This window comes from Nocardia sp. NPDC019395 (genome assembly GCF_040632335.1).
Taxonomy (GTDB): Bacteria; Actinomycetota; Actinomycetes; order Mycobacteriales; family Mycobacteriaceae; genus Nocardia.
On the sequence record NZ_JBEYBT010000006.1, the window covers coordinates 1 to 56265 of the forward strand.

The window sequence follows — 56265 nt, forward strand, 5'->3', positions numbered from 1 at the left end:
GGCTTGGGCCCGCGCGCCCCCCCCCCCGCTCCCCGGGGGGCCCCAGCGCGCCGGTGGGGGGGGGGGGGTGCCCCCTATCCCCCCCCCCCCGCCGGGCGGTCCGGCCGCGAGTGGTGGCGACAACCACAGCGGGTTCGGGGCCTGTCCTGGGATCTTGCGCCCGACGTAGTATTCGCTGGTGTCAGCAGCAAGGGCGGGTCGTACTCGTGGGCGTGCCGTCGACCGTGCAGGCGCTGCCGGTTCCGGCCGATACTTCGCCGTCCTCACCGCCGCCGCGCTGGTGACGGCATTCGCCGCGTTCACGCTCACCAGCCGCGTTACCGACTCCGCGGCGGTCGAACCGTCCCTCACAGCGCCGCCACCGGAATCAGCGCCCGCGCCGGGGCCGGCTGCCGATGAGCCCGAGCCGCTGGTCTTCGCCCCGCCGGATCTCGTCACCGGTTCCGGGATCGCCCAGTTCGTTGCCGAATACCGCGAGCGCTTCGGCGATACCGTGGCAGACCAGGTGTGGCTGTATCCCGATCACGGCAGTGTCGAACGTGCGGTACCCGGGCAGCCGAACCGCCTGGTGAGCTACGACTATCGGGGCGGGTTCAATCAGTCCGCCGATCTGACCACGCGACCGGTCGACACCCCGATCGTGGACCTGGGCACGGTGGATACCGGCGCGATCGATCGTGTACTCGCCGAGGCCCCGGCGACCACCCGGGTCGCCGGCGGTGCGGTCAGTCATCTGAGCTTCGAGGTCAACAGTTCCCCGCCGTTCGAGGGCGTGCCCGCGCTCAGCATCTATGTTTCCAATTCGTTCGATGAGAGCGGGTGGCTGCTGGTCGGTCCGGCCGGTGACATCCTGCGGGTCCGGCCGTTCGAGGGGTAGGGAACAATGCTGCAACCCGGGGAGAGCTTCGCCGGCTACCGGATCGTGCGCCGGGTCGGCGCGGGGGGAATGGGTGTCGTCTATCTCGCCGAGCACCCACGGCTACCGCGCCAGGATGTACTGAAACTGCTCCCCGCCGACCATCTGACCGACCCTCGGTTTCGCGCCAGGTTCGACCGGGAGGCGGATCTCGCGGCTCGACTGCGACACCCGAATATCGTTACCGTCCATGACCGCGGTGTGAGTGACGAGCAGCCGTGGATCGCCATGGAATATGTGCCGGGCACCGATGCCGCCGCGCTGGCCGGGTCGGCGGACCTCAGCCCGCGCCGCGCGGCACATATCATCGACGATGCGGCCCGCGGTCTGGACCATGCTCACCGCCACGGGATGCTGCACCGGGATGTGAAACCGGGAAATATCCTGGTCACCGCGGACCTGGACCGCGAGTTCGGGGAACGCGCACTGCTGACCGACTTCGGTATCGCCCGCCTCGCGCTCGGGGGCACCGACCTCACCCGCACCGGTGATGTGATCGCGACGGTGGCGTATGCCGCACCCGAGCAGTTCACCGGCGGTCCGGTCGATCACCGCGCGGATGTCTACGCACTGGGTTGCACACTGTTCGTCCTGCTGACAGGTGAGAAGCCGTTCGCTATGGACAGTGCGGCCGCCGTCATCAGCGCGCACCTGTACACCCCGCCGCCGGCGGCCTCCCAGCGAGTTCCGAACCTGCCGCCGGCGATCGACCAGGTGCTGTCCCGTGCGCTGGCGAAACAGCCCGGGGAACGCTACGACTCCTGCCGCGCCTTCAGCGAGGCGGCGTTGCGCGCCCTCGACACTGTGGCACCCCCCGCCCTGGACGCTGCGGCGTTCCGCACCCGTGAGACTGTGGCGACCCACGGCTCCGGCTCGGGGCCCCAGCCATCCTCTCCGCCCGACGCGGAGCGAAGCGTCACATTCGCAGAGCGAACTCCTGCGCCGGCTCCCGGCCCGGTGCCGAGCGGACCGGCCGCCGCCGAGCTTGCCGATGCCGCGATTACGCGGGGCGGCCGCCGGATGTGGCGCTGGTGGCTTCCGGTTGTGGTGCTGGCAGTCGCTGCCGCGCTCGGCGGCGGCGTCGGATTGGTGGCACGGGAGGACCCGGCAGCGGGCATTGCCGCCGTCGCGGAAGCAGACCCGGAGTCGGCGTCGCTGCCGAATCTGGTCACTGCCGCCGGGCTGTCGTCGTTCATCGATGCCTATCGCCGGGAGTTCGGCGACACCATTATCGATACAGCCACCGTCTACCCGGACTTTCTGCTGGTCCAACGGCTGGATGGCGGCAGCCCCCGGAACTTCCGCTTCGACGGCGACGGGTTCGGCGAGACGGGTGCCGCGGTCCCCAGCTACGCGGACGGCCGGCCGATCGATCTGGCCGATATCGACCTGCCGACATTGGCTGCCGTCTTGGCGGGAGCCCCGGCTTCGGTGCGCCTCGAACAGGGCGAGGTCGAACATCTCGGAATCGGTTTCGAGCTGATCGCGCCGGTCGACGCCGGGCCGAAGATCGACATCTACGTCGGGGACCCCGCGGGCAGCACCGGCCATATGTCCGTCTCCTTCGCCGGTTCGCCATTGGAAGTGTTTCCGGCGAGCTGAGCCACGAGTCCACGGTTACCAGGGGGTTTTCCTGCTCCGGAATCGGTGATGCGCCACGGCCGCCACCTGTGATGTAGCGGACTGAACTATGAATGGTTATATCGCTCCGATATAGTGGGTAATCGCATCCATTGGTTAGGTCTGTACGGAAGTCAGGGGGTGAAGCCCGGTGCTCGAACTGGCAATCCTCGGGCTGCTCCTGGAAGCGCCCATGCACGGCTACGAGCTGAAGAAGCGGCTCACCGGTCTACTCGGGGCGTTTCGGGCTTTCTCCTACGGATCGCTGTATCCGACCTTGAAACGTATGCAGGCGGATGGGCTGATCGCGGAGGAAGTGCCCGTGGGCATGGTGACGACCCGTCGTGCCCGGCGGGTCTACCAGCTGACGCCGGCGGGACGGGAGCGGTTCGGCGAGCTCCTGGCCGATACCGGCCCGCAGAACTACACCGATGACGGCTTCGGCGTGCACCTCGCCTTCTTCAGCCGCACCCCCGCGGAAGCGCGGATGCGGATTCTGGAGGGCAGGCGGCGCCAGGTCGAGGAGCGCCGAGAGGGGCTGCGGGAAGCGATCAAGAAAGCAAGCGGCTCGCTGGATCGCTACACCCGCCAACTCCATCAACTCGGACTCGAATCAAGCGAGCGCGAAGTGCGCTGGCTCAACGAGTTGATTGCGGCGGAGCAATCGACGAAGGCGGCACCACAGAAAGAGGGAAATACCGGCCATGAGTAGTGGAGACACCAACAAGTCCAGTGTTCGCGTCGCCATCGTGGGTGTGGGCAACTGCGCCTCGTCGCTCGTCCAGGGCGTCCAGTACTACCGGGATGCCGACGATTCCACGACGGTGCCCGGACTGATGCACGTACGGTTCGGCGATTACCACGTCCGCGACGTGCAATTCGTTGCCGCCTTCGACGTGGACGCCAAGAAGGTCGGCTTCGACCTGTCCGAGGCGATCTTCGCCAGCGAGAACAACACCATCAAGATCTCCGATGTGCCGCCGCTGGGTGTCACGGTGCAGCGCGGCCCGACCCTCGACGGCATCGGCAAGTACTACGCGGAGACCATCGAACTCGCGGAATCCGATCCGGTCGACGTCGTGCAGACACTGAAGGACGCCCAGGTGGACGTGCTGGTGTCCTACCTGCCCGTCGGTTCCGAAGAGGCGGACAAGTTCTACGCGCAGTGCGCGATCGACGCGGGCGTGGCCTTCGTCAACGCGCTCCCGGTGTTCATCGCCTCGGATCCGGAATGGGCCGAGAAGTTCCGCGCCGCGGGTGTGCCGATCGTCGGCGACGACATCAAGAGCCAGGTCGGCGCGACCATAACGCACCGGGTCATGGCGAAACTGTTCGAGGACCGCGGCGTCCAGCTCGACCGCACGATGCAGCTGAATGTCGGCGGCAATATGGATTTCAAGAACATGCTCGAGCGGGAGCGGCTGGAATCCAAGAAGATCTCCAAAACCCAGGCTGTCACCAGCAACCTGAAGAAGGAGATGGGCGTGGGCGATGTGCATATCGGCCCGTCCGATCACGTCGGCTGGCTCGATGACCGCAAATGGGCCTATGTCCGGCTGGAGGGCCGCGCGTTCGGTGATGTGCCGCTGAACCTGGAGTACAAGCTCGAGGTCTGGGATTCCCCGAACTCCGCGGGCATCATCATCGACGCGGTACGCGCCGCCAAGATCGCCAAGGACCGCGGTATCGGCGGCCCCGTCCTCCCGGCCTCGGCGTACCTGATGAAGTCCCCGCCGCAGCAGATGGCCGATGATGTCGCCCGCTCGGAGCTGGAGACCTTCATCATCGGATGAGATCGATGCTGCGGTATGTGGTGTCCGTAGCGGATTGATTTCTGACGGGTGGGCTCACTCTCATCGGGTTGAGGGTGAGCCCACTTTGTGTTCGGTGCGCGGGCCGGTGCGGCGATTCAGTCCAGTGATACGTAGACCTCGACCGATGTCGGTCCGACGTAGCGTTCGAGTTCGGCTGTGTGGGAGCGGGTTATCGTGCCCGCTTTCTCCGCTTCCCTGACTCGCGCCCATGCCGTGCGGAGTAGGTCGTACGGTTTTTCGGTGACCACGAACTTCGCGTAGCGCCCGGCCGGAACCCGGGTGAGGACATCGCCGGAATCCAGATCCGTCAAGCCGGTGACCTCGTAGCCGAGAACCGCTACCGCGTGGTCGTCCTGGCCGATATAGGCGGCGACCCGGGGCACGTCCTTCTCCCGGCTCAGGTAGCGGTCCCAGGTGAAGTTGACCAGGTCCAGGTCGCGGGCAGTTACTTCGCGGCCGGCCAGCGGGACCGTGAGTCCGGCGACCATACTTTCGTCGAGGGTGACAATTTCGAAATCCACAGCTTCCTACCTGCCCGCTGAATCGTCGTCTGCCAGTGCCACGAAAACCTCCACCGTGCGCTCGTCCGGGTAGCGTTCGTGGTCTCCGGTGTAGGAGCGCACCACCCGGCCGGCGGCTTCGGCGTCCCAGATGGCACGCCACAGCGTCACGATCGTTTCGCCGAGATCCTCACCGCTGAGCGTGAATCGGGCGTAGCGGCCCGCCGGGATCCGGGCGAGGATATCGCCGGGTAGTAGGTCGTCGAGGCTGCGGCAGCGGTAGCCGATGATATGGGTCAGGTACGAGTTGATCTCGGGGGCATGGTCGACGAACGCGCTGGCCGGTGGTCCGGGTAAGGCTCGGGCGAGGTTGCGTTTCCACGCTTGTTCCACCCGGGTGCGGCGCGGCCCTTCCACGGCGAGGGCCGGACTGCGAAGCACCATTCCCGCCACCAGTGTTTCCGGGCGGTCAACGACATTGAATTCCACCGGCGTAGCCCCTATGTCTCGTCATCCGTCGTCGCTCCAGCGCATATCCTCCCGCACGCCCGTCCCGGCACGAGCGTGGACCCGGTGCCGGCCGGTCGGATGGGCGACATCTCACTCTGGCCAACGATGCTGCCACGCCGACCGTTCCTTCGGTGGGATCACGGGCGGAATTCCATGGATCAGGGCACCGGAACGGTCACACCGGGCAGGATTTCGACGACCCGGGGTGGTGGCGGAGGCGGTGGCGGCGGGGGCGGCGCGAGAACCGGTGGGGGTGCCGATTCCGGTTCGGGCGCTTCGGGTTCGGGTACGTATTCCGGTTCGGGCTCCGGTTCGGGCACATAGGGTTCGGAGGCCGGTGGGATCACGATGAACGGTGGCTGCGGTTCCGGTTCGGGCTGCGGTTCCGGCTGCGGGGGTGGATTGAGGATGTCGTACGGGCCGCGGGACGGCTGCTCACTGGTTGCCGGTGCGGGGGCGGGCCCGGGACCGCCGGGTGGCGGATTGCCGATCTGTTCCACGGGGGTGTCGGCGAGCGCGCCGTCCATGGTCTGTTTCCAGATATCGGAGGGGATACCGGAACCGTAGATGCGGCCGCCGCCGGCCGTCATGATCGGGAGGTTCGCTTCGGTGCCGACCCAGACCGCGGTCGACAGCGACGGGGTGAATCCGACCATCCAGGCATCTTTGTTCTGTCCGGTATCGCCCAACTGGGTGGTACCGGTTTTGGCGGCCGAGGGCCGTCCGCTCAACCCGTGACCGCCGGAGTAGTCGGCGATCGGCAGCATCGCCGCGGCGGTGCGGGCGGCCACATCCGGCGGTATGCGCTGTTCCGCGGGCGGGGGTTGTTCACCGGTGCGCTGCTCCGGCTCGCCGCCCCGGTCCAGCAGGACCCGGCCGTCGCCACGGACCACCCGCTGTACGAAATACGGCTGGTGATAGCGCCCTTCTCCGGCGATGGTGGCGTAGGCCGAGGCCATGTCCAGGGGACGGACCAGATAGGTGCCCAGCACGATCGACGGCATGGGCTCGGAACCCATCTCGGTCAGCGATTGTCCCGGTACCCCGGGGATATCGTGCGGTATCCCGGCCTGGTGGGCCGCGTCCGCGATCGCCTGCGGGCCGTTGTTCATGGCGAGGGTGAGCCGGTAGAAGCTGGTGTTGAGAGATCGTTTGAACGCCTCGGACAGCGGACAGGTCCCGCAGGATTCGTTCTCGACGTTGCGGACGTCGACCCCGTTGACGTCCACCGGCGCGCTGTCGAACGCCCGCGACAGCGGAATACCCTGCTGTAGGGCGGCGAGGACCGCGAACGTCTTGAAGGCCGACCCGGTCTGTACCGGCGCCTGGGCGAAATCGAACCCGATCCCGTCGGCACCGCCGTAGTAGGCGCGTACCGCGCCGGACCGCGGGTCGACCGATACCACCGCGGACCGCAGTTCCGGCGGCTGACCGTCCAGCGCTCCGCCCGCCCCCGACTGCGCGGCCTGCTGTGCTCTGGCGTCGATGGTGGTGGTGATCCGCAGGGCACCGGTGTTCACCTCCTCCTCGGAGATCCCGGCGGCCGCCAGTTCGCGCAGCACCTGGGCCTTGATATGCCCTTCCGGGCCGCGGGCGACGATGTTCTCGTCGGCGACGGGTGGTGGGATCGTCGGCGGGAAGGTCACCCCGGGGCGTTCCCCGGGCGCCAGGGCGCGCATATCCACCATGCCGTTCAGGACGTAGTTCCAGCGCTGCAGCAGCTGGGGGAGTCTGGTCTCCGGATCCAGTCCGGAGGGGGAGCGGATCAGTGCGGCGAGAACGGCGCCCTCGGCGACGGTGATCTCGGCGACCGGTTTGCCGAAGTAGGCCCGCGCGGCGGCCTCGATCCCGTAGGCGCCACGGCCGAAGTAGATGGTGTTGAGGTAGGCGTGCAGGATGTCGTCTTTGCTCCATTCGCGCGCGATCTTGGACGAGATGATGAGTTCGTGCGCCTTACGGCTCACGGTGCGCTCGGAGTCCAGGAACGCGTTCTTGACGTACTGCTGGGTGATGGTGGAGCCGCCGCCCGCGTTCGCCCGGCCCAGGGCGTTGTCCCGGAGGGCGCGCAGCAGACCCGATGTCGAGAATCCGGGGTTGGTGTAGAAGTTGCGGTCCTCCGCGGACAGGACGGCGTCGCGAACGTGGTCCGGGACCTGTTCCAGCGGTACCGGCGTGCGATTTCCTTCGGGAGGGACCACCTTGGCGATTTCTGTGGTGCCGTCGGAGGCGGTGATGGTCGCCGTCTGGTTGACCGGCACGGTTCCGGCCGCCGGGATCTCCGCGCTCCAGTAGATCAGTGCGATCAGCAGCGCCGGTATGGCGACGAGTATGACAAAAAGCCATAGCAGCAGATGACGGATGCGCTGGCCACGAGTCCGGCGCGGCCGGAGGTACTGCGGGGGCCGGGGCGGGCGGGGTCGCACACCGGTGTCCAGCTGGTTCCAACCGGCGAGCGAGGGGTACTGCGGCGATCTGGGATTGCTGTTGCCACGCTGCGAACTGGACGAGCTCACGATCATCTCCTCCCGGAGCGTCGGAAAAACTCAGGCGCAGTACCGCCGGCTCTCAGGATACCCAGTGATCAGCTTTTGACGCCGCCCGCCGTGAGTCCGGAGATGATGCGTCGCTGGAACACCAGTACCAGAATTACCAGCGGTACGGTCACCAGCGTGCCTGCCGCCATAATCGCGGCATAGGGTTCTACCTGCGGATTGTTCCCGGAGAAGCGGGCGATGGCAACTGTCACCGGTTCGGTGTCGCTACCCGAGAGCACCCGGGCGAGCAGGTACTCGTTGACCGCGGCGATGAAGGCCAAGATCGCGGTGGTGAACACCGCCGGCGCCGCCAGCGGCAGCATCACCAGACGGAAAGCCTGGAGTTTGGTGGCTCCGTCGATCCGGGCCGCCTCCTCGAGCTCCCACGGGAGTTCGGCGAAGAAAGACGCCAGGATGTAGACGGTCAGCGGCAGCACGAAGGAGATATTGGGCAGGATCAGCGCCTGGTATTTGCCGATCCAGCCGATATCGGTGAACAGTTGGAACAGCGGCGTCACCAGGACGACGACCGGGAACATCGAGGCGCCCAGGATCAGCCCGGACACCAGGTAGCGCCCCTTGAAGGTGAGCCGGGCCAGTGCGTAGGCCGCCATTACCCCGATGACGAGAGCGATCGCGGTACTGGCCGCGCCGATGATCACGCTGTTGAGCAGAGCCTTGCCGAAATCGTTACCCCGGCTCGTGTCGAAGACGTCGCGGAAGTTGTCGAGCGTGATGTGGGTGGGCCACGGGGTGGTGTCGAAGGTGTAGGCGGGATCGCGGAATGCGGTCACCACCATCCAGTAGAACGGGCCCAGGCCCCAGAGCAGCACGATCAGCGCGCCCACGTAGATACGAGCCGAGCCGAGCCGCCGCCGCCAGGACCGGCGGGGCGGGGCGGGGGTACCGGTTTGCTGTGTTGTCACCGCGGTCATGCCTTCCGCTGCTCTTCCTGCGTCCGCACCGCGTTCGCACCCAGTACCTTCACGAGTACGAAGGCTGCCGCGAAGATCAACAAGAAGGTGATCGTCGAGAGTGCCGCCGCGCTGTTGGGCCCCTGCCGGGTCTGTTCGACCACCAGCACCGACAGCGTGCGTGTCGCCGGCAGATTATCGGTCATGATGGCGGGCAGGTCGTACATGCGCAGGGCGTCCATCATGCGGAACAGCACCGCCACCAGCAGCGCCGGCTTCACCAGCGGCATCGTGATCTGGGTGAACCGCTGCCAGGCCGACGCACCGTCCACCCGGCCCGCCTCGTACACATCGTTCGGGATCATCTGCAGACCGGCCAGCAGGAGCAGCGCCACGAACGGCGCGGTTTTCCACACATCGGCGACGATCACCGCGAAACGCGCCGGCCAGGTATCGGAGGTCCACAGGATCTCGGTGCCGAATATCGTGTTCACCAGGCCGTCGTACTGGAACATGAACTCCCAGAGCCGGGCCGTCACCGCGGTCGGGATGGCCCACGGGATCAGCACCGCGGCGCGCAGCAGCGCCCGGCCCCGGAAAGTTTTGCCCATGACCATCGCCATACCGAGCCCGATAGCGACCTCGACCGTCACCGTCACCACGGCGAAGAACAAGGTCACCCCGACCGCGGACCAGAACTCCGCCCCCAGGTTGCCGGTCGGGCATTCGGTGACACCGCCGGTGATCACCTGGCATTGGCCGACCAGCCAGTGCAGGTAGTTGTAGAAGGTGCTTTCCCCGTTGTCGACGAACCGGCCGGTCACGTCGTCGAGTTGGGCGTCGTAATGGAACGACATCCACAGCGCCCGGATCACCGGGTAACCGATCACCACGGTCAGCGCCAGTAGAACCGGCGCTACGAACAACCACGCCCGGCCCGACATCCGCGCGTTGTCGCGCAACCTGCTGAGCATCCCGCCGGTACGCGCTGCGTTCGCGGGCTTATCTGTACGGACCGACGCCTGCGCGTGCGTTCCGGAAGGATCCGACACCGTTCTCTCTCCTGGCTCGCCGGGTCCGGTTGAACAGTAACTACGATCCGGCCGTCTCGATGCCCTTCTGCATGCCGATGATCGCGTCGTTCACGGACTTGGTTCCGGTCAGGGCAGCATATGCGTTGTCCTGAATGGCTTTGGACACCGCCGGATAGAACGGGGTGACCGGTCGGGGCACCGCGCTGGCGATGGAATCCTTGAGGGCGGGCAGGTACGGCATCTTGGCGATGAGCGCCGGGTCGTCGTAGATCGATGCCCGCACCGAAGGCAGTGCGCCGGAGGCGATGATGTGCTGCGCCTCCTCGCTGATCAGGTACTTCAGGAAATCCAGTGCGGTGGCCTTGTTCTCGGAGTACGCGCTGATCGCGGCGTTGTATCCGCCGAGTGTCGAGGCCCCGATACCGGTGTCGCCGGGCAGGGGGGCCACGCCGAATTTGTCCTTGACAGCCGACGATTCCGAGGAAGCGTCACCGTAGGTCGAGGGCCAGCTGCGCAGGAACATGAGCTTTCCCTGGTTGAAGGCCGCTCCGCTCTCCGGCTCCTGGAAGGTGACGGCCTCGCGGGGGATGTCCCCGGCTTTGTAGGCATCCACCAACTGCTGGAGTCCGGCTCGTGATTGCGGACTGTTCACCGTGGGGGTGCGGCCGTCGGTGCCGACGAAGGTGCCGCCGAACGCGTTGATCACCTCGGCGGTGTTCACCGTCAGGCCCTCGTACGGCGCGAACTGGCCCGCATAGCAGCCGATCTGGTTCTCCCGCGCCAATGGGCAGCTGGCCAGCATTTCCGACCAGGTGCGTGGCGCGACGGGAACCAGGTCCTTGCGGTAGAACAGCAGCCCACCGTTGGTGTTGCGGGGGGCGGCGTACAAGGTTCCGTTGTAGGTCGCGCTGGCGACCGGCGGGGACAGCAGCGGCGACGTATCGATGGCGAACTGATCCTCCAACGGCTGTATCCAGCCCTTGGCGGCGAACTCCGCGGTCCACGGGACGTCCATGGCCACCACGTCGTAGTCCGGCGATTTCGCCCGCATATGTTCGACCAGGTCGTCGTACTGGGCGGAGGCGTCGTTGGACTGTTCCTTGTAGGTGACCTGCTCGTCGGGATGGCCGGCGTTCCATCGATCGATCACCTGTTTCACCGCGCCGGTCTCGGTGGTGTCCTTACCTTCGACGTAGGTGATCGGGCCTCGGCCCTCCTGGTTCCTGCTCAGCTGCTCATCGGTATCGCTGGTGTTGCACGCGGTGGCAAAGGTCGCGGTCAGCAGCGCGATCGGCAATAGCACGAGCGCGGCGCGTAGAGACGGCACCTTCTTGAAAGCCATCGCGGAACTCCAGGGTCGATACGTGAGCGGCAGCACAAGGCAACATACATGGTGCGAACGTCGCGTGTGGGGTAGTCCTGTACCAGAGGCGACCGCCAGACCTCCTCCACGGGCATTTCCACAGGTGGGCCGACTACGCTGACCCGTGATGACCACCGCGAACGCTGTATCGGAACGCCTGCTCACCAGGATCGGCGGACTGCTGCGCCAAGCCGAGTCCACCGATAACGAACACGAGGCCGAGGCCTTCCTGTCCGCCGCCCAGCGCCTGGCCACCAGATCGTCGATCGACCTCGCGGTGGCACGGGCGCACACCCGGAACCGGGAACGGGGCGCGACGCTGATCCAGCGGATGATCCCGATCGGTGAGCCCGGCCGCAAGGGCCTGCGCACCTATGTGCAGCTGTTCGTGGCCATCGCGGAGGCCAACGATGTGCGCTGCGATGTCGCCCGTACCTCCACCCAGGTGTACGCCTACGGGTTCGCCGCCGATATCGACGTCTGTGAGGCGCTGTACTCCAGTCTGCTGGTGCAGATGGTGCAGGCCTCCGACCGGTACATCAAATCCGGGGCCCACCGATCGGCGACCATGGAGAAGGTGGTCGTGGAACGGCGCCGCGGGCGGCGGGTCCGCAGGCTGGTCCGGGTTCCCGTCGCCGGGGTAACGGCCCGGCTCAACTTTCAGATGGCGTTCGCGGCCCGGGTCGGGGCACGGCTTGCCGAGGCCAAGGTGGAGGTCGAACGGGCGGCGACCACTCGGGACGAGCACGGGGACGTGCCGGTTTCCGAGGAACAGGCCACAGGCACCGCGCTCGCGTTGCGCGGTAAGGAGATCGAGCTGGCCGATTTCTACACCCGCAACTCCGAGGCGCGGGGAACTTGGCGTGGGCCGCAGACTTCCACGGGGTATGCGCCGGAAGCCCGGAAGGCGGGTGACCGGGCCGGTCGTACCGCGAGACTGGGGTCTTCACCGGAATTGGACGGGGCGCGGGGGCGGCTCGACGGCCCGGGCGGGTAACGATGTCGCGTGACCGGATCCCGGCGAGTCTTTGTGGTGGGTATCTGCCCCAGGTCCGTCGCGCCGATATCCATGGCCACGTGGTGACCGCCGCAGCCACGGTCGTCAGGCGGCCCGGACGGTGAATCCGGTACGGGATACGCAGCGCGGCAAGGTCTATGACGCCGAACAGTTGGTGCGGGCGGTATTCGACCGGGCCGCCGAGTTCGGGCAGCGCACGGTCGAGATACACGGGTCGCGACTGACGCTGCCGGTGGAACGGAAGTTCGCGTCGGTGGAATCGGTGCAGCGATACTGCGATCGGGTCCTCACGCTGAATTGGGTTGTGGCGAAATGGGAACGGGCGGGAGCGCCGATCCGGGTACGTGCCCGGGCGGGAACGGTTGCGGCGCATTACGAACCGGGGCCGGGTGTGCTGGCTGTTCCTGTCCACGGGGCCCATTCCGGTCGAGGGGGTGGCCCGTGGGCGTTGCGGGAGTTGGTGTTGTTGCACGAACTCGCTCATCACCTGGAATCGGAACCGGACGGGGTTGCGGCGCATGGGCCGGAATTCTGTGGCAGGTATGTGGAATTGGTGGAGGGGGTGCTGGGGGCGGAAGCCGGATTTCTCCTGCGGATCACCTTGCACGACTGTGGGGCGCGGCTCGGGTGAGATACGCCCAGGGGCGGGTTCGGGGTGGGTAGTGGACGGGGCTGAGGGGCCTGGTCCGGGGGGTTCGGGCTGTGAAGGTGATAAGGGGGCAGTACGTGAGACGCGAGGTGAGCACGTGAGGTGAGCAGGACTGTCAAGGTACGAGATCTAATTCACCTACCAGCAGTCAGTCAGCATCCGCCCCCACCCCCGTTTCCCGCATGCGGCCGGTCCGCCTTGGTGGTTCGGGGCCCGTCTCGTTCTGGAGCGACCAGAGGAAGGGAGCGCAGCGACCGACCGGCGGGAGTGAAGAACGAGACCAAGGGGGCCCCGAACCCCGCGACGCCGGAGGCGGCGCCAAAAACACAGAACCTTCACGAACTGCCCGCTTCCCACCTACCTTCGCCTCGGCGAGTCGCCGGTTACCGGTCGCGGGATAGGACGTCCCGTACCCGCTTCAAACGGTCGGTCCACCAGGTGGTGCGTTCGGGGTCGGGGTGGCGGTATTTCTCGAGGAGGGCGGGGTCGGGTTCCGGAGCGGTCCTCGGAACCGGGAGGTAACCGTCGACCGGATGCAGCGGATCGGTCACCAGATCGCCTTCGAAAAGGGTGACCGTGCCGAGTCCGCAGGCGTGGTCGAGTTCCGGTAGCGCACCGGCCAGCGCCAGTTGGGCGGACAGTCCGATGCTGGTCTCGAGTGCGGAGGAGATCACGCACGGCAGTCCGGCGGCTTCGGCGACTTCCAGGGCGCGGCGGACGCCGCCGAGCGGGGTGCATTTGATCACCGCGATATCCGCGGCACCCGCGACGGCCACTCGCATGGGGTCTTCCGCGCGGCGGATCGATTCGTCGGCGGCGATCGGGACGTCTACCTTGCGCCGGACCTCGGCGAGTTCTTCGAGCGTGCGGCACGGTTGTTCGGCGTATTCCAGACCGCCTGCGGCGCGGTCTATTTCACGGATGCTCCGGACCGCGGTGTCCACATCCCAGACGGCGTTGGCGTCCACCCGGATCGAGCCCCCCGGGCCCAGCGCCGACCGGACGGCTTCCACCCGGGCCAAGTCCTCGGGCAGCGCGCCGGGATGGTCGGCGACCTTCACCTTCGCGGTCCGGCATCCCGAACCGGCGACCAGCGCGTGAGCTCGCTCCGGCGATACAGCGGGAACCGTGCAGTTGATCGGCACCCGTTCCCGGACCGGTTCCGGCCAGCCCGCGCTCACTTGTTCGACGGTGGTTGCCAGCCAGTGGGCGGCTTCGCGGTCGTCGTATTCGGGGAACGGACAGAATTCACCCCACCCGCGTGGTCCGCGGAGTACTACGCCCTCGCGTACGGTTATCCCCCGGAATTTCGACCGCATCGGAATTGCGTAGACGACAAGCCTGTCGATCTCGGGCAGTTCGGTCACGGGTTCACACTAGTCATGAGCGGTCGTCGTCCCGGCGAACAGCGTATTGCCGTACTCGTGGGGCGTGACGGACGAAAGATTCATCGACGACATCGGCGGCCCGAGAACGGGAGTTCGAGATGAAGAACGCTGTACACGGCGCTACCGGCCACACCGGGAGCCGGTTCACGGCAGAGCTGGTGCCCCTGGGTATTCACCGGCACCCGGACGCCCGGAAGCCGGCGGCACCGGCGGAGATCGTGATCAGCCACCGCATCGAGGGCGGCGGGGTGGGCCCGCGAAGCAGTGCGTGGTCTCCGATGCCGCACGGTAGCGCATGGCGTATCGAGGAGCCGGCGTCCCGATGAATTTTCGAAAGATACGAACCGGCGTGCTGTCGGCTCTGCTGGGAGTCCTGCTGACCGTCACCGGCACGGCGTTGTACGTCGGTGCGTCCGGGCCGGGCGGGCAGCACGACGCCTGGCTCGACAGCTGGTCCGCCGCGCAGATGTCCGCCGCTGATGCGCGTGCGCCGAATTGGTCGGCCGATGGCTTCGCCGGCCACACCATCCGCCAGACCGTGCGCCCCACCCTCGCCGGCGAATCCGTACGGATCACCCTGTCCAACCTCTTCGGCGATCGTCCGCTGGCGATCACGGCGGCCACTGTCGCGAACACCGCCGCGGGGGCGGCGGTGCGTTCGGGCACGGTGCGCCCGATCTCTTTCGGCGGCGCACCGGGCGCGGTGATCCCGCGGGGCGCCGAACTCACCAGCGATTCCATCGACTACCCGGTCAACGCCCGGCAATCGCTCACCGTGACTCTCTATCTCAGCCGGCCGACGGGGCCCGCCACTTTCCACTACCTCGCCAACACCACCACGTATCGCGCGATCGGTGATCACAGCGCCGATATCGATGGTTGGGCGTTCACCGAATCCAGCAGGTCGTGGTACTACCTGTCCGGCGTCGAAGTCTCCGGCACACCGAACCGCGACGGTGTGGTCGCCTTCGGTGACTCGCTCACCGACGGCGCCGGAGCCTGGATGGATATGGACAACCGCTACCCGGATGTCCTGGCCGATCGGCTCGCCGTGGCCGGGCGACCGCGCGCCGTGCTCAACACCGGCATCGGCGGGAACCGGACCGTGCCGGATCCCACGTCTGCCGGCCAGAGCGCGGCCACCCGCTTCCGTCGCGACGTACTCGACAAGGACGGGATCGGCACCGTGATCCTGGTTTCGGGTATCAACGATATCGGCGCGAGTGAGCTGCTCGAACCATGGGCACGCCCGAACCCCGCGGTCACCGCCGACCAGTTGATCGCCGAATACCGCCTACTGATCCGGATGGCTCACACCGACGGCTTACGGATCGTCGGCGGCACCCTGCCGCCCTACCGTGGAACTCCGTATTTCAGCGAACGCGGTGAACAGGTCCGGGACGCGGTCAACTCGTGGATTCGCGGCTCCGGTGAATTCGACGCTGTCGTCGACTTCGAACGCGTGCTCGCCGATCCGTCGGACCCGGACGTACTGGCCGCCCCGTTCGACAGCGGCGACCACCTGCACCCAGATCCCGCGGGCTATTCCGCGATGGCAGACGCCGCCGCGCGCGTCCTGATCGGGAAAGCCGATCAGTAGTCGGCCCGGAGCTCCGGTGGCCGACTTCTGGAACGGCTCTCGGTTGCGAAATGTCCGGCTGCCCCGAATCGGGACAGCCGGACGACCGTGCGCACTGTCGTAGCCCGCGCACCGGTGGGCGTGGATGGTCAGAGGCGTTCGAGGATGGTGGCGTTGGCGAGACCGCCGGCTTCGCACATGGTTTGCAGCCCGTAGCGGGCGCCGCGATCGCGCATGGCGTGGACCAGGGTTGTCAGCAGCCGGGCACCGGAGGCGCCGAGTGGATGGCCGAGGGCGATCGCGCCACCGTTGACGTTCACCCGCTCCGGGTCGGCACCCGTATCGCGCACCCACGCCGAGACCACGGACGCGAACGCCTCGTTGATCTCGATCAGGTCGATATCGTCCATGGTGAGCCCGGCTCGGTCCAGGACCTTCCGGGTCGCGGGGATCACCGCGGTGAGCATGAGAAGCGGGTCGTCGCCCGCCACCGCGAAACTGTGCAGCCGGGCCAGGGGGCGCAGGCCGAGCTCGCGGGCCCGTTCGCTGGTGGTGATCAATACCGCTGCGCTGCCGTCGCTGATCTGGCTGGCGGTGGCGGCGGTGATATTCCAGCCGATCTCGGGGAAGCGTTCGGCCGTCGCCTCGTCGTAGTAGGCGGGGCGCAGGGCGGCGAGGGCGTCCAGGGTGGAACCGGTGCGGATGCCCTCATCGGTGTCCAACCCGGCCAGGGGTGCGAGTTCGGCGGCGAACTGGCCGTTCTTCGTGGCGCGGGCCGCTTTTTCGTGACTGGCGAGCGCGAATTCGTCGAGTTCGGTGCGGGAGATTCCCCATTTCGCGGCGATGAGTTCGGCGCTGATGCCTTGCGATACCAGGCCCTCCGGGTAGCGCTGCGCGAAGCCCGAGCCCGAGATATCGTCGGCGCCCCGGGCGCTGGCACCCATCGGCACGCGGCTCATGGACTCGACTCCGGTGGCGATCACCATGTCGTAGGCGCCGGCGATCACGCCCTGCGCCGCGAAATGCACGGCCTGCTGGCTGCTGCCGCACTGGCGGTCGACGGTGGTGGCCGGGACCGATTCCGGGAACCCGGCGGCCAGCGCGGCCCGGCGGGTCATGTTCACGCCCTGTTCGCCGACCTGGCTGACGATCCCGCCGATCACATCGTCGATCAGGACGGGGTCGACGCCGGTGCGTTCGACAACCGCGCGCAGGCTGTGCGCCATGAGGTCCACGGGGTGAACCGAGTGCAGGGCTCCGCTGGATTTGCCGCGTCCGATCGGGGTCCGTACCGCATCGACGATTACCGCGTCTCGCATGTTGATTCCTTCCGTCACCAGAGGCGTAACTCTGGCTAAAGTTATCTAAAGCCAGAGTAAGCGCTGGCATTACTCGAGGCAAGTGAGGGTCGTTATGCTGGGTGGATGGCAGCGGTGATGGAAGGCCCATTGGCCGATTTGAACTCGTGGAAACCCGACCAGTGCTCGATCGCGATGGCGCTGGATGTGGTGGGCACCCGCTCGGCCATGCTGATCCTGCGGGAGGCGTACTACGGGACCACCCGATTCGACGGTTTCGCGTCCCGGGTGGGCATCACCGACGCGGCCGTATCCGGTCAGCTGCGCAAGCTCACCGAAGCCGGGCTGTTCAAGAAACGCCCCTACCAGGAGGAAGGCCAGCGCACCCGGCACGAATACGTCCTCACGCACAAGGGATGCGACCTACTCCCCGTCCTGCTCGCGCTGATGCAGTGGGGCAATACCTACCTGCAGCCCGGGCCCCCGCCGCTGGAACTGGTCGAGGCGGCCACCGGCGACCCGGTTCGCGTGCAGGTGCGCAGCGATTCGGGTCGCGAGATCGGCGTCGACGAGCTGGGTGTGCGGCTCAACAAGGAGTGGACTGCGGTCCGACGCCGTGGACACGCAGTGTGACAAATGGGCGGGTTCGTCAGCCGTAGTGGTAGCGGCAGGCTGCTATTCGGATCTCATCGTCCACGACCTTGTACACCAGGCGGTGTTCGTCGTTGATCCGGCGTGACCAGTAGCCTCGGAATCCGTGCTTCAACGGCTCCGGCTTACCGATTCCCTCGTTGCCGTTGCGGTCGATATCGGCAATCAACTGATTGATCCGCTTCAGTAGCTTTCGATCCTGCGACTGCCGCCAGAGGTAGTCCTGCCGGGAATTCTCATCCCAGACCAGCTTCATTCGATCATGTCTCGAACGGTGCCCTCGCCCTCTTCCAGGCGCTCGATCGCCGAGAGTAGGCGGCGGGCATCGGCAGGGCTTCGCAGCAGGTATGCGGTTTCCCGCAGGGACTCATAGTCGTCGAGAGAGACCATGACCACGGGGTCGTGGCCGACCCGGGTGATCACGACCTCCTCGCGATCGTCGACAACGCTGTTCAGAACCTCGGCGTAGTGCTTACGTGATTCCGAATACGACATGGTGCGCATACCGACCTCCAGCTCTCACCCACGTAAAAAAAGTTGTACGTGGGTGAACCGGGGTGCTGCAAGGTGACCTGTTGGTCTCCGGGTCTCTGGGTCAGTTGAGGCGGCGGCCGTCGTCGGCGCCGAAGAAGTAGATGTTCTCGGGTCCGGGTGTGAGGTGGACCCGGCTGCCCTTGGCCGGTGGGTTACGCCAATCCGTGCGGGCCACGATCGTTTCCACACCCTCGGTGTGGTCGGCGGGCCGGCCGTAGATGAAGGCGTCCGAGCCGAGTTCCTCGACCACGTCGACCTCGATCTCGATACCGGATGAGCCGGCGTCCAGGTGCTCCGGGCGGATTCCCACGGTCACCGACGAACCTGCCTCGTCGGCGACCGAACGCGGCAGCGTCAGGGTGTAGCCGCCGACCCGGACCGCCCCGTCGGATACCGGGAGGGTGAACAGGTTCATCGCGGGCGAACCCATGAAACCGGCGACGAAAACGTTCGCGGGGTCGCGGTAGAGGTCGCGCGGGGAGGCGCACTGCTGGAGCAGACCGTCGCGCATCACCGCGACCCGGTCGCCCATGGTCATGGCTTCGACCTGGTCGTGGGTGACGTACACGGTGGTGGTCGCCAGCCGCCGCTGGAGCTGCGCTATCTGGGTGCGGGTCTGCACCCGCAGTTTCGCGTCCAGGTTGGACAGCGGTTCGTCCATCAGGAACACCTGCGGGTCGCGCACGATCGCCCGGCCCATCGCCACGCGTTGGCGCTGACCACCGGACAGCGCCTTGGGCAGCCGGTCCAGCAGCGGTTCCAGGTCGAGCAGGCGGGCCGCCTCACTGACGCGGCGCTGCTTCTCGTCCTTGTTCACCTTGGCGAGTTTGAGGGCGAAGCCCATATTCTCGGCGACCGTCATATGCGGGTACAGCGCATAGTTCTGGAAGACCATCGCGATATCGCGATCCTTCGGGTCGGCGTCGGTGACATCCCTGTCACCGATCAGGATGCGCCCGCCCGTGACGTCCTCGAGCCCGGCCAGCATCCGCAGCGAGGTGGATTTCCCGCAGCCCGAGGGGCCGACCAGCACCAGGAACTCGCCGTCGGCGATCTCGAGTTGCAGTTGATCGACGGCGGGCGTCTTCGCACCCGGGTACTGCCGGCTGGCGCGATCAAAGGTCACCGTGGCCACGGCTGTTCACTTCCCTTCACCGATTGGAACACGCGAAGTGGAGCGAATCCGCAACTTGTGCGTGGTCATGGCGTCAGAGGCTACCGCTGGTGTTCTCGAGCTCCGCATGGTCTGTGGTTTTCGGTGCAAATCGTGCCAGTGAACCGGGCCACTGTCCACCCGTCGGCGACCGCTGCCCGGGCCGTGTCTCATCGCTTCCTCCCGCGGCTGTCGAGACATGTCGGCTTCGGCCGGGTCGCGGTGGCGTACCGCGGCCTGAACAGCTCTTCTGCCCGGTCGCTTGGAGTATGGCCGCTGGTGGAGATCCGATCCGGTACGCCCATAGAGGCAGCCGAGTATGGATGTCAGCCCCGGCAGAACCGAAGAGTAGGGCGCGGCTGTGTGGCCGAAAATCCGTGTCGGCCGCCGCGCAAGTGTTGTAGCTGGTCAGCGATGGTGGGGTACGGTGCGGGGACCAGCGGACGCGGTGGCAGAACGTCGTCTGTTCCGGGTTCGCGACTTCTGCCCTTCACTGTGGTGAGGACCGTATGAGTAACGGCATCGGTAAGGCGGTTTTTCAGGCGGTCGAAGCGCTGAACCGGAATTTCAAGAGGGCGACCGAATCGATAGCGAATACCTTCTACCGGGATGGGGCCGTCCGTCCGACCGTGGCCGGGACGAATCATAAGGTCGGCGCGGACTCGGACGGTGCGGTCGAGGTCGAGAGAGGGGCGGGTCGGCATGCATCGGTCGATGACGCATCGGCGCGAGAGGCCCGTACTCGGGCAGGGCTGCCGCCGGAGTACCAAGCCACTGATATCCGTGCATTGCGGCCCAGGGATATCCGCCAAATGGATGACATACACGAGAACCGCCACGGTCTGGGCCAGCGGCCCATGGGCACCGAACGGGCTGACTTTACCGGGATACCGCTTCGCGGGAAGCCTGCCACGGACCTGAACATCCTGCTGGACCAGGCACGCGCCGCCGACGGTGGTGTCCGGCTCGTGATCGGTGGAGGTCACAAGTTCCGGCCCGCCGAACCCGGAGAGGTATTCGCGAATATGAATCCGGATGCCAGACCGGACGTGCTCGCGGATTTTCGCGACCTTTCGGCCTTTCCCGACGCTGTATTCGACGAGGTCAACTTGGAACGGGTGCCATTGAGAAACGCGCTGCAAGAGGGCGGTGCGGCGGAGATACACCGGGTACTGAAAAGTGACGGCCGACTGGTCATCGGTACAGGAACGGAGAACATAGTGCCCGCAACCGAACGCGCGGCGAATGTTCGCGCGCTGCGAGATGCCGGGTTCCGCGATATCGACTTCCTGGTGGCCAGGGACGATATGACGGAACCCCAACTGCACGTGAGTGACTGGTACGGGATTGTTGCCAGAAAGCCGGATGCGGCGGGGGCATCTCCCTGAACCCCCTCGTGACGCACGCGCCGCGTAACCCTCATCGGTTACGCGGCGCGTGCGGTGAGCGTGCCCCGGCTGCTATTTCGCCGGGACGAGTTCACCTTCCGGCCCGACCCGCGGGCGTTCCGGTTCCTTGGTGAAGAACAGCATGGCGGCGGCGCCGATCAGGCACAGGACCGTCATAACGATGAATCCGCCGTTGTAGGTGCCGGTCTCGGCGACGATGAAGCCCATCACCGAGGGGGCGATGATGCCGGACAGTGCGAAGCAGGCGTCCGCGAAACCGGCTGCCGTACCGGGCTGGGTCGGGGCGGCGTCGATCGAGGCGACCCACCAGATACCGCCGGTGACGAAGCCGAAGCCGACACCGGCCGAGATGCAGATCAGGGCGACGGTGAGGTTCCCGCGGAAGAACAGGATCGGGATGATCGAGGCGCCCGCCAGCAGTAGTGCCACTCCGATGATGACGAACCGCGACCGGATGCTCTGGGTACGCTTGTACACCCGGTCGACCAGGATGCCGCCCAGGAGCGCGCCGACCACGCCGGCCGCCCACGGCGCCACCGAGAATCCGCCGACTTCTTTGATGGAGAGGCCGAATTCGTGTTCCAGGTACTGGGGGAGCCAGTACATGAACGCCCAGAACATGAAGCCCCACGCGAAGTAGCCGAGGCCGACGAGCCACAGGTTGCGGTTGCGCAGGATCTCGCCCCAGTCGGTGCTCGATTCGTGGCCGCTGTCTTCGCCTTCGGTCTGCCCGGCGCGGATGTAGTCCAGTTCGTCCTTCGAGACGAACGACGCTTCATTCGGCGAGTTCTTCAGGAACGGGTAGGCGAGGATCACCCAGGCGATTCCGGCGATCGCGAGCACCCAGAACATGCCTTTCCAGCCGGTCAGTGCGATCAGCTGGGTGAGGATCGGACCGCCGACGAGGAGACTGCCCGATACCGCGACCCCGCCGATGAGCGCCAGCGCCTTACCGCGTTCCTGGGCCGGTAGCCAGCGGCTGGCGAGCCGGGTGGCCGCCGGGAAACAGGGCGCTTCACCGGCTCCGAGGACGATACGCAGCAGGATGAGGCCGATGAATCCGCCGGCGAACGGGGTCAGTGCCGTGGCGGCCGCCCAGATGAGCATGCCCACCATGAGCACCTGCCGGGAGCCGAACCGGTCGACCAGCGGCCCCGAGAGCAGGGCGAACAGCATATAGCCGATCGAGAACGCCGAACTGATGATGCCGTATTGCCCGGGGGTGATCCCGAATTCGGATTTCAGATCGGTGGCCGCGAACGAGATGGCACTGCGATCGACATAATTCACCACCACCAGGCCCAGAATGATGGCGATTGTCCACCAACGCGATTTCATAGCGTCTCCTTGATGAAGCAGTCGCGGGGTCAGATGACCCCGCGGGCCCGCAGGTCGTCGATAACCTCGGGACTGCGCCCGAGGTGGGTGAGGACCTTGTCGGTATCGGCACCGGCGGGTCTACCGGTGTGACGGATCGCACCGGGGGATCGGGTCATGCGCCACATGACGTTCTGCATGCGCATGGGGCCGAGTTGGTCGTCGTCGACAGTGGTGACCATGTCGGTGGCGACGACCTGGGGATCTTTCAGCAGATCGCTCGGCCGGTAGACCGGCGCCACCGCGGCGCCGGCTTCTTCGAAAACGCTGGTGACTTCGTCGCGGGTCCGTGCCGCGATCCAGCCGCCTACGTACTCGTCGAGCAGGTCGGCGTGTTCGGCGCGGGTGCGCCCGGTGGCGAACCAGTCCTCGTCGATCACTTCTGGATGCCCGACGATCCGCATCACCTTTTCCGCGATTGCCTGGGCGCTGGTCGAGATCGCCAGCCAGTGATCGTCGGCGGTGCGGTACAGGTTGCGCGGGGCGTTGTTCTGCGACCTGTTACCGGTGCGCTGCTGATCGATACCGAGCTGGTCGGCGTAGATCACGCCGGGGCCGACCGCGGTCATGATCGGGCTGAGCAGATCAAGATCGATAACCTGACCGGTACCGCCGTTGCGTTCCCGCTCGAACAGCGCCATCGAGACCGCCGACGAACCGGCGACTCCGGCGATGGAATCGGCGAGTCCGAAGGCGGGCAGGGTGGGCGGCCCGTCGGGCTGGCCGGTGAGATGAGCGAAACCGCTCATCGATTCGACCAGTGTGCCGAACGCGGGCCGTTTCGCGTACGGGCCGTGCTGCCCGAACCCGGTGACCCGCAACATGATCAGGCCCGGATTGCGTTCGGAGAGTTCCGCGTAGGAAAGACCCCAGCGTTCGAAGGTGCCGGGCCGGAAGTTCTCGACCACGATATCGGCCTCGGCGGCCAGATCCCGGAAGATCTGCTGCCCGTCCTCGGCGTTCAGGTCCAGTGTGACGGTCTGCTTGTTACGGCTGACCATCTTCCACCACAGCGGGATTCCGTCCTTGTCGAGACCGTGGCCGCGCATTCCATCCGGTTTCCGCGGGTGCTCGATCTTGATGACCTCGGCACCGAAATCGCCCAGGATCTGCGCTGCCAGCGGCCCGGCCAGGATGGTGGAGGCATCCAGGACCTTGATTCCGCGCAGCGGGCCTGTCGGCTGGTTCTCGTTCGTCTCGTCCGTCAAGTCCGCGCCTCTCAGTACGGCCGGGAGATGTAGCGGCCCGCGGGCTCACCGGTGACCACACCGTCGGCCAGTACGCGGTTACCGCGGACGAAGGTGTCGGTGACGGCGGCGGTGAGTTCGAAGCCCTCGAACGGCGTGTATTCCTGGGTGGATTCGGACTCCGCGGCGCGTACGGTCCAGGTGCGGTCCGGGTCGACGATCGCGATATCGGCGTCGACGCCCTCGGCGAGCCGGCCCTTACCGGGCAGGCCGTAGCGGTCGGCCGGGTTCGAGGCGATGAGCTGGGCGATCCGGCGCAGCGACAGCCCGCGCTTGCGACCCTCGGTGATCAGGCCGGGCAGCAGGTATTCGGTACCGCCGAAACCGGATTTGGCGGCGAAAACATCGTCGCGGTCCTCGCCGAATTTCACCTCGTCCTTGCAGCAGGCGTGGTCGGAGACGACCCAGTCGATATTTCCGGCGAGCAGATGCTCCCACAGTGCCTCGACGTCTTCGCGCGGGCGGATGGGCGGATTCACCTTGGCGCCCAGGCCGTTCGCGTTGTCGATATCGGTGAGCAGGTGTCCGATGGTGACCTCGCGGCGGAAGTTCACATGCGGGAACGCCTCGGCCATCTTCATGGCGGCCTTCAGCGCTTTCGCCGAGCTCAGGTGCAGCAGGTTGATATTCGGCAGGCCGGTCTCGTCGGCGAGGAAGGACGCGATGGTCACGGCCAGGCCCTCGGAATGCTGCGGGCGGGAGGCGCTGTAGGCGGCGAGTCCGCTGAGCTTGCCTTCCTGCTCGACGATCTTGGTGTAGGCGCTCATGATCTCGGCGGTCTCACAGTGCAGCGAGAGCGAGATATGGGGGGCCAGTTCGGGGAACTGTTCGCGGGCCTTCTGGACCCCGCGCATCACGAACTCGAAATGCGCGATGTCGTAGCGCTCGTCCTCGGGGATCATCAGGAAATCGCTCTGCGAGGTGGAGCGTCCGTGCAGGCCGTGGCTGCCGTAGAACATGAAGATCTTGAACGAGGTCACGCCCTGATCCGAGGCCAGATCGGGGATCTCGCCGATATGTTCCTTCGACATCGGCGCCAGGTGGAAGGCGTAGTCGATATAGCTGCGGCCGGCCGACGCGTCCAGCACCTCGGGGAAGAAGTCGGCGTAGGCGCCGCCCTTGTTCAGGTAGTACTGGCCGGTGCGCATATAGGTCAGCGCGGTGGTGACGCCGCCCTGCGCGCTGGCGCGGGATTCGGTCTGGGTGTCCTCGGCCAGCGGGTTGTAGATACCCCAGTGCTGGTGTGCGTCGACAACGCCAGGGAAGACCAGTTTGCCTGTGGCGTCGACGATTTCGGCGCCCTCGGCACTCAGATCGGGGCCGATGGCCGCGATCTTGCCGTCGACGACGAGGATATCCGCGGTCTCGCCCTCCGCGGGAGCCGCGTCATCGGTGCGTACGACGGTGCCGTTCTTGATCAGGTACGTGGTCATTTCTTCTCCTGGCGAATATCTGGACAGATTTTTTGTTTTCAGGCGGCGGCGGTCACGTGTTCGGCGGCCAAGAAGGCCAGTCCGAGCGCGGTGATCAGGCCGTTGCCCGCGAGATAACCCCCGGCACCGTGGCCGGAGATACCGATGGCCGCGCCACCCGAGGCGTACAGGCCGGCGATCGGTGTGCCACCGGCGAGTACTCGTGCGTGTTCGTCGACGACGAGGCCGCCCTGGGTGTGGAACAGCGCGGGGGTGATCGCGATCGCGATGTAGGGCGCGGTCAGCGGGTGACGGGTATCGGTACGACCCTGCCGGTCCGGTTCTTCCCCGGCGGCGGCGCGATGCGCGGCGGCGAGTTCGTCGTCGAGGGCCGCGACGGGCACCCCGATACTCTCGGCCAGCCCCGTCACGGTGGACGCGCGGACCAGTGAGCCGCTCTCGGCGACGGTGCGGAAATCGTCGAATACCGAGCACAGTTCTTCGATGTGCTCGTCGATGATGATCCAGCCGGTACCGCCCGGCCGGGCGGCGAGAATGGCGGCGAATTCCGAGTAGCCGGTGGTTTCGGGGGCGAAGCGGCGGCCCGTGCAGTCCACGATGACGCCGCCGTGCACGACGGTGGCCCACCCGATGAGCGTCTGGCTGCGCGAGGAGAGCGCGGCGTGGCCCTGGTAGGCGTCGAGGAAACCGCTGTCGGCGCCCAGTTCGTGGCCGATACGCAGCGCGTCACCCCGGCTGAACTGGCCACCGTGGTAATGGGCGTCGGCGATTTCGGGAAGGTGGCGGCGGACGAGGTCGCGGTCGGCGCCGAACCCGTTGGTCGCCAGCAGGACGGCCGGGGTGGTCAGGTGCTCGCTGTTGCCGTCTGGAGTGGCGATCTCGACGCCGGTGACCCGGCCGTCGGTGGTGTGCACATCGCGCAGGCTCATCGGCGCGATCAGCTCGATCCGGGGATGCGCGTGGGCGCGCTGCACCAGGTGCCGCAGCAGGCGGGAGCCGTGGCGGCCCGGGATGCTGTGGCAGCGGTCGGCGGTATGGCCGGGGTAGCGGAAATCGGTGACCAGTTCGAGCTCGAGCTCCTGGGTATCGGCCAGCCAGGTGACCAGCGAAGAGCTCGCTTCGGCCAGGGCGCGGGCCACACGCTGATCGGCGGTACCGGAGGTCTTGTGGGAGATGTCGTCGAGGAACTGATCGGGGCTGTCCTGGACGCCTGCCGCTTGCTGCCAGCGGGTGCCGGCGGCGGGGATCATCGCCGTGCACATGGAGGTGTTGTTACCCCGCTGGAAGTGCTCGTCGGCGTCGATCACCAGAACGTTCGCGCCCAGCTCGGCGGCGCGCAGCGCAGCGACGAGCCCGCCGCCCGCACCGGCGACGACGAGATCGAAATCCGGACCGTCCACGCTTCCTCCTACCGCGTTCCGGCTAGCGGAACGCCAAACTGTGGTCCCCTGCACTATGCACGTTCGACAATCTCGACACAAGTGCATGTTGGAACGATTAACTCCACAGAAACAGGCCACCGTGGGGTCGGACGCTTCTGGACAATCGTTTCGCTAAGCGGTACAACTTGTTCAGCCCCTGGTCGGGTCGCGTCGGTTCTGGCGCGCCCGGCGGAACGAATAATCGACCCGCAGAACGGAGCCACGATGGAGCCCACCAGTGGCGGCACCACCTCCGCCGCCCGGGCAGCCGAGGTACTGCTCGAGTTCGGTCGCCGGTCGAGCGCCCTCGGTGTCTCGGAGATCGCCCGCTCCACCGGGATCTCCAAGGCGGTCGCCCATCGCATCCTGACGACCTTCGTGGAATGCGGGCTCCTGCTCTACGAGCCCGAGACCCGCCGCTACCTGCTCGGCCCGGCCGCCGCGACCCTGGGCGCGCGGGCCCTGGACGTATCCCCGCTACGCCGGGTGGCCCGCGAGGCGCTGGTGGATCTCCAGCGGGCCACCGGTGAGACCGCGACGGTGACCGGCCGCCTGCCCGGCGGTCGCGTCTACCTCGACCAGGTCGAGAGTACGCAGGAAATCAAAATGACCGTCGAGCTGGGCCGCCGCTTCGAACTGCACAGCGGCTCGTCGGGCCGCGTCATCCTGGCGCATCTCTCCGAAGCGGAACAGGAAGATCTGCTGTCCCGCCCGCTGCCCCGGCTCACCGCGGCCACGATCGTCGACCCGGCCGCGCTGCGGGAGGTACTGCGGACGGCACGCGAGCGCGGTGTGTGCCGGTCCACGGGTGAACGGCAGGAAGGCGCGGGGTCGATGGCGGCGCCGGTTTTCGGTGCCGACGGTGCGGTGGTCGGATCGGTTTCGGTCTGCGGACCCAGCTATCGGATGACCGAAGAGGCATGTGACCGGCACGAGAGCGCCCTGGTCGAAGCGGCGCAACGGGTTTCCCGCGCGCTCGGCCACCGCGCCCCGGTGGTGGAATCGGTATGACACCGCGCAGCTGGCTGTATGTACCGGGACACCGCGAGGACCGTATCGGCAAGGCGATCGGCACCACCGCCGACGCCGTGGTGATCGACCTGGAGGACGCGGTTCCGGTGGGCGCGAAGGCGCGCGCCCTGGAAAACGCGCTCGACGCATTACGTACCGCGCCACCCGATCGCGCGATCTGGTTGCGGCTCAACGCTATCGGCTCCGACTGGCTCGAACAGGAGATCGCCGCGCTCGGCTCCGCTGTGTGCGCACCTGCCGGTGTCCGGTTGCCGAAGGCCGACAGCCCCGAAGAGGTGGCGGCGACCGCGGACCGGCTCGGCTGCCCCGTGCACGCCATTGTCGAATCCGCCGCGGGCCTGCTGGCGGCCCCGCAGATCGCACGATGCCATCCGCGGGTCACCGGGATCGCGCTCGGCGAAGCGGACCTCGCGGCCGATATGCGCACCGAACCCGAGGGACTCACCTGGGCGCGCGGCTGGATCGTCACCGCGGCGCGCGCTGCCGGACTGTCCTCGCCGGTCCAGAGCGTGTGGACGGCTGTGGATGATTCGGCCGGGCTGGCCGAGACCTCCCGCGCCGGCCGCGCCCAGGGCTTCTTCGGACGTTCCGTTATCCATCCGAATCAGATCGACATCGTCAACGCCGCCTATACGCCGTCCGCGGCGGAACAGGACCGGGCGCAGCGGATCGTCGACAACGCGACAGCGTCCCTGGCAGCCGGGGAATCCGCGGTTCTCGACGAGAACGGCAGATTCATCGACCCGGCCGTCGTCGCGAACGCTCGCGTCGTCCTCGACCGAGCCCGGGCCACAGCAGCACGAGGAGTGAAAGCATGACCGAACAAACCGTCACCGCGGGCCCCGACGCACTGTTGAACGCCGTGGTGGACACCGACGTCGACGTGGTCGAGCTCGGGCACCCGTATACGACGGGCATGCCGTGTTCGCCCAACCATCCCGGCTTCCGGATGACCCTCATCCGGCGGCACGGCGATATGGTCCGCCCCGACGGCGGTTCGGCCTCCAACGAGATCATCGTGACCGGCGGCCATGTGGGCACCCATGTGGACGCCCTCTCGCACGTCAGCCACTGCGGAAAACTGCACGGCGATATCGACGCCGAGGAAGCGCAGCGCGGTGGTCGCCACTCCCGGCACGGCGCGGAGAACATCCCGTTCATGCTGCGCCGCGGTGTGCTGCTGGATATCCCGCGGGTGCGCGGAGTCGACGCCCTCGACGCGGGACAAGCCGTCACGGAACAGGATCTGCGCGATGCGGCCGACGCCGCCGGGGTGACCCCGCGCCGCGGCGACGTCGTACTGATCCGCACCGGCTGGGCCCGCCACTTCGACGACCCACAGCGTTATCTCGGCCAGCAGGACGGTGTTCCGGGCGCCGAAGTGGGCGCGGCGCAGTGGCTGGCCGATGCGGGAATCGTGGCGACGGGCGCGGATACCACCGCGTTCGAGCATATTCCGCCGGGTAAGGGGCACAGCGTATTGCCCGTGCACCGGATCCTGCTGGTGGAGAACGGTATCCACATCATCGAACATCTGAACCTGGAGGCCGCGAGTGAGCGCGGGCTCACCGAGTTCACCTTCGTCATGGCGCCGCTGCGGATCACCGGCGGCACCGGATCGCCGGTTCGCCCGGTCGCGGTGGTGTCCCGATGAGCACAACCACTCGCCACGACCTCGAGGGCACAGTCGTCGGCCGCCTCGCGGCACTGGCCGACCGGACCCGCACCGACGGGCTCTCCGCGGACCTGCGCAAAGACGTCGCCCGACGTGTCCTCGACGTTCTCGGTAACTCCCTCGCGGCGCAGGGCCAGCCCTCGGCGCGCGCGGTCACCGCGGTTGCCCGCGACTGGTCCGGCGCACCCCGCGCCACCGGTATCGGCACCGGGGAACAGTTCCCCGCCGCCACTGCCGCGCTGGTCAACGGCACCCTCGCCCATTCGATGGATTCCGACGACACTCACCTGCCCTCGGTCCTGCACCCGTCCGCCTCGGTGGTCCCCGCCGCGCTCGCGGTCGGCGAGGCCACCGGTGCCGCCGGCGCGGCCGTACTCGATGCGGCGGGCGTGGGCATCGAGATCGCGGTCCGCCTCGGCATGGGCGGTTACGACGAGGAACTCGGTAATTCGGAGTTCTTCGAACGCGGCCAGCACGCCACCTCCATCTGCGGCGCCGTCGGCTCGGCCGCCGCCGCGGCCATGCTGTACGGCCTGGACGCCGAAGGTATCGCCGACGCCATGGGTATCGCCGCCAGCTTCGGCGCCGGCTTGCTCGAGGCCAACCGGACCGGCGGCACAGTCAAACGCGCGCACTGCGGCTGGGCGGCGCATTCCGGTGTCACGGCAGCGGAATTCGCGCGGCACGGCCTCACCGGACCACCCACGGTGATCGAGGGCCGCTTCGGTTTCCTGCACGCCTTCTGCGGCGACCGCGCCGATACCGCGAAAGTGCTGGACGGGCTGGGCGATCACTGGGAACTCCCCGGTATCTTCTTCAAGCCCTACCCCTGCAACCACTTCACCCACGCCGGAATCGACGCGGCCCGCATCCTGCGCCGCGACGGTCTCGACCCCGCCGATATCGTGGAAATCGAGCTCGGCGTGCCGAAGCCGGTACTGCGCACCATCGCCGAGCCCCCCGCGGCGAAGGCCGCCCCCGAATCGGGATACCACGCGGCGTTCTCGGGTCCGTACACAGTGGCACGCGCGCTGCTCGGTGGCTCGGGACTCGGTGTGGGACATGCCGATTTCACCGACGAGGCGGCCAAGGACCCGCGCACGCTCGAACTGGCGCGGCTGGTCACCAGCCGCAGCGACGACCGCTGCGACGAGATCTATCCGCATCAGTTCCCGGCAGTACTGCGGGTGCGCACCCGCGACGGTTCCCTGCACCAGGCACGCGTGGAACACAATCGCGGCGGTCCGGCGAACCCGCTCTCCGACGACGAGCTGACCATGAAGTTCGATCTCAACGTCGAGGGCCGGTTATCGCCCGAATCCGCCCGCGCCGTCGCCGGGTACGCGCTCGCGCTCCCCACCGCCGACTCGCTGGACACCCTGATGGCGGCCGTGCGCGGCTGACCTCGGTACACCGTTCGCGGACGGACCGTGTTCCCCCGGAGTTCCGGGGCGCGGTCCGTTCTCGTTCAGCGGTCGAGGAACTCCAGCAGGTCGGCGTTGAAGCGTTCCTTGTCCCCGGGGACGAGAGCGATACCGTGCGAACCGCCCTCGTAGACCTTCAGGGTCGCGTCGGGGATGATCTCCGCGGATTTGCGTCCGGTGGCATCGATGGGCACGATCTGATCGTCGTCACCGTGCACGATCAGTGTCGGCACATCGAACTTCCGCAGATCCTCCGTGAAATCGGTATAGGCGAACGCGTCGACGCATTTCACCCCCGCCTGGATGCTCTCGTGCATCGCCATGAACCAGAAAGCGTCCCGGTTTCCCTGAGTCACCTTGTTGCCCGGACGGTTCGCGCCGAAGAATCCCTCGGATGTGTCTTTCCAGAATTGCGAACGTTCTTCGATGATTCCGGATTTGATCTCTTCGAATACCTTCTCGGGTACACCTTCGGGATTGCTGTCGTTCTGGATCATCAGCGGCGGGATCGCCGAGAGCAGAACCGCCGAATGCACCCGCCCGGTCCCGTGCCGGCCGATATAGCGGGCGAGTTCACCACCGCCCATACTGTGCGCCACCAGGGTCGTGTCATGCAGATCGAGTGCGGTGAGCAGGTCGTTCAGGTCGTCGGCGAAGGTGTCGAAGTCGTAGCCGTTCCAGGGCTGGTCCGAGCGCCCGTGACCGCGCCGGTCGTGCGCGATCCCGCGGTACCCGTGGTCGGCGACATATTTCAACTGGTCATCCCAGGCGTCCGCGTTCAACGGCCAGCCGTGGATGAATACGACCGGGCGACCGTGCCCCCAATCCTTGTAATAGATGTCCACGTTGTCGCGAGTCGTACACACAGGCATGAGCGAAAGCCTCCTTCTGTGCGTAATCGCCGGCCCTGGCCCGGGCCGTGACAACGAGACGCGCCCGAAATGCTACCGGCGAGAATTCCCTGGAAAAGGACTGTATCCATCTGTTACGGAATCCATGCACGACCGTCGCCGAGGTCTCGGGGCAGTCCCGCGAACCGGCTCCCCGACGATGAGCTCATGTGGACGTTCGCTCGTGGCGTCGAGGGCCGGTCGGTGCCGGACACCGCTCATGTGGTCGCCGGGTACGCGCTCGCGCTGTCCACGGCCGAATCGCTCAGCACACTGATGGTGGTTGAACGCGACTGGTCCCGAGGGTCATGACGTCCCGAAGCTCGGGCTCAGATGCCGCCCTTCGGAAATTTCCCGCCGGGGCACCATCCTTCGTCGCCGGAATTCGCCGAACCGGTTGTGAGGCATTTCAGCAGAAACGCCCAGCCGCCTGTGGGGTCGAGGTCGGAGACAACAGCTCGTTGAGTCGAGGTTCCGGGGGCGGAAGTATTCGCGGCCGGAGCCTCCGCCAAGCTGGACGGCGCGACGAGAGTGAGACCGGCCACGATCCCGATTCCTGCAAAAGCCAGACGCAGTGGTGTACGCATTACCTACCTTCGAAATACGAAATGGTTCGCGGTTCGGGTTCAGATACCGGTCTCGGGTATTGCCCCGCCGGGGCAGAATTGTGGGGGTACGGCATTTGTCGAACCGGTTGTGATGCAGTCCAGCAGAAATTGCCAGCTTTGCGCGTCGATAGGACGCGCACTCGGAGTTTCGGACTGGTTTCCAGCCGGGGCCTCAGCCCAGCTGGATGGCGCGGCGAGACCGAGAGCGGTCACGATCCCGATTCCTGCAATTGCGATTCGCAGCGATTTACGCATTACCTACCTTCGAAAGACTTGCGGGCCGGCCGGTAATTCCGACGATCACCGGCCGTCTGCTACGGTACCGATATTCTCATCATCGGGAAATTCGGTACCGCTCAACGGTACTCGGGGTTTGTACGGTCTGTACCGGGTGCTACTTCAGCGGGATCACAATTGGGCGATATGCCCGGTTTATCGAACTGGTGCGAGATATCGGGACAATCACGGATTTCGCCGGGGCATTTCTCGTGTAGGCGGCGTTATCGAGCCAGGTGGTGAGGTCGTCGGGGCCGGCGGTGCGAACGGTGATGTGGTGCCGCGGATTCGGTGTAACGGCCGCTGCCGGCAATGGCGTACCACTGGATGATGCGGGTGGCGTCCGGCCGGGCGATGCCGCGACGATCACGACTCGGTGGCCGATGGAACCGGAGCCGGGGTGCGCACGTCCAACTTGTCGCAATGCAATCGGAACGGGCTCGAGCGCCCGTGGCAATCGGATCCGCTGGGTCTGATGGGGGTAGGACATGACGATGGTTGATTCGGCAGTGCCTGCGCGGCAGGGGGTTTGGGCGGCGCGCCAGGAATTCGCGTGCCAGTTCGGTGCGCTCTACCGGGCGGGTGGCTGTCCGCCGTTGCGGGTTCTCGCCGCGGCATCCCGGCAGCGGATTCATATGGTGCGTGGGGCGGTCGTTCCCGCGCCCGTCTCCGCGCAGCGGATCAGCGATTGGAAATCCGGTCGCAACGTGCCTTTTCGATTCGAATCGCTGGTGCCGGTTCTGGTGGTTCTCATAGAAGGGGCCCGCCGTCGCGGCAATATCCACGGAGTGCAGCTGAGCCTGCGTGCGTGGCGGCGACTCTGGGCGCAGGCCCGGGCCGGTCGCTCCGAACCGGCCGAGGGCGATACGGAAGCGCGGGAGCGGCAGCCGGCAGGTAGTGAAGCCCCGTGGTTCGCCGGTCGCCGGGACGCGATCGGTACGTTGCTCGGGTTGGTGGAGGATGCCGGGCAGGCGTCCGGCGAATCGCGGGTGGTACTGCTGACCGGTGCGTCCGGGGTGGGGAAATCCGTGCTCTTGACCGACGGTCTGCTGCCTGCACTCGGATCCGAACAGTCGCGGCGATGGGTGGTGCGGACGGTTGTCCCCGATCCGGGCACACCGCTGGTGGCGGTTGACCTGATCGCCGCGATCGGCGATGAGAAGAGCTGTAGCCGAGCGATAGTCGAGTCCGGGACAAGCGAACCGGCTGTCCGGCACCTCGTCGTACTCGACCAGTTCGACCGAGTTCTGAACGATCCCGGATTCGCCGGCATCGCCCGCGAGTTCTTCATAATGCTGCGGCGGCTGGCTCAGCACGCGGCGGTCCTGATCTCCCTGCGCTCCGCTTCGAATGTTCTCGCCCATTTCGCGGCCGGCGGTATCGAGCACCGCGAATTCGAGTTGAAGCCCATGACTTCCGGCGAGCTGCGCGGCGCCATGCGCGAAGTGTTGACCAGCGGTGGCGACCGGGTCGACAACGCGCTGGAGGAGGTGCTCATGGTCCGGGTCGGGGGGATCCGGGGCGATGGTGACCGATACGGCCGGGAACCCGCCGAGCTCCTGGTCCTGATGAAGACGCTGCGCGCCATGCTGCGAGGCCGCACCGGCACCGGGTTCCGGATCGGAAGCTACCGGCGGGTCGGTGGAGTCGACGGTGTCGTCCACGGGATGGCCGACTCGCTATGGGCAGAGTTGTCCACCGCGGAAAAGACCGAGGCGAAGCGGGTGTTGCTCGAGCTGATAGCGGTCAGCGACGATTCCGGTGATTCGCGACGCCGTCTCTCCTACACCGATTTCCGTCACGCTCTGGGTGCGAACAGTATTGCCGAGCGCGTCTTCGAACAGCTGGTCGCCGCGCGGATCGTGACCGTCGACGGATTCCAGGTCTATCTCAGTCACGAACTACTGCTCACCTGGCCGCCGCTGGCCGGATGGATAGGGGAGCAGCGCTCCCTGCTCCAGCGGATATGAACGAGCGAAGCGAGATCGCCGGCGGACTGCCGACGACCTCCTTCGAACAAATAGTTCGACTTCGACCCAGCTCTACTCCAACCAGCTTTTCCGCTGGTAGTACCGATCCATCTCCTCTTCCTCTTCAGGCGTGGGCTGACGACTGGGCGCCGTTGTCGCGGCACGTTCCGATGCAGGCGGAACCGGTGCCGCGGGTTGTTCGGGCCACGGCCGCGCGAGTGCATCCGTGACCCGCTGCTGGTGTGCCCGCAACCTGGGATCGTTCTCGACCCGCACGATCTCAGCGAGGACGGCCTGGCGTGATTCGGCCAGCGCGACGGCGTGCAGGCGCACGATCGCCTCAGCGAGGCTGTCGGGATCGAGGCGTCGGCCGGTATCGGTGAGCCGGATCGCCCGCAGGCTTCCGTCTGGTCCGACCTCGACGGATGCCACCTCACTCGTCGTAGTGAACCCGTTGAGCGCGGTGTGCAGCTGCTCGATATGACCGGTGAGCGGATCTATATCCGACATATCTCGATATTCCTGTGACGCGGACACTTGTCAGGGTCGCAAGGTATTCATGCCGTTCTACTACAGCACGACCAAGATCCCGAATGCGGTGTGGCCCAGGTTCCTCGAGCGGGTACGAGAGATCGCCGGGACGATCGGTGTCACCGCTCCGGAAACCATGCAGGACAACGGGGATCGTCATGACGTCTGGTTCAGCAACCCGGCTGTCGAGACCACGCTGAAGGTGAGTACCAACAAGAACACCGTGATCGCCGCACAGGTCGGTTGTCACCTTCCGCGTGCATTGCTGAGTTCCCCGATCGTTCCGACGTCCTGATGCCCCTGTGGACGGCGTCGCCGGCACCCGAGACATCGGTTGAATGGCTGAGTGAGGACCGCCCTCAGCAGGCCCGTTGCTGGTGGCCTATCCGAGACTGTTGATCAGTTGCTCTAGGCGTGGCTGGTCGAGCAGCGAGTAGATTTGGGCGATCCTGCCGTTGACGATCACGAAGGCCATGATCGAGACGGGCTGCTGGTTGGCGCGGATGATGACTGCTGCGCTGCCGTTTACCGTGATCGGCTGGAACGTGGCGTCTGGTACGGCGAACGTTGCCGCACGTCGGCTCACGTTCTCCGTGCCGCGGATGGTGGTGGTCGCGGCAGGCCTTGTGGCTCCGCCCTTGGCGTGGAATGTGATCTCGGGGTGCAGCAGGGTGAGGAGCGTGTCGAGGTCACCATGGCGGGATGCGGTGAAGAAGGCGTTGACGACGCTGCGTTGGTTGGCGCGGTTGGTTTCGATCTCGGCGGGGTCGACGGCGTGCACGCGTTGACGGGCACGGCTGGCCAGCTTGCGGGTGGCTTCGGTCGTCTTACCGAGGACGGCGGCGATGTCGCCGAACTGCATTCCGAAGGAGTCATGGAGCACGAACGCGAGTCGTTCGGGGGGAGTCAGGCTCTCCAGGACGATGTGGAGTGCCAGGTTGACTTGCTCGGCGAGAAGGGTCTGATCCTCCGGGCTCGGAGTCTGGTCGGGACGCAGGTGGAGTTCGGGACCGGTTGCGTCTGTCGTACTTTCGGGTCGTGCCGCTCGGGCTCTGAGCTTGTTGAGACATGTGCGTGAGACGACCGTGGTCATCCATCCGTCGAGGTTTGTCACGGCTGTGACATCCGTTGCGCCGGGGCGACTGAGGCGGACCCAGGCATCTTGGACGGCGTCCTGCGCGTCGGCGTAGTTGCCGAGGATCCGGTAGGCCAGCACGGTCAGCCGTTGGCGGTTGTCCTCGAAGTGTCGGCTGAGCTGTTCAGCAGGGTCCATCAGTCACGTCCTCAGGTTGCGCGGTGTCAGTGCTCATGACACCCCGACGACCGAGAACGTGACAGGAGCCCGATGTGACGACACTGAACCGATCAGCACCAACCCTAGATGCCTGCAAACGACGACGAACGGCGCTCTTGGCGCTGTGTCTGGCCGGTTTTGTGATCCAGCTCGACGTAACCATCGTCAATGTCGCCCTCCCGACGATCCAACACGACCTCCATGCCGCCACCGGAACGTTGGAGTGGATCATCAGTGGCTACGCCCTCGGGCTCGCCGCGCTGATCCCCTCGATGGGTGCACTCGGTGATCGCCTCGGCCACCGGCCCGTCCTCTTGGCCGGCCTGGTGGTCTTCGGCCTCTGCTCTGTCGGGGCGGCGCTGGCGCCCAGTTCAACGGTGCTCACCGGCGCACGCATCGGGCAAGGAATCGGTGGAGCAGCCATCTTGGCGCTCACCCTCGCCGTCCTGACTGACACCTACCCACCGGAACAGCGCGGACACGCTATCGGCTGGTGGGCAGCAACCGGTGGCGTCGGCTTCGGTGCGGGACCGATCGTCGGCGGCCTACTGCTCTCGGTGTCCGGCTGGTCAACGATCTTCTGGGTCAACGTCCCGATCGTCCTCGTCACAATCGGCTTGATCCTGCTGACCGTCCCCGGCGCCGCCCCGCCCTCCGACCATAGGCCGCTCGACATACCTGGTGTTGTGCTCGCGTCCGTGGGCTTGGCATCAGTGACCTTCGCGCTGATCACCGCGAGCGACGTCCCGTGGGAGCCAGTGCGAACCCTGGTGCCGCTTATCGTCGGCAGTCTCGTCTTTGTGGCGTTCGTGCAATGGCAGCGCCACGCCGGCGAGCCGTTGGTTCCGAGAGCGGTACGCGGCAATTCAGTGTTCATCAGCGCCTGCGCCATCTATTTCCTCAGCTATGTCGCTTTCAGCGGCACGCTCTACTACGTCACCTTGATGTTCCAGAACCTTCTCGGCTGGTCCGCCCTTCGCACCGGCCTGTCTTGGCTGCTGATGAACGTCCCGTTCCTCGTCGCAGCCCAGACGGCCGGGAAACTCAGCCAACGCTTCACGCCACGAGCTATCGTCACCACGGGCTGCGCCGCAGGCGCGCTCGGGGTCACAGCACTGAGCACGTGGTCGCCGACTACCCCATTCGTCGTCGCGGGAATTGGATACCTGGTCGCCGGAATCGGGTTCGGCCTGCTGGTTCCCGGGATCACCCACGTGGCCATGCACGATGTCCCTGGTCCCGTCGCAGGTGCTGCTTCGGCGATGCTGAATTCCTCCCGCCAGCTCGGTACAGCGGTAGGACTCGCGCTCGTCGGTGCCATCGGCGCAGCGGCGACCCAACACAGCTGGGACACGTCGCGATACGGGCAAACCCAAACTGCCTCCGGCCCCATAGCGACCGGGAACCTCCACGGAGTCCCATCGCAGATGCAGGCTGCAGCCCGCAACGCATTCGAGATCGGCTATCACGTCGCCCTCTGGATCTGCATCGCCGGCCTCCTCATCGCCGTGTTGCTTTCACTGCACGCGTTCAAACAGCGGACAGCATCCACGGGGACGGCACGCGCGAAGGCGCCGAGCCTGTGAGCCACGCCAACGCGGGCACTGACTCCGCGAGCCCGACTAAAGTCGCCCAACTGGTCGTCGACCAGAACGTCCCGATCCAGGAAGTCGCTGCGCGGTTTCAATGCCCGCTTACGTAGGCTGTCGGATCAAGCAGAGAAGGTACGTCGGTAGGCGGTTGGGGTCAGACCTGTGTGGCCAGCGAGGCGGTCGCGGAGGTTGGCAGCTGTCCCGAGGCCGCTTTGGTGTGCGATCTGGTCGATGGCGAGGTCGGTCTGTTCCAGAAGTCGGCGAGCGTGCTCGACGCGGACAGTGGTGAGCCATTGGTTCGGCGTACAACCCAGCTCGGCGCGGAAGCGTCTGTGGAGGGTCGCCGGACTCATCGCCGCCCGCGAAGCGATATCAGCGACCGTGATCGACTCGGTCGCTTGCTGCTCGGCCCAGACGAGCGCGGCTGCGAGCGGGCTCTCTGCTTCCCGGGGGAGAGGTCGTTCGATGAACTGTCGTTGTCCACCGGGGCGGTGACCTGGGAATACGAGCCGGCGCGCGACGGCCGCGCCGATTTCCGCGCCGTGGTCGCGGCGGACGATGTGGAGTGCGAGGTCGAGAGCGGCGGCGCTGCCGGCCGAGGTGAGGATGTCGCCGTCGTCGACGAAAAGGACGGCATCATCGACGCGGACGCGCGGGTACCGGTCTCGAAACTCCTCGGCCCACTGCCAGTGCACCGTGACGCGACGCCCGTCCAGGACGCCTGCCTCGGCGAGGGTGAACGCCCCACTGCACGTCCCGATCATTCGTGCTCCACGGTCATAGGCCCCCGCGATCGCCTCGAGCACGGCGGGGTGATGGGGTGTCGCCGTATCGGGACGGTTGGGGACGATTACCGTGTCCGCCTGATCCAAGGCCGGCAGGCCGGCGATGTCGGTCATCACGAAGAAGCCCTGTCGCATCGACACCTTCGACTCCCGTGCGCACATCCGGAAGTCGTAGAGCAGCCCGCCGACCTCGGGCCGGTCGATCCCGAGGACTTCGGTCAGGCACGCCAGCTCGAACGGGTTCGAGTCCTCGTCGACCAGGGCGACAACGGAGTGCAGCTGCGAGGAATCTTTCGACATGTGTCATTCCTTGCACTGTTGGGCGGGAAGCGCAAGTTCGAAGATCGGAGCATGGCGAACATGAGCACGAACATCGATACCGTCCTGGCATCGTTCCAGGAGCGCTGGAGCCCACGGATCCTGACCAGAGTCAACGACTACGAAGTCCGCCTGGCCAAGGTCGAGGGCAGTTTCGTCTGGCACTCTCATCCAGACACCGACGAGCTGTTCGTTGTGCTCGACGGCAGTCTCGACATCCACCTGCGAGAGTCTGGAACCGAGATGCTCGTGCACCTCGAGCGCCACGACGTCTTTGTTGTCCCGCGCGGAATCGAGCACTGCCCCGAGTCGCCGGACGGCGCAAGCGTGATGCTGCTCGAACCAACCGGAACACTCAGCACCGGCGACTACGAGGGAGACATCCCTGACCACATCAACTCAACCACCGGGATCCAGGTCTGACCCGGGCAGCGCACTGCGTCGGCGGGATCGCAATTCGGGCGATATGTCCGGTTTATCGCATGCGAACACGAATATCGAGACAGCACCGAATTGTGCGACTTCAGATACGCGTCGGATCGCTTGTGCGATCCGGCGTCGATATCAGGCGCGGAGGAGGGTGACGGTGCGGCCCGTAGGGGAGGTGACTTCGCTGAACGCGGTGCGTTCGGTGATCGGGGCAGCTTTTGCGCGGCGGTCGAATATGACGAGGACGCCGGTGGGGAGGTCCAGGCGGTCGAGGTAGCTGTCGAGTTGGGTGAGGCCTTGTTCGAGGGGGTCTTTCTGTTTGTCGGCCCAGACTTTGAGTTCGAGGGCTTCGCGTTGTTCGGCGCGGTGGCCGTCGGTGCCGGTGTAGGGCTGGCGGATGAGGAGGTCGATGCGGCCGCGGCCGACGCCGTATTCGCGGTCGATGTAGCCGCCGCCGTTGACGATGCGGTGGAGGAAGGCCATGAGGACGAGTTGGGGGGCGACTTCGTGGTAGCGCTGGTCGCCGGTGAGTATTTCGCCGTTCAGTTTCCAGAAGGCGGCGAATTCGGTGAGCAGGCGCTCGAAGTCGAGGCGGCCGTCGGGCAACCGGAACTGGGCGGGGCCGGGGACGATGACGGCTTCGATGCCGGAGCCCAGGACGCGGAGGATGACCTCGTTGTAGATCGGATTGGCGATACGAATGGGGTTGTTGGGAGCGATGAGTCCGAGATCGGCGGCGTAGGCGCGGGCGTCGTTGAAGGTGGGGTCGGTGTCGGGGGTGGCGCCGGCGATCAGCGGTTCGATGATCTTCTGGATGCGGGGTTCGGTGAGTTTGTCGACGAGCGAGTCGAGGTGAGTGGCGCGGGCGACGATGAGTCGTTCTTTGGCCTGGTCGATATGGTCCTCGGTGATGGTGGACTCGACCCGCATTTCGTCGATGATCTCTGCGGCGAGGGCGTTGACGAGCCAGGGCTGGCCCTGGGTGTAGTAGAAGGCCATATCCAGGGCGGGGGAACTGAATTCTTGACCGGTTTCCGCAGTGTGCTGGCCATACAGCGAGATCACCTCGTCGCGGGTGAAATCACCCAGACGGACGGATCTGACCTTGATGTTGAAGGGGCTGGCTGTGCCGAGGCGGTTGGGGTCGCCGCCGGATGCGGCTTTGTAGTCGCGGACATCGCGGAGTCCGCACAGGGCAATCGAGTGCACGAATCCGGGCCGGTTGGTGGTGTAGCCGGCTCGTAGTTGCCGGAGGGTGTTGATGAGGGCGTCGTCGCGCAGGGAGTCGATTTCGTCGAAGAACAGCACGAGTGGGCGTGGGCATTGGGTGACCCAGGTGGTGAGTCCGAGGTGGAGGGCGGTGCCGGGGGGTGCGTCGGGCCACGGGGTGGGGGGCATCAGTTCCGGTGGGAGGTGTGCGGCGGCCGCGGCGGAGCGGATCTGGCCGAGGAGTGCTTGTTCGGTGGCGCCGATATCGTGGGCAAACGAGCTGGCGGCTTCGCAGGAGAAGTGCAGGGCGAGGTAGTCGCCGGCGGCGGTGAGCTGGCGTGCGAGGTCGGCGAGGCTGGTGGTTTTGCCGGTTTGCCGGGGTGCGTGCAGGACGAAGTATTGGCCGCGGTCGATCATGCGGTGGGCGTCGGGGAGTCGTTCGAGAGCGGGCAGCATGTAGTGCATCTGTGGGTAGCACGGTCCGGCGGTATTGAAGTACTTCACGATCCTCCCCAACCTTGTATCCGGCCGCCCCGCGCGACCGCGCCTCCCGCAGCCTACGGTAACGGGGCATGGTCAGGATCGGACCGCGTGGTGCGCTGTTGGCAATCCGGTATGTGCACCGACCAGGTCGGCGGTGCGGTCATATCGCCTTGCGGTCAGACCTCCTGCAGGCGGCGGTCGGCGTCGTCGAGCCAGGCGGTGAAGCGGGTGGTGAGATCGTTGGGGCCCGCCGGGCGGACGGTGATGTGACGGCCGCGGGTTTCGGTGTAGCGGCCGTCGTCGGCGATGTCGTACCACTGGATGGTGCGGGTGGCGTCGGGGCGGGCGTACAGGGGGCCGATGCGCAGGCCGGCCGAGCCGCCGCCGAGGGAGGGGCGGCGCAGGAGGCGGCGGTAGCGTTCGCGGGGGCTGTTGTGGGAGTTGTCCTGTAGGTGGTGGCCCGGGGCGGGTTCGAGATCGCCGGGGTGGAACGTTTCGGTGGGGCGGGTGCCGGCCGGGTGGGCGGGGATGGCGCTGGTCAGGGCGCGGGGGAGCGATTCGGCGCGGACCAGGCGGCAGTGGACGGGGCCGTGGTCGTCGCCGCGGCAGCGTTGCGCCAGGGTGAGGGCGTAGCGGTGGTTGCGGGCGCCGACGATGCGGTACTCCGCGAGGCCGGTCGCGGGATCGCTGCGGCCGCCGAGGATTTCGATCCTGTATTCGGAGGTGGACAGGGTGTGTAGGGCGAGCCCGATACGTTCGAGTTCGTCGCCTGAGCAGCGGGCGCGAACGGCGGACCGGTGGGCGGCGAAATCGTTCTCGGTGGCGAATCTGCTGAGGTATTTCAGGGGGCGGGGGAACCGGTCATGGGCTTCGCTGTACCAGAGTGCGGCGAAATCCTCGGTATCCCAGGTCCATTCGGGCATCGGTGTCACTTCGTCGAGTCGGGCTCGTAGGCGGGGCGGGACTACTGACATGATCACTGTGCGAGGTCGTCGTCGGGTTCGGGGTTGTCGCCGATAACGCCGCCCGGGATGGTTTTCGGGGTCTCCCCGAGGAGTTCGGCGGTGTTCTCGTGGTTGATCAGGTAATCGGGGAGTCCGCGGGTGGATTCGTTATCGCCCTGCCCGCCCCGGGCGCCACCCATCGGGGCGCCCATCGGACCCGCACCCATCGGACCTCGGGCGGCCGGCGAACCCGGGGCGCCGCTCGGCCGTCCGGCGGATTCGGGGCCCGGTGCTCCGGGCACGGTGCGACCGGGTGCCTGTGGACTGCCCGGCGGGGTGCCGGGCGCGCCGGGCATTCCCGGTGTGCCGCCCGGCGGCGTGGTGACACTGCTGGGGGTGGTGGATGCCGGTGCGGGTGTCCCCGGCGTGGTGCCGGATGGTGTCGCGGGGGTGGACCCGGGTGTGGTGGACGCCGCTGTGGTGTCCTGCGGTTGTGTGGTGCCGAGTTCCTGCGGGGTGTCCTCGGTTTCCGGCGTCTCGCCCGGCGCCGTGGGGGTCCCCGGTGTGGTGGGCGTAGATGTTCCGGGTGCCGACGGAGTGTCGGGTGCGGTGCCCGCGGGCGCGGGCGGCACCGGGACGTCCAAGGGCTGGGTTGGGTCGATCGGTTCCGGGAAGGCCGGGATCAGCCCGTCGATACCGAGGAACGGCTGCACATAGTTGTCGTTCATCACGGCTTGGGCTTGTTCCTGCCGATCCTCGATGACACCGTCCCGATTGGTGCCGACCCACGGCCAGGAGTCCTTGTGCCACCACGCCTTCTCCTCGACGGGTTCGGGCAGCCGGCTCTTCGTATCGATGATCGCCTGCGCGGAATCCCAGACCCGGTTGCCGAGCTCGGTGAGCGGGGTGGTGAGGTCCTGAGCGGCGCGGGTGTAGCGGGTGATGGCGTCCCGCGCCGCCTCGGCGGCCTCGCCTTCCCATGCTCCGGCGATGGATTTACCGATACTGGCGGAGAATACTTCGACCCCCGCTTCCCAGTTCGCGGACAGATCGCTGTACCGGCCGGCGATCGAGAAGGCTTCGCCGCTGCCGAGCGGTGTGAACGATTCGCTGATCTCCACATGCTTGAAATGTTTGGACCGTTCCCCGCCGTCGGTGATCCGGGGCGGTTCGTTGCCGTTCACCGCCGGCCCCCCGGTATTCGCCGCTCGCGCAAAAGCATCTGCCCACCCCCGTGTTCGGTGCCGCCTATCGTTTGCGTGAGCAACTATATCCCGGTGGGAACGGCGGGGTGCCGCGCGCGGGTGGGTCGATGTTGCCGGCTTTTGAGGGTGCTGACACCGCAACGCAGATTACGCCTGGGTCAGTGCGTAGAGGAGGTGACGAAGTGCGTTCGCGTCTTCGTGGTCTTCGCGCCAGATGAGTCGCAGCTGCAGAGGAGGCGCGTTCACGTCGAGTTGTGCGAGCCGTCGCGAGCTGAGGTCGGCGTGGACTGTGAACTCGGGTAGTAGCGCGATCCCGCGACCGGTGGCGACCCAGTCACGGACCTGCGCAAGCCCGCCGACGGCAGTGAGATCGGTGTGGGGGCCGAGCCAGCGTTTGGTGGCCATCCAGAACGAGCAGCGGGCTTCTCTGCCGATCAGTCCTCCTGTCTGCGCAATCTCCTGCATCGTCACCGGATGTCCGAGTAGCCGATGATCCGGCGAGACCACGACGGTCATGGGGACCTCACGGACGTCCAGGTACTCCAGTGCTGAGGCGTGTCGGGCGAACCCGAGATCCCCGACGCGTTCTCCTGCGTCGAGGAGTATCGCGACGTCGATCTCGTCGCGGTCAAGGGCGTCGAGGAGCCGATCGCGATCGGGATCGGGGCGTAGGTGCACCTGGAGGTCCGGCCTCGTTCGGCGCAGGTCGTCCAAGACGGCTGGCAGGAGCTCGTCCGCGATCGAGGCCTGAGCTCCTACGACGAGCCCTGGAGCGGCGTGCAGTTGCTCCGCCGCGGCGTCGAGGGCCGCGAGCGCTTCGCCTGCGCCGGCGAGATAGGCACGACCGGCCATTGTCGGATGCATACCGGTCCGATCGCGAGTGAACAACGGGGCCCCGAGCTCGCCCTCGAGCCGGCGTATCCGATCGGAGATCGAGGATGGCGAAAGACCCAATGCGGCCGCCGTCCGGTTGACCGTCCGGTGCTCGGTCAGCGCGATCGCGGTCCGTAGTTGCTCCGTGTCCACGCCCTCACTGTAGGCAGGTGTTCGGATATTCCGAATGCTGATGCGGTGGTACCGGTCGAACCGAACGCGCTGACGGCGGACCGTTCTCCCTCGACGAACCAGTCTCGCCAGATCGAGGAGATCCATGTCCGAAACAGCGCCCGATCCCGCCAAGCGCCATGGCCGTCGGCCCACACCCCAGTTCCTGGGTATATCGCTGGCCTACTTCATGGTGCTGCTCGACACCACGGTGCTTGCTGTGGCCGAGCCCAGCATCATGGCATCGCTCCACACCGACGTGATCGGTGTCGGGTGGGCAACCACGATCTACACGATGGCGCTGGCGTCCGCTCTGGTCTTCGGCGGCAGCTCGGCCGACCGGTTGGGGGCCTACGGAGTCTTCATGGCCGGAGTCGCCGGCTTCGGCGTAGCGTCCTTGGGCTGTGCATTCGCGCCTACTCTGTCTGTTCTCTTGGTGTTCCGGGCGCTGCTGGGGCTGTTCGCCGCAGCCATCATTCCGAGCTCCCTGAGCCTGATCGCCGGCCTGTACCCGGACCCGGGCCGCCGTGGGAACGCGATCAGTGCTTGGGCCGCGCTCAGCGGCGCGGCGATGGCTGCCGGCCCCGTTCTGGGCGGGTGGCTCATCACCGTCGCCGACTGGCGGGCCGTATTCGTGATCAACGCTCCGATGGCCCTCATCATCGTGGCGCTTTGCCGGACATCGATCACAAGCACCCGGCACACTCGCGCCATCTCATGGCTACCGCATCTCGGACTGGCCGCAACATTGGCCACCGCGACGCTCGCGATCACCGAGGCGGGGCAACGCTCCTGGATTCCGGCAGCGGTATTCGGTCTCCTGGCCGGGGGGTTTGCGTACGGCACCGCCATGGTAGATCGAACCTCGCCCGCACCGCTGGTCGCGGTCGCACTGCGCGGCAACCGCCCGGTATGGACGGCTTTCGGATGGGGTGCCGCGGTCAACTACGCCCTGACCACAGTGATCTTCTCGCTCCCGCTCCTACTCCACACGAGCGCAGTGGCCGCCGGAGCGACGCTGCTGCCGATGACCTTGCTGGTCGCCCTGAACCCACTACTCACCGGGCGCATCGTCGCCGCCTACGGACCGCTGAGGCCGATCCGTATGGGCTTTATCGCCTTCCCGATCGGGCTGTGCCTGGTCGCGGTTGCGACGGCAGTCCAGCATCAACCGCTCGTCCTCGCTGCCGGGCTCTTGCTCTGCGGGCTCGGAGTGTCTTGGACACTGCCCGCCCTGGTGGGCTTCGCGGTCGACCACGCCGCCGCCGAAGCCACCGGCTCAGTCGGCGGCATCCTCAACGCCACCCGGCAGGTCGGCGCCACCATGGCCGCCGCTCTCGCCGGCGCCGTCTTGACCCAGCACCACAGCAATACGATCGCAGCCCTGCCGTTCCTGATCGCGGCGGCCGTCTGCGCCCTCGGCCTTCTCACTGCCACGACACAGCGCGTTGCCCGCCCAACGACACCATCCGTCGTTGCGACGAGCACCACGGAAAGGTAGAGCGCTACAACCGGATCCTCATACCGCGGCACCCGCGGGTGCCGGTGACGGCGCGGACCGCCCCGGTGACGGTGTGCCCGGAGGGACGCACCGGACAGCGTGGTGGTTCGATCCATTGCCGCAGGTGGGTATCGAGATCGGCGGGCGAGGGCAGGGCGATGGTGCCGCCGGTGCGGATGACGGATACGTCGTACCGGAACATTTCGGCGAACAGGGGCACATCGTCGGGTAGATCGGGCCGGATCAGGAACGACCACCGGTTCGAGCGCGGATGGGCCAGGATCGGCCCGGTCACGCCGTATCCGCGCGCTATTTCGGCGCGGACGCCGCTCCCGAGCACGGCGGGCATAGTGACAGCCCAGACGGTGGTGGCGCGCACGATGATCCGGCCGAGACCGGGCGGGTCGACGACGGCCGCCAGATCGCAGACCTCTCGGTAGTACCGGCAGCGGGTGGCCGGGGTATCGCCGAAGGCCGTGCGGTGCTTCATCTTTACGGCAAACCTCCTGTTCATATCGGTTATCGAAAGTGACCCGGCCGCCGTCCGGATCTGCTAGAACCGGTACGGGAGTTGGCGGGAGTGGGAGTTCCCGGCCGGGCGCGGATTCAGACAACACGCGTAACGGCCCGGTGGGACAGCGGATCCGGAAGTTCGAACAACACGAACGAATCCGCAGCATCTGTCCCACCGGGGCACCTATCCGATTCCCGATACGGGAACTTCACGAGACCCGAAGGGGGACGATGTCCGAGACGAACAGCACCCTGCCGCGCCGCCAACTCGGCCGCTACCTGCGCGAAGCCCGCGAATCCATCGGCATGACGCTGGTCGATGTATCCGCGCTCATGGAATGGAGCAAATCCACCCTGCAACGATTGGAAACGGGCCAGACCGACCGCATCCGCACCCACGACATCACCCTCCTGGGCGATATCTACCGCCTCACCCCGGAGGAGATCGCAGACCTGAAAGCCCTCGCGGAACAGGCCTCGGTCAAGAGCTGGTGGCAGGAATACGGCGCATTCATATCCCCGAACTTCGACATCTACATGGGCATGGAGTCCGCTGCCCAGGAGCTGACCTTCTTTCACCCCTCGGCCATCCCCGGAATCATCCAAACTCCAGCCTATTCTCGTTCGCTTGATCAGCTGTATTTCCCGAAAGAATCCGACGAACAGACCTGTAAACGAATCGAAGTCAGGCGCAGGCGGCAATCTGTGATCACACGGAGAATGCGTCCCGCGAAGGCAGCGATCCTGTTGCACGAATCCGCAGTGCGGACGATGGTTGGAAGCGCGAAAGTGATGGCCGCACAACTCCGCCAAATTGCCGATCTGAGTACTCAACCGAATATTGAGCTGCGCCTGCTCAGTTTCCGGGCAGGGCTACCGCTCGGAACGCCGATGGGACCATTCGTGATCCTCGACTTCGGCTCGGATCGTCGAGGAAACTCGGAACCCACCGTCGTATACGCGCAATCCTTCACTGGCGCATTCTTTTTCGAGAAGGAAGTCGATGTGAACAGGTATCGTAACGGGTACGAAGTGACCCGTAGTGCCGCGCTGGATGTTCGGCCGACTCGTGACCTGTTGCGCGAGATAGCGAGGGAGTATGAACGTGGACGTTGATCTAGCTGGTGCCAAGTGGTTCAAGAGCAGCCACAGCAGTGCGGGCCAGGAATGTGTGGAGGTCGCGTTCATCGAGCGCGGACTTGTCGGGGTACGGGACTCGAAGAATCTGCCGGGCCCTGCTCTGGTCTTCTCGGTAGAGGACTGGTCCAGGTTCACGGCCTCTCTGTGTGGCGGGGGTACAAGGTTATGAGCGTGAGTGTTGGTCCAGAGGGATGGGCCTGGTTCAAGAGCAGCTACAGCAGTGGCGGGCAAGAGTGTGTGGAGGTCGCGTTCGCGGATCGCGGGCTGGTGGGCGTGCGGGATTCGAAGAATCCGGCGGGCCCGACTCTGGTGTTCTCGTCGGATGAGTGGTCCAGTTTCACCGCACGTTTCGCCAGTTGACGCCTGCGTGCGGCCGGTCCGAGCGGTGAGGGGTACATCGAGTTTCTTCGCTGTACCCCTCACTCGAGTTAGGCGGGTGCGAGTGGTTCGGGCTGGCCGATGCCGGGTTGGCTTTGCGCCGGGTCGATCGGGGCGGGATTCTTGGGCAGCTGCGCCAGAACGCTGTTTACCCGATTGGCGAAATCCTCGTCTGACTGCATATAACGCTGCATGATCTCGCGATGCAGGACCTGGATATCGTCGATGATCCGGTAATGCTTCTCGAGGATGGCATGGACACTGTTGTCCGAACCCTTCCCCTTCTCGCGAAACCGTTGGACAAGAGTCTGCGCCGAGGACAATCGTGGATTATCGGCGCCGATGCCCCACTGGGCGGCCTCGATGTTCGAGATCGCCTCGGCCTCCTTCTGCATGGTCCGAATCAGCACCTTGAACCGTTCGCAGTCGCGATCGATATAGACGAATTCTTCCGGTGCGATCCTGAGGCCCAGGCTCCCATCGTGAGCCGCGGATATCAGATTGGACAGCGGGCCGGGTGGTGCGGGCTCATCGCTCATCTGGTTTCCCCCTTGCTGCGGTGTTTCGTAAGCTCGTGGGTATCACACGTTGGAAGGCAACGTGGGGACAACCTTTTCCGCGAATGTAACGCCCAGCTGGCAGGTGTCCATCTGTCCGGTATCCCTGTTCGATGCGGGATTGTCGAGATGGAATTCCAAACTGCCGCCGCGCATCTCGATATTGATCGAGCACACTTCGCTGGAGCGGGTTTCGTTCTTCCGCACCGAGATAGCCGGTCGGCCCGCGACGGTGAACTCGCGCCGATCGATACTGTAATGCTCACGCACGAACGGAATCGTCACGTTCGTCACCTGGACGCTGACCGCGTAGCCGTCGCCGCCTGCTCGAGCCCAGGCGCAACCCCGCCATTCGGTCCCACCCGGCCCCGTTGCATCAGCCTTATTGTCGGCTACCCCTTTGACCAGGTCTTCCGAGTCGAGTACCGACTGCGGGATATCGACGCACGGGTCGTATCCGCTGGGCACGGCGATCTGCAATCCGGTTTCGGTGAGTGTGCTGGTGGCGCTCGCCGGGCCCTCGGCCTCGTTCGCCGCCGAGGAATCACACCCCGCCAACGCGAATCCGGCTGCTACCAGCCCGGCCGCCAGAACCGGCCTCACAGTAGACCGCATAGTCCCCCGTCTCCCACACCGTGCCTGCATCGTCTACCGCGCGATCATAACGGACAGCCTCCCGGGCTGCCCGGCCTCGAACACTCGCACCGCAATCGAGGGAACTGCTTGCGAGTCCGCCCGGCGGGGCGGTTGATGCTCGTTCCGGAGTCGCGGTCGGCGCGCGCACTACAGAAACAGATCGATATGGCCGTGGGCCGGGTCGGCGGAACAGATGAACAGCTGCTGTTTACCGAGATCGCCGAGCATCAGCCCGGTCGGTTCGGACGGGTCCGGGTAGCCGTCCGCCGCGTTCTGGTCCTCATACGGTATCCAGCTGTAATCGGTGCCGTCCCATTCCTCTGAGGCGATGGTCAACAGCGGGTCCATCGGCGCGCCGCAGGTGGTGCAGGACAGCGTGACCGGGTCGGTCCGGCCCCACGGCGCCCAGCCACCGACCTTGCAGCCGGGCGCGACCGACAACTCCGACGAGTAGAAGACTTCCTCCGCGTTCTCGTACTGTGCTTCGTCCCACTCCCGCAGCGCCTCCGCCAGGGCCGAATCCATCCCCTCCGCCGGGAATGCCTTCGGGTACTCGATCACCGGTTCCGGGTGGACCCGGCAGGCATTGGGCACAAAATCTTCGCTCTGCACCGCCTCCGGCTCCGGTTGTTCGGCCAGGACATCGGTGATCTCGCCGCTGGCCCGCCAGAACAGCCGCGTACGCAGCGTCAACTCGCTGTCATGGGAGAACGGGCACCACAGCACCTGCAGCAGATCCGCGCCCGCGGGCGGGCGCAGGCTCGGCATATCCCGCGCGTACAGCTGGGCAACCGGCAGCATGGCTATCGGTTCCGTGGGCACACCTCGTTCTGCGGCCAGTGCCACCGGGAATACGTCGAGCGGCTTGTCGGGTGCCAGAGTGTCGGCGAGGATCCGGTCGATTGTCGCCTGCTCCAGTTCGGTGCGGTCGCGCCCGTAGGAGTCGGCTTCGATATCGCGGAGCAGCCGGACATCGGCCATCGACGGCGCCGTTGAACTGCCGAAGGCGCACTCGTGTGAGCCGTCGCACCGAGGCCAGGGTTCGTCGGCAGGCCACAGCAGCGGTCCCCCGATCGAGCTGTCGGCCGGGGTCACCGGTCCGGGCCGCGGATGCAGCCGGGTGGCGGTCCGCGCCAGCGCCGCGAGTTGCGGGAAGGCCTCGGTGATATCGGCGGGGCGACGGGGAGTGGTGCGGGTCAATCGGACTCCATGACGTCATCGAACGAAAGCCTGGGAAATACGGACGCTAGTGCGTTCGACTGCCCGGCCTTCTTCATCGATGGGAACAGCGAGGGGGCGCGCCGCGGTCGCGGATTCCACCGGTTTTGCCCGCGCGGCCCGGCACTGATCGGCGAAACCGGCGACGCGGTCGGCGGGCAGTCGACCGCTCACGCTGCGGTTACGCCACGGAGTTCTGGATTGTTCGGCGCGGTGCGGGTCGATTCGAGGACGTGCCGCCGGGTCGCTGCCGCGGCGGCGGCAGCGGCGAGCGTGATGATCACCGCGGCGATCGCGAACGATGTGGTGAACGACGAGCCGACCACCGGGATGACGATCAGGGGACCGATGACCTGGCCGGTCGCATAGGCCGTGGTCAGCACGGCGGCGGCCTGCGCGATATGGAGCCGCCGGGCGCACTCGAGGGTCAGGACGACGACGGCCATGAAGGTGGCACCGAAGGCGACCGCCGCGACCAGTGCGGCAACAAAGCTGCTCGATATCGCGGCGGCCGCGATACCACCGGCCTGCACCAGCAGAGCCGCCACCAGCGCCGGGCCGGTTCCGATTCGCCGTGCCACCGCGTGCCAGACGACCGTGCTCACCGCCGCCGCGAGCCCCACGATCGTCCAGACGAGCGCGCCCGCCGACGAGCTGCCGCTACCGGCTACAGCGGCCACGAGGAAGGTGCCGACGATGATGTAGCCGACGCCCTCGGCGAAATAGGAACCGAGCAACAGTTTCCAGGCCCGCCGCTCCGCCGGGTTACCGGTGCGGGTACCGGGTGGATCGGCGCGCGGGGTGTCGGGGCGGATATCCAGTACCAGTGCCGGAACCAGTAGGACCGCGGTGAGTATCGCCGAACCGATCCACAGGCCCTGCCACGACAGGTGTGGAGCGGCGAGCAATGTGTAGATACCGGAGCCCGCGATACCCACGCCGACGCCGGCGAACGCCACTCCGGGCGCGGCGCCCACGGACCGGTGCCGCGCCACAGTGGCGGCACAGGCGATGAAGATCGCCGCGCTGGCGGCGCCGGCGGTGAATCTCAGACCGGCTTGAACCCAGACTTCTGTCGTCGCGGCCATCGCCACTTCGCTCGCCACCAGCAGCAGTGACCAGGTCAGGAATGCCGCGCGGGTACCGAGCCGCGGCCGCCGCGCCAGCAGCAGCGCGCCCACCAGATAGCCGGCGTAGTTCCCGGTCGCGATCAGCGCGCCGTCTCCGGCGCTGATCCCCGCCGACGCGGTCATGATCGGAAGCAGCGGCGTGAAGACGAACCGCCCCACGCCCATCGCGGCGGCCAGCCCTGCCGCCGCGGCCACACCCACCGTCCGGCCCCGCGGCAGCGGAGCGGTCACCCTGTCCCGTACCTGGCTCACGCCACCGAACGCTACGAGTTCGCGGCAGCGTCCGGAAATGCCTGTTGAGCATGGGGTATACGCTGAACGTATGGACCTGCAGGTGCGGCATCTCGCCGCGTTCGCCGCCCTTTGCGAAGAGGGCACCTACACCGGCGCCGCCGCGCGCCTGCATCTCACCCAACCGTCCCTCACACGCACGGTCCAGGATCTGGAACGGATTCTCGACACCACCCTCGTCCACCGCGGCGCCCGCCGCCTCGAACTCACCGACGACGGCCGGGAATTCCACGCCCGCGCCCGTCGCATCCTCACCGACCTCACCGAACTCGAGGCCGATATGCGCGGCCGCGCCGAAGTGCGTCTCGGCTTCGCCTGGCTGCTGCCCGCGGAATGGTCCGGCCGGGTACGCGCCCGCTGGGAACAACTCGGCGGTCACCTCGCGATCCACCGCACCGACGACCCGGTCGCCGACCTCGACCGCGGCCGCCTCGACGTCGCGCTCGTGCGGACCACCAGAAACGGGACCGGCACCATCACCTGGCAGCGCATCGGCACCGAACGCCGGGTGCTGGCGGTGGCCGCGGACTCACCGGTCGCCGGACAGCGCGGCCTGCGCTGGGCAGATCTCGGGGCGCATCCCCTGGTGGTCAACCCGCGCTCCGGCACCACCACCCCCGACAGCTGGCCCGACCCGCATCCCGGCCGCGAGATCATCACCTGCGGAAACTTCGACGAATGGCTCGAACTCGTCAGCGCCGGCCGGGGTATCGGCGCGGTCCCAGCCATCGCGGTCCACCGCGCACCACACCCCGGAGTGGTCTACCGGGAGTTGCCCGATATCCCCGATTCCCCGCTCTACCTCGGCTGGCGCCGGACCCCACCGCCGTCACGCTCGACCCGCCGCTTCCTCGAAACCGCCCTGCGCGCCGAGTGAACGGTGGCGCATCGACAGCTACCGGCCACCCGAACAGCTGAATCGGCCCGTGGCCCGAACGTGCGATGAGTACCGACCACCGGATCCTTTTCCGGTGTCCTTCAGGGGCCGCAGCGCTATTGCCATGGATTGATAATGGGCACTCCGGCAGCCGCGAACGGCGAGGTGTCTCGGGTGGCGACGGTGAAGCCTGCGGCGGCCGCCATGGCGGCAATCATGCCGTCGGCGGTGGCGATGGCCAGTCCGGCGGCGCGAGCGGTGGACATGACGCGTGCGTATTCGGCGGTGGCGTCCAAATCGTAGGGCAGCACGCGGCCGGAAAATAGCGGCACCATGTTTTTTTCCAACTGCTCGGTGAGTAGGTCGCGTCGGCGACCGTCGGGCATGACGGATACGCCGTATCGCAGCTCGCCGAGGGTGATGGCGGTCAGATAAAGGGTCTCGATGCTCTGGCCGTCGAGCCATTCGACTACGCGGGGATCCGGTGTCGGGCGCAGGGGCTCGCTGATGACGTTCGTATCCAGAATGATCATCAGTCGAACGTCAGGGGTTCGGCCGGGTGGCGGTCGCGGTTGTTGAGGGCGGTGTGCTCTTCGCTGGTCAACCCGATCTCACGACCGGCCGCCGCGAGCATCGAGCCGAGCTTGACCCGCTCTGGCGGTTGTGCGGCGTCGGTGAGGATCGCGCGCATCTCGGCCTCGATGCTACGGCCGTGTGCGGCTGCTCGCTGGCGGATCGCTCGGTGTACCTCGTCGCTCAGATTTCGGACTGTTACGTTCCTCATCTGCAATCATCCCCTCTCATCTGCTATCGATGATGGCATAAATTTGATCTGATGTCACCGTGCTGAGGGTGGGCGGTTGGGGTCGACGTTCCCCATGGAGCTGCCCGCGATCGAACGTGGGCGCGGGGATCGAGTGCTCGAGACGATCCGGGCGGGCTGGACCTCCTGGCGGGGCCGGGCCGTGGAGCCGGTGATCCGGGATGCGTTGTGGCGGGTGGCGGACAGGTATCTCCCCGAGGGGACCGGGGCGGTCGGACGCCCGAGTGGCCGTTCCAGGCGGCTTCGGGTGCGCCCCGTCGGCCGTGAGATCCGGCTCTTCTCCGGCTGCGGGCTACTACCCTTCGGCGCGCCGCCGGTAGATGCCGTTGCTTCGCTCGAGGTACCCGTGGTCGACGAGATCGCGGCGGAGGACGGCGACATCGGGATCGAAGCATTCGCACAACTGGTTGACGATCGCGGTCAGTGAACGCCGGCCGCTGCCGATCGCGCCCAGCACCTGCCGCACGTCTGCCGAGGCCATGAGCCGGGCGACGTCGCGCGCGTCGTCGTCCGGGGTTCGCCCAGCCGACACCATGGCGGCGGGGAACGCGATCGGCGGTTCGCCGATTTCCAGCATCTCCGCGGTGAACGGTAGCTTCCGGTCGGTATCCCAGCCGGGCACTTTACGGACCAGAGCGATACCTGCCTGCCGGTATTTGTGCAGTTCCGGCAGGGCGAGGATCTCGCAACCCGGCCCGATCCGGCGCCGGAACTCCTGCAGCAGCGGAGTGGGTACAGTCCTTACTCCCTGGCGCTCATCGGCCAGAGTGACGCTGGTGGCGAAATACGGCTCGTGAAAGACCAGGAGGCCGCCGTCCGTCAGACGCGGCCAGAGCCGCCGCAGAAACCGCGCGTCGTCGGTCGGCGTTCCCGCGTCCAGCCAGATCAGGTCCAGTGGCCCGAGCCCGTCCAGTTCGGTATCAGTGACGTCGAAGAAGTTCCGGGCGATGATCTCCACCGGGCAGTACGACTCCGCGTCTTCGCGGAGTCGTCGCCATGAGTCCGCCGCGGAACTGCCCTCGCCGGACGCATCGTCGAAGGTGATAAGCCGTGGACGGTACTCGGCCGCGGCCGCTGCGGGATGCAGGAGCCAGGCCCGTTCGTCATGGCGGCCCTCGCTCAGCAGTCATTCTCGGTTCCCATTCCGGGGCGCAACAGCACCTTTTCGGTCATGCGGTATCCGCCTTGCTCGTTGTTGGAGGCGCCAGATCCTATCGCCCGCCGAACCCCATTTCCCAGCGGTTTTCGCCGGACCGATTCGTAACCGGTGACATTCGCAGAGCTCACCTGTTGAGCGCCCCGATTCGAGACGAAATCGCCGGCCGGTGCGGACTGCGGTGCCCGCCGAGGCTCTGCTGCGGCCGGGGGTGGCGCCGCCGACGCAGTAGCCTCGGGTGCGGGAGATCAACCCGACGACGAGGAGTCATGCAGATGAGCCGACCGGTTCGGATCGGAATTCAACTCCAGCCCCAGCACGCCCCCGACTACGGACTCATCCGCGACGCGGTGTTGCGGGCCGAGGATGCCGGCGTGGACATCGTGTTCAACTGGGACCACTTCTATCCGCTCTACGGCGACCCCGACGGCGCCCACTTCGAATGCTGGACCATGCTCGGTGCTTTCGCCGAGCAGACCGAACGCGTCGAGATCGGCGCACTGGTGACCGGCGGCGGCTACCGCAACCCCGACCTGCTCGCGGATATGGCCCGCACCGTCGACCAGATCAGCGGCGGCCGGCTCATCCTGGGTATCGGTTCGGGCTGGTTCGAACGTGATTACGACGAATACGGGTACGAGTTCGGGACCGCGGGCAGCCGCCTGAACCTGCTCAAGGAGTACCTGCCCCGGATCACCGGCCGGCTGGCGAAACTGAACCCGCAGCCCGTCCGGGAGATCCCGATCCTGATCGGTGGCGGCGGTGAGAAGAAGACCCTGCGGCTGGTCGCCGAATACGCGCATATCTGGCACAGCTTCGGCGAGCTGGATGTGTTCACCCGCAAGAGCGGAATCCTCGACGAGCATTGCGCCGACGCAGGCACCGAATCGTCGAAGATCGAACGATCGGTGGCCTGGCCGGGTACCGAAGCGGCCCCCGCCTACCTCGCCGCGGGCGCGACGCTGTTCACGGTGGGAATCAACGGGCCCGATTACGACCTGACCCAGGTCCGTGAGGCGGTCGCGTGGCGCGACCAGACCAATCCGGAGCCTGTCGCCGGTATCGCCTGAACACTTCCGAGTAGTACGGCTGGGTCCTGACGCAGCGCCGGGCACGGCCGTACTACATCCCTCTCTGGTGCCCGGCCGTCGCGAGGTAGATCGAGAGTTGCCGCACCGCGTCGGCGACGAAAGACTCTGTCCGGTCCGGACATCTGTCTTAGCGGGTTCGACCTGCACATCGGCGATTGCGCGTGATCCACGGATATTGCGCCGCCGGACACGGCCCGCCTAGCGTTCGCGCTCGAAGGGTTCCGGCGACCGAATCGTGCGCCGGTGCGAGTTCGTAACGAAATGGTGGGGGATCTACCGGTGAAAAAGAAAATACTGCTCTCGTTCGTGGCCGCCCTGAGCGCTGTGGGACTGCTCGCCGGCGAAGCCGGAGCCGAGGTGCTGCGGCTGCCCGCGCACGAGCAATCGATCAGCACGCCGGACGGCTGGCGGGTGGCGGTCGGACATCGTGACGAAACGGCGAACCGCGTCCCGCCGTTGAACGGTATCGGCACCACGCGCGAAGTCTTCGTCACGAATCAGGCGTACGGCCGGCTGGGCGGGGCGGGCTCTCAGCTCGAAGGTGCTGTGCTGAAGACCGGATACCACCTGGGTTGTGCTGTCGACATCGGTAGCGTGACCCTGGGCGCCTCGGTGACGGCCGGCATCTCGCCCGGCATCAGCATCAGCCCGAGTATCCCCACCCCGACCGTGGGCGCGAATATCGGTCCCACTCTGTCGGTGGCCCCGAGTTTCACCGTGAACCTGGACCTGGGCCAGGTCGTGGACCTCCCGCTCGGCGAGAAGCCGCTGGGGAATTCCGAGGCCTTCATCACCAACCGGGACGCGCACGTGAAGCTCGACGGGTGCGCCGGCCCCGCCAGTATCCGCTCGTACGCGATCATCGCGGTGAAGAGCGCGACCG

The 56265-nt window shown here is 66.6% G+C and carries 57 protein-coding genes and 1 pseudogene (1 of these 58 only partly in view); 26 read left to right on the plus strand and 32 right to left on the minus strand.

The genetic code is table 11. The annotated features are described in order from the left end of the window. Window positions 1-178 precede the first annotated feature (178 nt). The 4 genes from ABZ827_RS17080 to ABZ827_RS17095 all read left to right on the plus strand — a co-directional run bounded on the left by ABZ827_RS17080 (window position 179) and on the right by ABZ827_RS17095 (window position 4329). Window positions 179-877 (plus strand): hypothetical protein, encoded by a 699-nt coding sequence (locus ABZ827_RS17080; RefSeq protein ID WP_357237738.1) that lies wholly within the window; start codon window positions 179-181, stop codon window positions 875-877. Between the two features lie 6 nt (window positions 878-883). Continuing rightward, complete coding sequence (locus tag ABZ827_RS17085; RefSeq protein ID WP_357237739.1) at window positions 884-2518, plus strand: serine/threonine-protein kinase; 1635 nt, start codon at window positions 884-886, stop codon at window positions 2516-2518. Window positions 2519-2687: 169 nt separating this feature from the next. Next, on the plus strand, window positions 2688-3248 hold the full coding sequence (locus ABZ827_RS17090) for a PadR family transcriptional regulator (protein WP_357237740.1): 561 nt from the start codon (window positions 2688-2690) through the stop codon (window positions 3246-3248). After that, window positions 3241-4329: an inositol-3-phosphate synthase gene (locus ABZ827_RS17095; protein WP_357237741.1), complete on the plus strand. Its 1089-nt coding sequence runs from the start codon at window positions 3241-3243 to the stop codon at window positions 4327-4329. The genes ABZ827_RS17090 and ABZ827_RS17095 overlap by 8 nt, the downstream gene beginning before the upstream one ends. A gap of 116 nt (window positions 4330-4445) precedes the next feature. Here the strand turns inward: ABZ827_RS17095 and ABZ827_RS17100 are convergent, their stop codons facing one another. From ABZ827_RS17100 to ABZ827_RS17125, 6 genes are all read right to left on the minus strand, one after another. Beyond that, the gene (locus ABZ827_RS17100) at window positions 4446-4871 is read right to left on the minus strand and encodes a GyrI-like domain-containing protein (RefSeq protein WP_357237742.1); all 426 of its coding nucleotides are present in this window, start codon (window positions 4869-4871) and stop codon (window positions 4446-4448) included. Window positions 4872-4877: 6 nt separating this feature from the next. Further along, a complete protein-coding gene (locus tag ABZ827_RS17105; protein ID WP_357237743.1) occupies window positions 4878-5339 on the minus strand; it encodes a GyrI-like domain-containing protein in 462 nt (153 codons plus the stop codon). Window positions 5340-5518: 179 nt separating this feature from the next. Further along, entirely contained in the window at window positions 5519-7879 is a 2361-nt protein-coding gene (locus ABZ827_RS17110; protein ID WP_357237744.1) for a transglycosylase domain-containing protein, read from the minus strand. Between the two features lie 62 nt (window positions 7880-7941). After that, window positions 7942-8748: a carbohydrate ABC transporter permease gene (locus tag ABZ827_RS17115; protein WP_357237981.1), complete on the minus strand. Its 807-nt coding sequence runs from the start codon at window positions 8746-8748 to the stop codon at window positions 7942-7944. Between the two features lie 77 nt (window positions 8749-8825). Further along, on the minus strand, window positions 8826-9782 hold the full coding sequence (locus ABZ827_RS17120; protein ID WP_357237982.1) for a sugar ABC transporter permease: 957 nt from the start codon (window positions 9780-9782) through the stop codon (window positions 8826-8828). Window positions 9783-9900: 118 nt separating this feature from the next. Then, entirely contained in the window at window positions 9901-11184 is a 1284-nt protein-coding gene (locus ABZ827_RS17125; protein ID WP_357237745.1) for an ABC transporter substrate-binding protein, read from the minus strand. Between the two features lie 148 nt (window positions 11185-11332). Here ABZ827_RS17125 and ABZ827_RS17130 point away from each other — a divergent pair, with 148 nt between their 5' ends. After that, complete coding sequence (locus tag ABZ827_RS17130; RefSeq protein WP_357237746.1) at window positions 11333-12202, plus strand: DUF2786 domain-containing protein; 870 nt, start codon at window positions 11333-11335, stop codon at window positions 12200-12202. A 121-nt stretch (window positions 12203-12323) separates the two neighbouring features. Then, the gene (locus ABZ827_RS17135; protein WP_357237747.1) at window positions 12324-12854 is read left to right on the plus strand and encodes a TIGR04338 family metallohydrolase; all 531 of its coding nucleotides are present in this window, start codon (window positions 12324-12326) and stop codon (window positions 12852-12854) included. 401 nt (window positions 12855-13255) lie between these two features. Here the strand turns inward: ABZ827_RS17135 and ABZ827_RS17140 are convergent, their stop codons facing one another. Continuing rightward, the gene (locus ABZ827_RS17140) at window positions 13256-14230 is read right to left on the minus strand and encodes an o-succinylbenzoate synthase (protein ID WP_357237983.1); all 975 of its coding nucleotides are present in this window, start codon (window positions 14228-14230) and stop codon (window positions 13256-13258) included. Window positions 14231-14582: 352 nt separating this feature from the next. Between ABZ827_RS17140 and ABZ827_RS17145 the strand changes: the two genes are divergently transcribed. Further along, a complete protein-coding gene (locus ABZ827_RS17145) occupies window positions 14583-15860 on the plus strand; it encodes an SGNH/GDSL hydrolase family protein (protein ID WP_357237748.1) in 1278 nt (425 codons plus the stop codon). A 128-nt stretch (window positions 15861-15988) separates the two neighbouring features. Here the strand turns inward: ABZ827_RS17145 and ABZ827_RS17150 are convergent, their stop codons facing one another. After that, window positions 15989-17158 carry a thiolase family protein gene (locus ABZ827_RS17150; RefSeq protein WP_357237749.1) on the minus strand — a complete coding sequence of 390 codons (1170 nt, stop codon included), beginning with the start codon at window positions 17156-17158 and terminating at the stop codon, window positions 15989-15991. A gap of 105 nt (window positions 17159-17263) precedes the next feature. Between ABZ827_RS17150 and ABZ827_RS17155 the strand changes: the two genes are divergently transcribed. Further along, entirely contained in the window at window positions 17264-17770 is a 507-nt protein-coding gene (locus ABZ827_RS17155) for a helix-turn-helix domain-containing protein (RefSeq protein WP_357237750.1), read from the plus strand. Window positions 17771-17786: 16 nt separating this feature from the next. Here the strand turns inward: ABZ827_RS17155 and ABZ827_RS17160 are convergent, their stop codons facing one another. From ABZ827_RS17160 to ugpC, 3 genes are all read right to left on the minus strand, one after another. Beyond that, on the minus strand, window positions 17787-18044 hold the full coding sequence (locus ABZ827_RS17160; RefSeq protein WP_357237751.1) for a Txe/YoeB family addiction module toxin: 258 nt from the start codon (window positions 18042-18044) through the stop codon (window positions 17787-17789). After that, window positions 18041-18292, minus strand: a complete 252-nt coding sequence (locus ABZ827_RS17165; RefSeq protein WP_357237752.1) for a type II toxin-antitoxin system prevent-host-death family antitoxin — start codon at window positions 18290-18292, stop codon at window positions 18041-18043. Before ABZ827_RS17165 ends, ABZ827_RS17160 begins: the two co-directional genes overlap by 4 nt. A 91-nt stretch (window positions 18293-18383) precedes the next feature. Continuing rightward, window positions 18384-19457 carry a sn-glycerol-3-phosphate ABC transporter ATP-binding protein UgpC gene (gene ugpC / locus ABZ827_RS17170; protein WP_357237753.1) on the minus strand — a complete coding sequence of 358 codons (1074 nt, stop codon included), beginning with the start codon at window positions 19455-19457 and terminating at the stop codon, window positions 18384-18386. Between the two features lie 527 nt (window positions 19458-19984). Here ugpC and ABZ827_RS17175 point away from each other — a divergent pair. Then, on the plus strand, window positions 19985-20863 hold the full coding sequence (locus tag ABZ827_RS17175) for a hypothetical protein (protein WP_357237754.1): 879 nt from the start codon (window positions 19985-19987) through the stop codon (window positions 20861-20863). Between the two features lie 72 nt (window positions 20864-20935). On the opposite strand, the gene ABZ827_RS17180 is transcribed toward ABZ827_RS17175, so the two are convergent. Genes ABZ827_RS17180 through ABZ827_RS17195 form a run of 4 tightly spaced genes read right to left on the minus strand, consistent with a single transcriptional unit; the run spans window position 20936 to window position 26341 of the window. Further along, window positions 20936-22222, minus strand: coding sequence for an MFS transporter (locus ABZ827_RS17180; RefSeq protein WP_357237755.1), 1287 nt, complete (start codon window positions 22220-22222; stop codon window positions 20936-20938). A 29-nt stretch (window positions 22223-22251) separates the two neighbouring features. Continuing rightward, on the minus strand, window positions 22252-23469 hold the full coding sequence (locus tag ABZ827_RS17185) for a CoA transferase (protein ID WP_357237756.1): 1218 nt from the start codon (window positions 23467-23469) through the stop codon (window positions 22252-22254). An 11-nt stretch (window positions 23470-23480) separates the two neighbouring features. After that, window positions 23481-24941, minus strand: a complete 1461-nt coding sequence (locus ABZ827_RS17190) for a dihydroorotase family protein (RefSeq protein ID WP_357237757.1) — start codon at window positions 24939-24941, stop codon at window positions 23481-23483. Window positions 24942-24979: 38 nt separating this feature from the next. Beyond that, complete coding sequence (locus ABZ827_RS17195) at window positions 24980-26341, minus strand: FAD-binding protein (RefSeq protein WP_357237758.1); 1362 nt, start codon at window positions 26339-26341, stop codon at window positions 24980-24982. 246 nt (window positions 26342-26587) lie between these two features. Here ABZ827_RS17195 and ABZ827_RS17200 point away from each other — a divergent pair, with 246 nt between their 5' ends. The 4 genes from ABZ827_RS17200 to ABZ827_RS17215 are packed head-to-tail and all read left to right on the plus strand — an operon-like array spanning window position 26588 to window position 30472. Then, window positions 26588-27373: an IclR family transcriptional regulator gene (locus ABZ827_RS17200; protein WP_357237759.1), complete on the plus strand. Its 786-nt coding sequence runs from the start codon at window positions 26588-26590 to the stop codon at window positions 27371-27373. Next, window positions 27370-28212, plus strand: a complete 843-nt coding sequence (locus ABZ827_RS17205) for a CoA ester lyase (RefSeq protein ID WP_357237760.1) — start codon at window positions 27370-27372, stop codon at window positions 28210-28212. Before ABZ827_RS17200 ends, ABZ827_RS17205 begins: the two co-directional genes overlap by 4 nt. Next, a complete protein-coding gene (locus tag ABZ827_RS17210) occupies window positions 28209-29048 on the plus strand; it encodes a cyclase family protein (RefSeq protein ID WP_357237761.1) in 840 nt (279 codons plus the stop codon). Before ABZ827_RS17205 ends, ABZ827_RS17210 begins: the two co-directional genes overlap by 4 nt. Then, window positions 29045-30472 carry an MmgE/PrpD family protein gene (locus ABZ827_RS17215; RefSeq protein ID WP_357237762.1) on the plus strand — a complete coding sequence of 476 codons (1428 nt, stop codon included), beginning with the start codon at window positions 29045-29047 and terminating at the stop codon, window positions 30470-30472. Before ABZ827_RS17210 ends, ABZ827_RS17215 begins: the two co-directional genes overlap by 4 nt. A 65-nt stretch (window positions 30473-30537) precedes the next feature. On the opposite strand, the gene ABZ827_RS17220 is transcribed toward ABZ827_RS17215, so the two are convergent. Further along, entirely contained in the window at window positions 30538-31365 is an 828-nt protein-coding gene (locus ABZ827_RS17220; protein WP_357237763.1) for an alpha/beta hydrolase, read from the minus strand. A gap of 186 nt (window positions 31366-31551) precedes the next feature. Here ABZ827_RS17220 and ABZ827_RS17225 point away from each other — a divergent pair, with 186 nt between their 5' ends. Further along, complete coding sequence (locus ABZ827_RS17225) at window positions 31552-31695, plus strand: hypothetical protein (RefSeq protein ID WP_357237764.1); 144 nt, start codon at window positions 31552-31554, stop codon at window positions 31693-31695. A gap of 17 nt (window positions 31696-31712) precedes the next feature. Here the strand turns inward: ABZ827_RS17225 and ABZ827_RS17230 are convergent, their stop codons facing one another. Next, window positions 31713-31970 carry a hypothetical protein gene (locus ABZ827_RS17230; protein WP_357237765.1) on the minus strand — a complete coding sequence of 86 codons (258 nt, stop codon included), beginning with the start codon at window positions 31968-31970 and terminating at the stop codon, window positions 31713-31715. Between the two features lie 791 nt (window positions 31971-32761). Between ABZ827_RS17230 and ABZ827_RS17235 the strand changes: the two genes are divergently transcribed. After that, complete coding sequence (locus tag ABZ827_RS17235) at window positions 32762-34237, plus strand: hypothetical protein (protein ID WP_357237766.1); 1476 nt, start codon at window positions 32762-32764, stop codon at window positions 34235-34237. A gap of 72 nt (window positions 34238-34309) precedes the next feature. On the opposite strand, the gene ABZ827_RS17240 is transcribed toward ABZ827_RS17235, so the two are convergent. Then, window positions 34310-34747 (minus strand): hypothetical protein, encoded by a 438-nt coding sequence (locus ABZ827_RS17240; RefSeq protein WP_357237767.1) that lies wholly within the window; start codon window positions 34745-34747, stop codon window positions 34310-34312. A 49-nt stretch (window positions 34748-34796) separates the two neighbouring features. Here ABZ827_RS17240 and ABZ827_RS17245 point away from each other — a divergent pair, with 49 nt between their 5' ends. Then, window positions 34797-35063 carry an LppA family lipoprotein gene (locus ABZ827_RS17245; RefSeq protein WP_357237768.1) on the plus strand — a complete coding sequence of 89 codons (267 nt, stop codon included), beginning with the start codon at window positions 34797-34799 and terminating at the stop codon, window positions 35061-35063. An 87-nt stretch (window positions 35064-35150) separates the two neighbouring features. Here ABZ827_RS17245 and ABZ827_RS17250 read toward each other — a convergent pair whose 3' ends face one another. Beyond that, complete coding sequence (locus ABZ827_RS17250; RefSeq protein ID WP_357237769.1) at window positions 35151-36041, minus strand: sigma-70 family RNA polymerase sigma factor; 891 nt, start codon at window positions 36039-36041, stop codon at window positions 35151-35153. A 74-nt stretch (window positions 36042-36115) separates the two neighbouring features. On the opposite strand from ABZ827_RS17250, the gene ABZ827_RS17255 reads away from it, so the two are divergent. Then, window positions 36116-37648: an MFS transporter gene (locus ABZ827_RS17255; protein ID WP_357237770.1), complete on the plus strand. Its 1533-nt coding sequence runs from the start codon at window positions 36116-36118 to the stop codon at window positions 37646-37648. Then, window positions 37645-37752, plus strand: a pseudogene (locus tag ABZ827_RS17260) (IS481 family transposase); the annotation flags it as partial. The gene ABZ827_RS17255 and the pseudogene ABZ827_RS17260, both read left to right, overlap by 4 nt. Window positions 37753-37773: 21 nt before the next feature. On the opposite strand, the gene ABZ827_RS17265 reads toward ABZ827_RS17260, so the two are convergent. Then, window positions 37774-38739, minus strand: a complete 966-nt coding sequence (locus tag ABZ827_RS17265) for a helix-turn-helix domain-containing protein (RefSeq protein ID WP_357237771.1) — start codon at window positions 38737-38739, stop codon at window positions 37774-37776. A gap of 60 nt (window positions 38740-38799) precedes the next feature. Here ABZ827_RS17265 and ABZ827_RS17270 point away from each other — a divergent pair, with 60 nt between their 5' ends. Further along, window positions 38800-39180 (plus strand): cupin domain-containing protein, encoded by a 381-nt coding sequence (locus tag ABZ827_RS17270; RefSeq protein WP_357237772.1) that lies wholly within the window; start codon window positions 38800-38802, stop codon window positions 39178-39180. A gap of 141 nt (window positions 39181-39321) precedes the next feature. Here the strand turns inward: ABZ827_RS17270 and ABZ827_RS17275 are convergent, their stop codons facing one another. The 4 genes from ABZ827_RS17275 to ABZ827_RS17290 all read right to left on the minus strand — a co-directional run bounded on the left by ABZ827_RS17275 (window position 39322) and on the right by ABZ827_RS17290 (window position 44053). Beyond that, on the minus strand, window positions 39322-40899 hold the full coding sequence (locus ABZ827_RS17275) for an ATP-binding protein (protein ID WP_357237773.1): 1578 nt from the start codon (window positions 40897-40899) through the stop codon (window positions 39322-39324). A 155-nt stretch (window positions 40900-41054) separates the two neighbouring features. Then, window positions 41055-41801, minus strand: coding sequence for an ESX secretion-associated protein EspG (locus tag ABZ827_RS17280; protein ID WP_357237774.1), 747 nt, complete (start codon window positions 41799-41801; stop codon window positions 41055-41057). A 53-nt stretch (window positions 41802-41854) separates the two neighbouring features. Next, entirely contained in the window at window positions 41855-43006 is a 1152-nt protein-coding gene (locus ABZ827_RS17285; RefSeq protein WP_357237775.1) for a WXG100 family type VII secretion target, read from the minus strand. Between the two features lie 168 nt (window positions 43007-43174). Next, window positions 43175-44053, minus strand: a complete 879-nt coding sequence (locus ABZ827_RS17290; protein ID WP_357237776.1) for a LysR family transcriptional regulator — start codon at window positions 44051-44053, stop codon at window positions 43175-43177. Window positions 44054-44177: 124 nt separating this feature from the next. Between ABZ827_RS17290 and ABZ827_RS17295 the strand changes: the two genes are divergently transcribed. Continuing rightward, window positions 44178-45572 (plus strand): MFS transporter, encoded by a 1395-nt coding sequence (locus ABZ827_RS17295; protein WP_357237777.1) that lies wholly within the window; start codon window positions 44178-44180, stop codon window positions 45570-45572. 4 nt (window positions 45573-45576) lie between these two features. Here the strand turns inward: ABZ827_RS17295 and ABZ827_RS17300 are convergent, their stop codons facing one another. Then, window positions 45577-46062: a DNA-directed RNA polymerase subunit beta gene (locus ABZ827_RS17300; protein ID WP_357237778.1), complete on the minus strand. Its 486-nt coding sequence runs from the start codon at window positions 46060-46062 to the stop codon at window positions 45577-45579. Window positions 46063-46316: 254 nt separating this feature from the next. Here ABZ827_RS17300 and ABZ827_RS17305 point away from each other — a divergent pair, with 254 nt between their 5' ends. From ABZ827_RS17305 to ABZ827_RS17315, 3 genes are read left to right on the plus strand one after another with little or no spacing between them, the layout of a single operon-like run. Further along, window positions 46317-47201, plus strand: a complete 885-nt coding sequence (locus tag ABZ827_RS17305; RefSeq protein ID WP_357237779.1) for a helix-turn-helix transcriptional regulator — start codon at window positions 46317-46319, stop codon at window positions 47199-47201. Continuing rightward, window positions 47185-47394: a DUF397 domain-containing protein gene (locus ABZ827_RS17310; RefSeq protein ID WP_357237780.1), complete on the plus strand. Its 210-nt coding sequence runs from the start codon at window positions 47185-47187 to the stop codon at window positions 47392-47394. The genes ABZ827_RS17305 and ABZ827_RS17310 overlap by 17 nt, the downstream gene beginning before the upstream one ends. Window positions 47395-47396: 2 nt before the next feature. Beyond that, window positions 47397-47585 carry a DUF397 domain-containing protein gene (locus tag ABZ827_RS17315; protein WP_357237781.1) on the plus strand — a complete coding sequence of 63 codons (189 nt, stop codon included), beginning with the start codon at window positions 47397-47399 and terminating at the stop codon, window positions 47583-47585. A gap of 68 nt (window positions 47586-47653) precedes the next feature. On the opposite strand, the gene ABZ827_RS17320 is transcribed toward ABZ827_RS17315, so the two are convergent. The 4 genes from ABZ827_RS17320 to ABZ827_RS17335 form a co-directional block, all read right to left on the minus strand. After that, window positions 47654-48142, minus strand: a complete 489-nt coding sequence (locus ABZ827_RS17320; RefSeq protein ID WP_357237782.1) for a hypothetical protein — start codon at window positions 48140-48142, stop codon at window positions 47654-47656. Between the two features lie 42 nt (window positions 48143-48184). Continuing rightward, a complete protein-coding gene (locus ABZ827_RS17325) occupies window positions 48185-48775 on the minus strand; it encodes a DUF3558 domain-containing protein (RefSeq protein ID WP_357237783.1) in 591 nt (196 codons plus the stop codon). Between the two features lie 168 nt (window positions 48776-48943). Next, window positions 48944-49996, minus strand: coding sequence for a hypothetical protein (locus ABZ827_RS17330; RefSeq protein ID WP_357237784.1), 1053 nt, complete (start codon window positions 49994-49996; stop codon window positions 48944-48946). Between the two features lie 188 nt (window positions 49997-50184). Beyond that, complete coding sequence (locus tag ABZ827_RS17335; protein ID WP_357237785.1) at window positions 50185-51396, minus strand: YbfB/YjiJ family MFS transporter; 1212 nt, start codon at window positions 51394-51396, stop codon at window positions 50185-50187. Window positions 51397-51466: 70 nt separating this feature from the next. Here ABZ827_RS17335 and ABZ827_RS17340 point away from each other — a divergent pair, with 70 nt between their 5' ends. Then, the gene (locus tag ABZ827_RS17340; RefSeq protein WP_357237786.1) at window positions 51467-52312 is read left to right on the plus strand and encodes a LysR family transcriptional regulator; all 846 of its coding nucleotides are present in this window, start codon (window positions 51467-51469) and stop codon (window positions 52310-52312) included. Between the two features lie 116 nt (window positions 52313-52428). Here ABZ827_RS17340 and ABZ827_RS17345 read toward each other — a convergent pair whose 3' ends face one another. The 3 genes from ABZ827_RS17345 to ABZ827_RS17355 form a co-directional block, all read right to left on the minus strand. Then, entirely contained in the window at window positions 52429-52845 is a 417-nt protein-coding gene (locus ABZ827_RS17345) for a type II toxin-antitoxin system VapC family toxin (RefSeq protein ID WP_357237787.1), read from the minus strand. Continuing rightward, the gene (locus tag ABZ827_RS17350) at window positions 52845-53096 is read right to left on the minus strand and encodes an Arc family DNA-binding protein (protein WP_357237788.1); all 252 of its coding nucleotides are present in this window, start codon (window positions 53094-53096) and stop codon (window positions 52845-52847) included. Before ABZ827_RS17350 ends, ABZ827_RS17345 begins: the two co-directional genes overlap by 1 nt. A 334-nt stretch (window positions 53097-53430) precedes the next feature. Next, entirely contained in the window at window positions 53431-54261 is an 831-nt protein-coding gene (locus ABZ827_RS17355; protein ID WP_357237984.1) for a class I SAM-dependent methyltransferase, read from the minus strand. A 305-nt stretch (window positions 54262-54566) separates the two neighbouring features. Here ABZ827_RS17355 and ABZ827_RS17360 point away from each other — a divergent pair, with 305 nt between their 5' ends. Together ABZ827_RS17360 and ABZ827_RS17365 are read left to right on the plus strand one after the other, a co-directional pair. Further along, window positions 54567-55361, plus strand: a complete 795-nt coding sequence (locus ABZ827_RS17360) for an LLM class F420-dependent oxidoreductase (protein WP_357237789.1) — start codon at window positions 54567-54569, stop codon at window positions 55359-55361. 300 nt (window positions 55362-55661) lie between these two features. Then, window positions 55662-56265, plus strand: the 5' portion of a protein-coding gene (locus tag ABZ827_RS17365) for an MspA family porin (RefSeq protein ID WP_357237790.1). The gene runs 44 nt beyond the window's last position; only the first 604 of its 648 coding nucleotides appear in the window; it begins with the start codon at window positions 55662-55664; its stop codon lies off the right edge, out of view.

Bases quoted from the DNA above. Each gene is read 5' to 3' on its own strand.
- ABZ827_RS17085 (WP_357237739.1), top strand. From the start codon at position 884: ATGCTGCAACCCGGGGAGAGCTTCGCCGGCTACCGGATCGTGCGCCGG.
- ABZ827_RS17150 (WP_357237749.1), bottom strand. From the start codon at position 17,158: ATGCGAGACGCGGTAATCGTCGATGCGGTACGGACCCCGATCGGACGC.
- ABZ827_RS17225 (WP_357237764.1), top strand. From the start codon at position 31,552: ATGTGGACGTTCGCTCGTGGCGTCGAGGGCCGGTCGGTGCCGGACACC.
- ABZ827_RS17280 (WP_357237774.1), bottom strand. From the start codon at position 41,801: ATGCCCGAATGGACCTGGGATACCGAGGATTTCGCCGCACTCTGGTAC.
- ABZ827_RS17180 (WP_357237755.1), bottom strand. From the start codon at position 22,222: ATGAAATCGCGTTGGTGGACAATCGCCATCATTCTGGGCCTGGTGGTG.
- ABZ827_RS17160 (WP_357237751.1), bottom strand. From the start codon at position 18,044: ATGAAGCTGGTCTGGGATGAGAATTCCCGGCAGGACTACCTCTGGCGG.
- ABZ827_RS17300 (WP_357237778.1), bottom strand. From the start codon at position 46,062: ATGAAGCACCGCACGGCCTTCGGCGATACCCCGGCCACCCGCTGCCGG.
- ABZ827_RS17175 (WP_357237754.1), top strand. From the start codon at position 19,985: ATGAGTAACGGCATCGGTAAGGCGGTTTTTCAGGCGGTCGAAGCGCTG.
- ABZ827_RS17155 (WP_357237750.1), top strand. From the start codon at position 17,264: ATGGCAGCGGTGATGGAAGGCCCATTGGCCGATTTGAACTCGTGGAAA.
- ABZ827_RS17235 (WP_357237766.1), top strand. From the start codon at position 32,762: ATGGTTGATTCGGCAGTGCCTGCGCGGCAGGGGGTTTGGGCGGCGCGC.
- ABZ827_RS17345 (WP_357237787.1), bottom strand. From the start codon at position 52,845: ATGATCATTCTGGATACGAACGTCATCAGCGAGCCCCTGCGCCCGACA.
- ABZ827_RS17340 (WP_357237786.1), top strand. From the start codon at position 51,467: ATGGACCTGCAGGTGCGGCATCTCGCCGCGTTCGCCGCCCTTTGCGAA.
- ABZ827_RS17350 (WP_357237788.1), bottom strand. From the start codon at position 53,096: ATGAGGAACGTAACAGTCCGAAATCTGAGCGACGAGGTACACCGAGCG.
- ABZ827_RS17305 (WP_357237779.1), top strand. From the start codon at position 46,317: ATGTCCGAGACGAACAGCACCCTGCCGCGCCGCCAACTCGGCCGCTAC.
- ABZ827_RS17130 (WP_357237746.1), top strand. From the start codon at position 11,333: ATGACCACCGCGAACGCTGTATCGGAACGCCTGCTCACCAGGATCGGC.
- ABZ827_RS17210 (WP_357237761.1), top strand. From the start codon at position 28,209: ATGACCGAACAAACCGTCACCGCGGGCCCCGACGCACTGTTGAACGCC.
- ABZ827_RS17110 (WP_357237744.1), bottom strand. From the start codon at position 7,879: ATGATCGTGAGCTCGTCCAGTTCGCAGCGTGGCAACAGCAATCCCAGA.
- ABZ827_RS17320 (WP_357237782.1), bottom strand. From the start codon at position 48,142: ATGAGCGATGAGCCCGCACCACCCGGCCCGCTGTCCAATCTGATATCC.
- ABZ827_RS17270 (WP_357237772.1), top strand. From the start codon at position 38,800: ATGAGCACGAACATCGATACCGTCCTGGCATCGTTCCAGGAGCGCTGG.
- ABZ827_RS17360 (WP_357237789.1), top strand. From the start codon at position 54,567: ATGAGCCGACCGGTTCGGATCGGAATTCAACTCCAGCCCCAGCACGCC.
- ABZ827_RS17265 (WP_357237771.1), bottom strand. From the start codon at position 38,739: ATGTCGAAAGATTCCTCGCAGCTGCACTCCGTTGTCGCCCTGGTCGAC.
- ABZ827_RS17295 (WP_357237777.1), top strand. From the start codon at position 44,178: ATGTCCGAAACAGCGCCCGATCCCGCCAAGCGCCATGGCCGTCGGCCC.
- ABZ827_RS17165 (WP_357237752.1), bottom strand. From the start codon at position 18,292: ATGCGCACCATGTCGTATTCGGAATCACGTAAGCACTACGCCGAGGTT.
- ABZ827_RS17190 (WP_357237757.1), bottom strand. From the start codon at position 24,941: ATGACCACGTACCTGATCAAGAACGGCACCGTCGTACGCACCGATGAC.
- ABZ827_RS17145 (WP_357237748.1), top strand. From the start codon at position 14,583: ATGAATTTTCGAAAGATACGAACCGGCGTGCTGTCGGCTCTGCTGGGA.
- ABZ827_RS17310 (WP_357237780.1), top strand. From the start codon at position 47,185: ATGAACGTGGACGTTGATCTAGCTGGTGCCAAGTGGTTCAAGAGCAGC.
- ABZ827_RS17095 (WP_357237741.1), top strand. From the start codon at position 3,241: ATGAGTAGTGGAGACACCAACAAGTCCAGTGTTCGCGTCGCCATCGTG.
- ABZ827_RS17325 (WP_357237783.1), bottom strand. From the start codon at position 48,775: ATGCGGTCTACTGTGAGGCCGGTTCTGGCGGCCGGGCTGGTAGCAGCC.
- ABZ827_RS17230 (WP_357237765.1), bottom strand. From the start codon at position 31,970: ATGCGTACACCACTGCGTCTGGCTTTTGCAGGAATCGGGATCGTGGCC.
- ABZ827_RS17120 (WP_357237982.1), bottom strand. From the start codon at position 9,782: ATGCTCAGCAGGTTGCGCGACAACGCGCGGATGTCGGGCCGGGCGTGG.
- ABZ827_RS17215 (WP_357237762.1), top strand. From the start codon at position 29,045: ATGAGCACAACCACTCGCCACGACCTCGAGGGCACAGTCGTCGGCCGC.
- ABZ827_RS17250 (WP_357237769.1), bottom strand. From the start codon at position 36,041: ATGGACCCTGCTGAACAGCTCAGCCGACACTTCGAGGACAACCGCCAA.
- ABZ827_RS17205 (WP_357237760.1), top strand. From the start codon at position 27,370: ATGACACCGCGCAGCTGGCTGTATGTACCGGGACACCGCGAGGACCGT.
- ABZ827_RS17220 (WP_357237763.1), bottom strand. From the start codon at position 31,365: ATGCCTGTGTGTACGACTCGCGACAACGTGGACATCTATTACAAGGAT.
- ABZ827_RS17245 (WP_357237768.1), top strand. From the start codon at position 34,797: ATGCCGTTCTACTACAGCACGACCAAGATCCCGAATGCGGTGTGGCCC.
- ABZ827_RS17125 (WP_357237745.1), bottom strand. From the start codon at position 11,184: ATGGCTTTCAAGAAGGTGCCGTCTCTACGCGCCGCGCTCGTGCTATTG.
- ABZ827_RS17200 (WP_357237759.1), top strand. From the start codon at position 26,588: ATGGAGCCCACCAGTGGCGGCACCACCTCCGCCGCCCGGGCAGCCGAG.
- ABZ827_RS17240 (WP_357237767.1), bottom strand. From the start codon at position 34,747: ATGTCGGATATAGATCCGCTCACCGGTCATATCGAGCAGCTGCACACC.